Source organism: Pseudomonas sp. Z3-8 (assembly GCF_051131975.1).
Classification (GTDB): Bacteria; Pseudomonadota; Gammaproteobacteria; order Pseudomonadales; family Pseudomonadaceae; genus Aquipseudomonas.
This window is the reverse complement of sequence record NZ_CP071643.1, coordinates 511,086-567,436: the sequence shown is the minus strand read 5'-3', so window position 1 is coordinate 567,436 and position 56,351 is coordinate 511,086. Positions and strand designations below refer to the sequence as shown.

The 56,351-nt window shown below is 63.1% G+C and carries 52 protein-coding genes, 1 pseudogene and 1 riboswitch (2 of these 54 cut by a window edge); of the genes and pseudogenes, 24 read left to right on the top strand and 29 right to left on the bottom strand.

What is annotated here, in order from left to right:
* A protein-coding gene (gene tkt, locus J3P94_RS02705; RefSeq protein WP_434571242.1) for a transketolase crosses the window boundary here: on the bottom strand, positions 1-299 show its 5' end (the start). It extends 1,699 nt beyond the left edge of the window; 299 of the gene's 1,998 nt are visible here — the first part of the coding sequence; it begins with the start codon at positions 297-299; its stop codon lies off the left edge, out of view.
* Between the two features lie 254 nt (positions 300-553).
* Here tkt and J3P94_RS02700 point away from each other — a divergent pair, with 254 nt between their 5' ends.
* Together J3P94_RS02700 and metK are read left to right on the top strand one after the other, a co-directional pair.
* Complete coding sequence (locus J3P94_RS02700) at positions 554-1,549, top strand: ArsR/SmtB family transcription factor (RefSeq protein ID WP_434560372.1); 996 nt, start codon at positions 554-556, stop codon at positions 1,547-1,549.
* A 19-nt stretch (positions 1,550-1,568) separates the two neighbouring features.
* Entirely contained in the window at positions 1,569-2,759 is a 1,191-nt protein-coding gene (gene metK, locus J3P94_RS02695; RefSeq protein WP_030137860.1) for a methionine adenosyltransferase, read from the top strand.
* A gap of 135 nt (positions 2,760-2,894) precedes the next feature.
* On the opposite strand, the gene J3P94_RS02690 is transcribed toward metK, so the two are convergent.
* Positions 2,895-3,515: a LysE family translocator gene (locus tag J3P94_RS02690; protein WP_434560370.1), complete on the bottom strand. Its 621-nt coding sequence runs from the start codon at positions 3,513-3,515 to the stop codon at positions 2,895-2,897.
* A 206-nt stretch (positions 3,516-3,721) separates the two neighbouring features.
* Between J3P94_RS02690 and ligB the strand changes: the two genes are divergently transcribed.
* Together ligB and J3P94_RS02680 are read left to right on the top strand one after the other, a co-directional pair.
* Positions 3,722-5,392, top strand: coding sequence for an NAD-dependent DNA ligase LigB (gene ligB, locus J3P94_RS02685; protein ID WP_434571239.1), 1,671 nt, complete (start codon positions 3,722-3,724; stop codon positions 5,390-5,392).
* 89 nt (positions 5,393-5,481) lie between these two features.
* A complete protein-coding gene (locus J3P94_RS02680; protein ID WP_434560366.1) occupies positions 5,482-5,877 on the top strand; it encodes a DUF1090 domain-containing protein in 396 nt (131 codons plus the stop codon).
* 15 nt (positions 5,878-5,892) lie between these two features.
* Here J3P94_RS02680 and J3P94_RS02675 read toward each other — a convergent pair whose 3' ends face one another.
* Positions 5,893-6,342 carry a c-type cytochrome gene (locus J3P94_RS02675; protein WP_434560364.1) on the bottom strand — a complete coding sequence of 150 codons (450 nt, stop codon included), beginning with the start codon at positions 6,340-6,342 and terminating at the stop codon, positions 5,893-5,895.
* A gap of 122 nt (positions 6,343-6,464) precedes the next feature.
* On the opposite strand from J3P94_RS02675, the gene mltA reads away from it, so the two are divergent.
* A complete protein-coding gene (mltA, locus tag J3P94_RS02670) occupies positions 6,465-7,652 on the top strand; it encodes a murein transglycosylase A (RefSeq protein WP_434571237.1) in 1,188 nt (395 codons plus the stop codon).
* 132 nt (positions 7,653-7,784) lie between these two features.
* On the opposite strand, the gene J3P94_RS02665 is transcribed toward mltA, so the two are convergent.
* Positions 7,785-8,168, bottom strand: coding sequence for an MAPEG family protein (locus J3P94_RS02665; protein WP_249877090.1), 384 nt, complete (start codon positions 8,166-8,168; stop codon positions 7,785-7,787).
* A 285-nt stretch (positions 8,169-8,453) separates the two neighbouring features.
* Here J3P94_RS02665 and J3P94_RS02660 point away from each other — a divergent pair, with 285 nt between their 5' ends.
* Positions 8,454-9,623, top strand: coding sequence for an MFS transporter (locus J3P94_RS02660; RefSeq protein WP_434571235.1), 1,170 nt, complete (start codon positions 8,454-8,456; stop codon positions 9,621-9,623).
* Here the strand turns inward: J3P94_RS02660 and J3P94_RS02655 are convergent.
* Positions 9,574-10,458: a formate/nitrite transporter family protein gene (locus J3P94_RS02655; RefSeq protein WP_434560358.1), complete on the bottom strand. Its 885-nt coding sequence runs from the start codon at positions 10,456-10,458 to the stop codon at positions 9,574-9,576. The genes J3P94_RS02660 and J3P94_RS02655 overlap by 50 nt on opposite strands.
* Before the next feature lie 176 nt (positions 10,459-10,634).
* Positions 10,635-11,036, bottom strand: a complete 402-nt coding sequence (locus tag J3P94_RS02650) for an acyl-CoA thioesterase (RefSeq protein ID WP_305498224.1) — start codon at positions 11,034-11,036, stop codon at positions 10,635-10,637.
* A 189-nt stretch (positions 11,037-11,225) separates the two neighbouring features.
* Positions 11,226-11,332: riboswitch (S-adenosyl-L-homocysteine riboswitch) on the top strand.
* Positions 11,333-11,355: 23 nt separating this feature from the next.
* Between J3P94_RS02650 and ahcY the strand changes: the two genes are divergently transcribed.
* The 4 genes and pseudogenes from ahcY (at position 11,356) to J3P94_RS02630 (ending at position 16,768) form a co-directional block, all read left to right on the top strand.
* Positions 11,356-12,765: an adenosylhomocysteinase gene (gene ahcY / locus J3P94_RS02645; protein WP_434571233.1), complete on the top strand. Its 1,410-nt coding sequence runs from the start codon at positions 11,356-11,358 to the stop codon at positions 12,763-12,765.
* A 105-nt stretch (positions 12,766-12,870) separates the two neighbouring features.
* Complete coding sequence (gene metF / locus J3P94_RS02640) at positions 12,871-13,716, top strand: methylenetetrahydrofolate reductase [NAD(P)H] (RefSeq protein WP_434571231.1); 846 nt, start codon at positions 12,871-12,873, stop codon at positions 13,714-13,716.
* Between the two features lie 134 nt (positions 13,717-13,850).
* Positions 13,851-14,662: pseudogene (locus tag J3P94_RS02635) on the top strand (substrate-binding periplasmic protein); the annotation flags it as partial.
* Positions 14,663-14,893: 231 nt separating this feature from the next.
* A complete protein-coding gene (locus tag J3P94_RS02630; RefSeq protein ID WP_434574071.1) occupies positions 14,894-16,768 on the top strand; it encodes a DEAD/DEAH box helicase in 1,875 nt (624 codons plus the stop codon).
* Positions 16,769-17,011: 243 nt separating this feature from the next.
* Here the strand turns inward: J3P94_RS02630 and J3P94_RS02625 are convergent, their stop codons facing one another.
* The 3 genes from J3P94_RS02625 to J3P94_RS02615 form a co-directional block, all read right to left on the bottom strand.
* Positions 17,012-17,593 carry a YceI family protein gene (locus J3P94_RS02625; RefSeq protein ID WP_305498214.1) on the bottom strand — a complete coding sequence of 194 codons (582 nt, stop codon included), beginning with the start codon at positions 17,591-17,593 and terminating at the stop codon, positions 17,012-17,014.
* Between the two features lie 32 nt (positions 17,594-17,625).
* A complete protein-coding gene (locus tag J3P94_RS02620) occupies positions 17,626-18,177 on the bottom strand; it encodes a cytochrome b (protein ID WP_434571229.1) in 552 nt (183 codons plus the stop codon).
* 716 nt (positions 18,178-18,893) lie between these two features.
* Positions 18,894-20,654 (bottom strand): flavin monoamine oxidase family protein, encoded by a 1,761-nt coding sequence (locus tag J3P94_RS02615; RefSeq protein ID WP_434571228.1) that lies wholly within the window; start codon positions 20,652-20,654, stop codon positions 18,894-18,896.
* 222 nt (positions 20,655-20,876) lie between these two features.
* Between J3P94_RS02615 and J3P94_RS02610 the strand changes: the two genes are divergently transcribed.
* Together J3P94_RS02610 and J3P94_RS02605 are read left to right on the top strand one after the other, a co-directional pair.
* Positions 20,877-22,283 (top strand): adenosylmethionine--8-amino-7-oxononanoate transaminase, encoded by a 1,407-nt coding sequence (locus J3P94_RS02610; RefSeq protein WP_434571226.1) that lies wholly within the window; start codon positions 20,877-20,879, stop codon positions 22,281-22,283.
* Between the two features lie 182 nt (positions 22,284-22,465).
* Entirely contained in the window at positions 22,466-23,185 is a 720-nt protein-coding gene (locus J3P94_RS02605; RefSeq protein WP_434571224.1) for a 16S rRNA (uracil(1498)-N(3))-methyltransferase, read from the top strand.
* Between the two features lie 137 nt (positions 23,186-23,322).
* Here the strand turns inward: J3P94_RS02605 and J3P94_RS02600 are convergent, their stop codons facing one another.
* Entirely contained in the window at positions 23,323-24,225 is a 903-nt protein-coding gene (locus J3P94_RS02600; RefSeq protein WP_434571222.1) for a transporter substrate-binding domain-containing protein, read from the bottom strand.
* 23 nt (positions 24,226-24,248) lie between these two features.
* Positions 24,249-25,490, bottom strand: coding sequence for a D-amino acid dehydrogenase (locus tag J3P94_RS02595; RefSeq protein WP_434571220.1), 1,242 nt, complete (start codon positions 25,488-25,490; stop codon positions 24,249-24,251).
* A gap of 105 nt (positions 25,491-25,595) precedes the next feature.
* On the opposite strand from J3P94_RS02595, the gene J3P94_RS02590 reads away from it, so the two are divergent.
* Entirely contained in the window at positions 25,596-26,519 is a 924-nt protein-coding gene (locus tag J3P94_RS02590) for a LysR family transcriptional regulator (RefSeq protein ID WP_434571218.1), read from the top strand.
* Here the strand turns inward: J3P94_RS02590 and trhA are convergent.
* The gene (trhA, locus tag J3P94_RS02585) at positions 26,507-27,124 is read right to left on the bottom strand and encodes a PAQR family membrane homeostasis protein TrhA (protein ID WP_305498208.1); all 618 of its coding nucleotides are present in this window, start codon (positions 27,122-27,124) and stop codon (positions 26,507-26,509) included. The two genes, J3P94_RS02590 and trhA, sit on opposite strands and share 13 nt — an antisense overlap.
* Positions 27,125-27,406: 282 nt before the next feature.
* On the opposite strand from trhA, the gene J3P94_RS02580 reads away from it, so the two are divergent.
* Positions 27,407-28,321 carry a LysR family transcriptional regulator gene (locus J3P94_RS02580; protein WP_434571216.1) on the top strand — a complete coding sequence of 305 codons (915 nt, stop codon included), beginning with the start codon at positions 27,407-27,409 and terminating at the stop codon, positions 28,319-28,321.
* Positions 28,322-28,440: 119 nt separating this feature from the next.
* Here J3P94_RS02580 and madM read toward each other — a convergent pair whose 3' ends face one another.
* From madM to J3P94_RS02505, 15 genes are all read right to left on the bottom strand, one after another.
* Positions 28,441-29,205 carry a malonate transporter subunit MadM gene (gene madM / locus J3P94_RS02575; RefSeq protein ID WP_186729218.1) on the bottom strand — a complete coding sequence of 255 codons (765 nt, stop codon included), beginning with the start codon at positions 29,203-29,205 and terminating at the stop codon, positions 28,441-28,443.
* Positions 29,206-29,210: 5 nt separating this feature from the next.
* Positions 29,211-29,603: a malonate transporter subunit MadL gene (gene madL / locus J3P94_RS02570; RefSeq protein ID WP_250963782.1), complete on the bottom strand. Its 393-nt coding sequence runs from the start codon at positions 29,601-29,603 to the stop codon at positions 29,211-29,213.
* Positions 29,604-29,670: 67 nt separating this feature from the next.
* Positions 29,671-30,591 carry a malonate decarboxylase subunit epsilon gene (mdcH, locus tag J3P94_RS02565; RefSeq protein ID WP_434571214.1) on the bottom strand — a complete coding sequence of 307 codons (921 nt, stop codon included), beginning with the start codon at positions 30,589-30,591 and terminating at the stop codon, positions 29,671-29,673.
* Entirely contained in the window at positions 30,588-31,211 is a 624-nt protein-coding gene (locus J3P94_RS02560) for a malonate decarboxylase holo-ACP synthase (protein ID WP_434571212.1), read from the bottom strand. The genes mdcH and J3P94_RS02560 overlap by 4 nt, the downstream gene beginning before the upstream one ends.
* Positions 31,205-32,008 (bottom strand): biotin-independent malonate decarboxylase subunit gamma, encoded by an 804-nt coding sequence (gene mdcE / locus J3P94_RS02555; protein WP_434571210.1) that lies wholly within the window; start codon positions 32,006-32,008, stop codon positions 31,205-31,207. Before mdcE ends, J3P94_RS02560 begins: the two co-directional genes overlap by 7 nt.
* Positions 32,005-32,856: a biotin-independent malonate decarboxylase subunit beta gene (locus tag J3P94_RS02550; RefSeq protein ID WP_434571208.1), complete on the bottom strand. Its 852-nt coding sequence runs from the start codon at positions 32,854-32,856 to the stop codon at positions 32,005-32,007. The genes mdcE and J3P94_RS02550 overlap by 4 nt, the downstream gene beginning before the upstream one ends.
* Entirely contained in the window at positions 32,849-33,148 is a 300-nt protein-coding gene (locus tag J3P94_RS02545) for a malonate decarboxylase subunit delta (RefSeq protein ID WP_305498200.1), read from the bottom strand. The genes J3P94_RS02550 and J3P94_RS02545 overlap by 8 nt, the downstream gene beginning before the upstream one ends.
* Positions 33,148-34,023: a triphosphoribosyl-dephospho-CoA synthase gene (locus J3P94_RS02540; RefSeq protein WP_434571206.1), complete on the bottom strand. Its 876-nt coding sequence runs from the start codon at positions 34,021-34,023 to the stop codon at positions 33,148-33,150. Before J3P94_RS02540 ends, J3P94_RS02545 begins: the two co-directional genes overlap by 1 nt.
* Positions 34,024-35,694 (bottom strand): malonate decarboxylase subunit alpha, encoded by a 1,671-nt coding sequence (gene mdcA, locus J3P94_RS02535; RefSeq protein ID WP_305498198.1) that lies wholly within the window; start codon positions 35,692-35,694, stop codon positions 34,024-34,026.
* A 230-nt stretch (positions 35,695-35,924) separates the two neighbouring features.
* Positions 35,925-36,386, bottom strand: a complete 462-nt coding sequence (locus J3P94_RS02530; RefSeq protein WP_434571205.1) for a chemotaxis protein CheW — start codon at positions 36,384-36,386, stop codon at positions 35,925-35,927.
* On the bottom strand, positions 36,379-42,300 hold the full coding sequence (locus J3P94_RS02525) for an Hpt domain-containing protein (RefSeq protein WP_434571204.1): 5,922 nt from the start codon (positions 42,298-42,300) through the stop codon (positions 36,379-36,381). The genes J3P94_RS02530 and J3P94_RS02525 overlap by 8 nt, the downstream gene beginning before the upstream one ends.
* Positions 42,301-42,485: 185 nt before the next feature.
* Positions 42,486-44,546: a methyl-accepting chemotaxis protein gene (locus J3P94_RS02520; RefSeq protein ID WP_305498193.1), complete on the bottom strand. Its 2,061-nt coding sequence runs from the start codon at positions 44,544-44,546 to the stop codon at positions 42,486-42,488.
* A gap of 153 nt (positions 44,547-44,699) precedes the next feature.
* Entirely contained in the window at positions 44,700-45,239 is a 540-nt protein-coding gene (locus tag J3P94_RS02515; RefSeq protein ID WP_434571202.1) for a chemotaxis protein CheW, read from the bottom strand.
* 10 nt (positions 45,240-45,249) lie between these two features.
* Positions 45,250-45,615: a twitching motility response regulator PilH gene (gene pilH, locus J3P94_RS02510; protein WP_186612056.1), complete on the bottom strand. Its 366-nt coding sequence runs from the start codon at positions 45,613-45,615 to the stop codon at positions 45,250-45,252.
* A 48-nt stretch (positions 45,616-45,663) separates the two neighbouring features.
* Complete coding sequence (locus tag J3P94_RS02505) at positions 45,664-46,092, bottom strand: response regulator (RefSeq protein WP_434571200.1); 429 nt, start codon at positions 46,090-46,092, stop codon at positions 45,664-45,666.
* A 224-nt stretch (positions 46,093-46,316) separates the two neighbouring features.
* Between J3P94_RS02505 and gshB the strand changes: the two genes are divergently transcribed.
* The 7 genes from gshB to J3P94_RS02470 all read left to right on the top strand — a co-directional run bounded on the left by gshB (position 46,317) and on the right by J3P94_RS02470 (position 52,377).
* The gene (gene gshB / locus J3P94_RS02500; protein ID WP_434571198.1) at positions 46,317-47,288 is read left to right on the top strand and encodes a glutathione synthase; all 972 of its coding nucleotides are present in this window, start codon (positions 46,317-46,319) and stop codon (positions 47,286-47,288) included.
* Positions 47,289-47,384: 96 nt separating this feature from the next.
* Positions 47,385-48,281, top strand: a complete 897-nt coding sequence (locus J3P94_RS02495; protein ID WP_434571196.1) for a TonB family protein — start codon at positions 47,385-47,387, stop codon at positions 48,279-48,281.
* 203 nt (positions 48,282-48,484) lie between these two features.
* Positions 48,485-49,054, top strand: coding sequence for a YqgE/AlgH family protein (locus J3P94_RS02490; protein WP_305498183.1), 570 nt, complete (start codon positions 48,485-48,487; stop codon positions 49,052-49,054).
* Positions 49,054-49,491: a Holliday junction resolvase RuvX gene (gene ruvX / locus J3P94_RS02485; RefSeq protein WP_305498182.1), complete on the top strand. Its 438-nt coding sequence runs from the start codon at positions 49,054-49,056 to the stop codon at positions 49,489-49,491. The genes J3P94_RS02490 and ruvX overlap by 1 nt, the downstream gene beginning before the upstream one ends.
* An 82-nt stretch (positions 49,492-49,573) precedes the next feature.
* The gene (gene pyrR / locus J3P94_RS02480; protein WP_305498180.1) at positions 49,574-50,080 is read left to right on the top strand and encodes a bifunctional pyr operon transcriptional regulator/uracil phosphoribosyltransferase PyrR; all 507 of its coding nucleotides are present in this window, start codon (positions 49,574-49,576) and stop codon (positions 50,078-50,080) included.
* Between the two features lie 24 nt (positions 50,081-50,104).
* Entirely contained in the window at positions 50,105-51,109 is a 1,005-nt protein-coding gene (locus J3P94_RS02475; protein WP_434571194.1) for an aspartate carbamoyltransferase catalytic subunit, read from the top strand.
* Complete coding sequence (locus J3P94_RS02470; protein ID WP_434571192.1) at positions 51,106-52,377, top strand: dihydroorotase; 1,272 nt, start codon at positions 51,106-51,108, stop codon at positions 52,375-52,377. The genes J3P94_RS02475 and J3P94_RS02470 overlap by 4 nt, the downstream gene beginning before the upstream one ends.
* 132 nt (positions 52,378-52,509) lie before the next feature.
* Here the strand turns inward: J3P94_RS02470 and J3P94_RS02465 are convergent, their stop codons facing one another.
* Positions 52,510-52,938 (bottom strand): NINE protein, encoded by a 429-nt coding sequence (locus J3P94_RS02465; RefSeq protein WP_434571190.1) that lies wholly within the window; start codon positions 52,936-52,938, stop codon positions 52,510-52,512.
* 249 nt (positions 52,939-53,187) lie between these two features.
* Between J3P94_RS02465 and J3P94_RS02460 the strand changes: the two genes are divergently transcribed.
* The gene (locus J3P94_RS02460) at positions 53,188-53,799 is read left to right on the top strand and encodes a C40 family peptidase (protein WP_434571189.1); all 612 of its coding nucleotides are present in this window, start codon (positions 53,188-53,190) and stop codon (positions 53,797-53,799) included.
* Between the two features lie 147 nt (positions 53,800-53,946).
* Here J3P94_RS02460 and J3P94_RS02455 read toward each other — a convergent pair whose 3' ends face one another.
* The gene (locus J3P94_RS02455; protein ID WP_434571187.1) at positions 53,947-54,981 is read right to left on the bottom strand and encodes a type IV pilus twitching motility protein PilT; all 1,035 of its coding nucleotides are present in this window, start codon (positions 54,979-54,981) and stop codon (positions 53,947-53,949) included.
* Positions 54,982-55,036: 55 nt separating this feature from the next.
* On the opposite strand from J3P94_RS02455, the gene J3P94_RS02450 reads away from it, so the two are divergent.
* Together J3P94_RS02450 and proC are read left to right on the top strand one after the other, a co-directional pair.
* On the top strand, positions 55,037-55,729 hold the full coding sequence (locus J3P94_RS02450; RefSeq protein ID WP_434571185.1) for a YggS family pyridoxal phosphate-dependent enzyme: 693 nt from the start codon (positions 55,037-55,039) through the stop codon (positions 55,727-55,729).
* A 28-nt stretch (positions 55,730-55,757) separates the two neighbouring features.
* Positions 55,758-56,351, top strand: the 5' portion of a protein-coding gene (proC, locus tag J3P94_RS02445) for a pyrroline-5-carboxylate reductase (RefSeq protein WP_434571183.1). It continues 225 nt past the right edge of the window; only the first 594 of its 819 coding nucleotides appear in the window; the start codon lies at positions 55,758-55,760; the stop codon falls past the right edge of the window.

Here is a 56,351-nt window from a genome sequence, read left to right as displayed (position 1 = left end):
TGGCCCGGGGTGCGGCTGTGCAGCTGGCGGAAGTTCTTCAGGTCATCGATCGACAGGTCATAGCCGGTCAGGTGCAGCAGCGAGTAGATCAACATCGAGCCGTGGCCGTTGGACAGCACGAAGCGGTCGCGGTCGGCAAACGATGGGTTGCTCGGGTTGTGCTTGAGGTAGTCGCGCCAAAGCACCTCGGCGATATCCGCCATACCCATTGGGGCACCGGGATGGCCGCTGTTGGCTTTCTGCACGGCATCCATGCTGAGGGCACGAATGGCATTGGCACGCTCACGACGGCTGGGCATCGCTGATCTCCTGGGTTTTGAATAACGAAACTGAAAAAGGCGAGCATTTTCCCTCACCCACCCGCCTCGGGGCAATCAGATACTCGTCCAAAGGCGATATTTGCGCCGGATAAAGCCGCATCGGTCAGGTGAAACCTTTCCGCTGTTGCTGGGTAGAGTCAAGCTGCTCCCGGGAAGTGCCATTTATCGAGCAATATCAAAACTTTTTGATATTGACCTTGCGATGCGCCAGACCCGTCACTAGACTGCCGCCCATGAATTTACGCGTGCCTTCCATTCGCCATGACGATTGCGATGAGCTGGCGGCCCTTTGCAAGGCCGGCGGCGATCCGTTGCGGCTCAATGTATTGCGCGCCCTGGCCAACGACTCGTTCGGCGTTCTGGAGCTGGCGCAGATCTTCGGCATCGGCCAGTCCGGCATGAGCCACCATTTGAAGGTGCTGGCCCAGGCCGACCTGGTGGCGACGCGCCGTGAAGGCAACGCCATCTTCTACCGCCGTGCCCTGCCCCACACCGAACTGCTGGGCGGCAAGCTGCACGCAGCGCTGCTTGAAGAGGTGGACGAACTGGACTTGCCGCTGGACGTGCAAGCCCGCATCGCCCAGGTACACGGGCAACGAGCCGCCGCCAGCCAGGACTTTTTCGCCCGGGTGGCAGAGAAATTCCGCGCCCAGCAGGACCTGATTGCAGGACTGCCGCAATACCGTGACAGCGTCGTGGCGCTGCTGGACAAGCTGAGCTTCGAGCCCACCGCCACAGCGATGGAAGTCGGCCCCGGTGACGGTGCATTCCTGCCGGAACTGGCGCGGCGCTTCAGCCAGGTGACCGCGCTGGACAACAGCCCGGCGATGCTCGAACTGGCCCGCCAGGTGTGCGAACGTGAGTCCCTGGCTAATGTCCGCCTGCAACTGGCCGACGCGCTGAACGGTGTGAGCCTGCAGGCCGACTGTGTTGTATTGAACATGGTGCTTCACCATTTTGCCGCGCCGGCCGATGCACTCAAGCACATGGCCAACCTGCTGCAACCGGGCGGTAGCCTGTTGGTGACAGAGTTATGCAGCCACAACCAGAGTTGGGCCAAGGAGGCCTGCGGTGATCTCTGGCTGGGGTTTGAACAGGACGATCTGGCCCGTTGGGCCACCGCTGCGGGCCTCGTGCCCGGGGAAAGCCTCTATGTAGGCTTACGTAATGGTTTCCAGATCCAGGTCCGCCATTTTCAGCGGCCGGCTGGCGACACTCACCATCGGTAACTTGTAGGAAAACATCGAGATGAGCGAATACTCCCTTTTCACCTCCGAGTCCGTGTCTGAAGGGCATCCGGACAAAATCGCCGACCAGATTTCTGATGCGGTGCTGGACGCCATCATTGCTGAAGACAAGTTCGCCCGCGTGGCGTGCGAGACTCTGGTGAAAACGGGCGTGGCGATCATCGCCGGCGAAGTTACCACTTCCGCCTGGGTCGACCTGGAACAGATCGTTCGCGACGTAATCCTGGGCATCGGCTACAACAGCTCCGACGTCGGCTTCGACGGCGCGACCTGCGGCGTGATGAACATCATCGGCAAGCAGTCCCCGGACATCAACCAGGGCGTTGACCGCGCCAAGCCGGAAGACCAGGGCGCTGGCGACCAAGGCCTGATGTTTGGCTATGCCAGCAACGAAACCGACGTGTTGATGCCGGCACCGATCACCTTCTCGCACCAGTTGGTCCAGCGCCAGGCAGAAGCCCGCAAATCCGGCCTGCTGCCTTGGCTGCGCCCGGACGCCAAGTCGCAAGTGACTTGCCGTTATGAAGGCGGCAAGGTCGTCGGCATCGACGCGGTCGTGCTGTCGACCCAGCACAACCCGGAAGTGTCCTACAAGGACCTGCGCGAAGGCGTGATGGAGCTGATCGTCAAGCACGTGCTGCCTGCCGAACTGCTGTCCAAGGACACCCAGTTCCACATCAACCCGACCGGCCAGTTCATCATCGGCGGCCCAGTGGGCGACTGCGGCCTGACCGGTCGCAAGATCATCGTCGACAGCTACGGCGGCATGGCCCGTCACGGCGGCGGCGCGTTCTCCGGCAAGGATCCGTCCAAGGTTGACCGCTCGGCGGCGTACGCCGGTCGTTATGTCGCCAAGAACATCGTTGCCGCCGGCCTGGCCGAGCGTTGCGAGATCCAGGTTTCCTACGCCATCGGCGTCGCCCAGCCTACGTCGATTTCGCTGAACACCTTCGGTACCGGCAAGATTGGCGACGACAAGATCATCCAGCTGGTGCGTGAAGTGTTCGACCTGCGTCCATACGCGATCACCACCATGCTCGACCTGCTGCACCCGATGTACCAGGACACCGCAGCCTACGGCCATTTCGGTCGCACGCCGCAGACCAAGACCGTGGGCGACGACACCTTCACCACGTTCACCTGGGAAAAAACCGACCGCGCCGACGCCCTGCGCGCCGCTGCTGGCCTGTAACACCCCGCCGCATTGAAAAAGCCCCTGGCGACTGAGTCGCCAGGGGCTTTTTTTTACGCCTTCGTGGCGAGGGAGCTTGCTCCCGCTGGGGTGCGAAGCGCCCCCCCCTTCAAACCTCAGGGTGTATCAAGCTGTTCAAGTCCGCCGCGCCACCAACAAAAACGAAGCCGCGCTCGCCAGTAACCCCGCGCACATTCGGTTGAACAACCGCTTGCCACTCGGCCGGGCGAACAGCCGCCGGGCATAAATACCCATGTAGCAATACAAGCCAATGGCAACGCATTCCAATGCCAGGAACAGCCCGCCCAGCACCGCGAACTGCTGGGTGACGGTGCCCGCGCGGTCAACGAACTGTGGCAGGAAAGCGGTAAAAAGCAGGATTGCCTTCGGATTGCCGATCGCCACCAGGAACTCCTGGCGCGCCAGGCTGGCCATGCTCATCGAACTGGCCTCTGCCTCGCCGGCGGCTTCAGGTTGCGCACGCCACAACTGCACAGCGAGATAAAAAAGATAACCGGCACCGACGAGCTTGATGCCCAGGAACAACAGCTCCGAGGTGTGCAGCACCGCCGTCAGCCCCACCGCCGCCAGGGCAATCATGATCGCAAACGCCAGCAGGCGGCCGATGCCACCGCTGCAGGCGCGAACGAAACCATAGCGCGAGGCGTTGCTGATCGATAGCAGGTTGTTCGGGCCCGGCGCCATGTTCAACGCAAAGCAGGCCGGGATAAAGACCGCGAGCGTGGTCAGGTCCATCGGTTGCACTCCTGGCAGAGCGGATCGAGCGTCCATTCTGCACCGCTCAGTGACGCGTTCAAGGCACAGTTGCCCGGGCAAATCGCTCCCGACTGTACCGCCACAGCTTCGCCATCGCGCTTGGCAAAACCCGGTAACGCACTGGACCTCGCGCCTTTTGCAACACTGACTAGCCTTCCAGTACTTCACCTGGCAAGGATGCTTCGATGCTGTCGTTACTGCGTGCACTTGTAGGCTTTTTACTGACCATGCCCGTCCTCGCGGCCCCCTGCCCGAGTGGTCCAACCGAAGGTGTCCAGGCACAGGTCGACGTCCTCCAGCAACAGATCGATGACTGGGACGATGCCTATCACCGCCTCGGCCACTCCCTGGTGGCCGATGAGCTTTACGATCAGTCCCGAGCGCAACTGGAATATTGGCGCAACTGCCTTGGCCTCGGGTCGCCAGGCACGCCCTTGCGCTCCGCTGGCGGGAAAGTCCCCCACCCGATCGCTCATACCGGCCTGGATAAACTCAAGGACGCCGATGCCGTGCGCAGCTGGTTGGACAGTCGCGACGACGTCTGGGCCCAGCCGAAAGTCGATGGCGTAGCGGTTACCCTGGTTTATCGCGGTGGACACCTGCACCAGGCGATCAGCCGCGGCGATGGCATCCAGGGACATGACTGGACCAACACTGCACGAAAGATCCGCGACATCCCCCAACGGTTGCGCGAACCTGCGGACCTGCTCGTCCAGGGCGAGCTCTACTGGCGGCTCGACGATCACGTACAGGCCGTCAGCGGCAGCCTTAACGCCCGATCAATCGTGGCGGGATTGATGGCCCGCAAGGACCTGAGCGCGGAACAGGCGTCTGGCATCGGCCTGTTCGTGTGGGAGTGGCCGGAAGGGCCGGCGACCCTGCCTGAACGGATTGCCGAGCTGAAAGAGCTGGGTTTCGCCGATGCGACCGTTTATAGCCAGCCCATCCAGGCATTGGCCGATGCGCAACACTGGCGCAACCACTGGTACCGCACGCCGCTGCCGTTCGCCAGCGACGGGGTCGTCTTGCGCCAGAGTCGTCGCCCGTCCGCCGATCGCTGGCGAGCCCGGGCGCCCTCCTGGAGCGTGGCATGGAAATACCCACACGCCCAGGCGCTGGCCGAGGTGCGCCATGTGCGTTTCAAGATCGGCCGCACCGGGCGTATTACGCCGGTGCTGGAGCTTGCGCCGGTGATGCTCGACGACCGACAGATTCGCCGGGTAAGCGTCAGCTCACTCAAGCGCTGGGAAGGCATGGATATCCGCCCCGGCGACCAGGTCGCCATCAGCCTGGCCGGGTTGACCATTCCGCGGCTCGACAGTGTCGTGCTGCGCAGTGTCGAACGCCAGAGCCTCGACATCCCCGCCGCTGCCGATCATCACTTCTTGAGCTGCTGGCAACCGACGCCTGGCTGTGAAAGCCAGTTCCTCGCGCGCCTGAACTGGCTCAGCGGCAAGCACGGGCTCGCCCTGCCCCATGTTGGCCCCGGCACCTGGGAGCAACTGCTGGCCGCCGGCCAGCTCGACGGATTGCTGGATTGGTTGACCCTCGATGCCGCCGAGCTTGCTAACATTGCCGGTTTCGGCGAACGCAACAGCGCACGTCTGCTCGCCAGCCTGGACAGCGCCCGGCAGCGCCCCTTCCGTCAATGGCTCAAGGCGCTTGGCGTACCGCCCACCGGAGGGGCAAGGCTCGAGGAGCGCTGGGAGGTCCTGGCTGAGCGCGACATTGAACAATGGCAAGCCGAAACGGGTATCGGGCCGGGACGCGCCGCGCAACTGAGCGCTTTTTTTCGCGACCCGCAGGTACTGGCCTTGAGTGAAACATTACGCACCGCAGGGGTCGATGGCTTCTAGTCCGGCCCGTGCGGTTGAACCCAAGAGACGGGAGGCGCTCCAACTGCGCATCTGTCCCGACCGCTCGTGAGTTTTTATACGGAGTTGCTATGAATTTCCTGTACCCCGTTGCCCTGCTGGCCTTATGCGGTGCCATGGCCGCCCCCTTGATGGCGGATGAACAGAGCCCGGAACTGACCGGTTGTGCAGCCAAGCGCCAAGGCATCATCAACCAGATCGAACTGGCCAGGTCCCGAGGCAATCAGGACCAGCAGGCCGGGCTGGAAACAGCCCTGGCCGAAGTCACCACCCACTGCACCGATGCTTCCCTGCGCAAGGAGCGTGAAAACAAGGTGCTGGAGGCCAAGCATGAAGTCAGTCGCCGTCAGGCCGACCTGGAAAAGGCCATGAAAAAAGGCGACGCGGAGAGAATCAACAAGCGCAAGGACAAGTTGGCGGCGTCCCGCAAGGAGCTGCAGGAAGCGGTGGACGAGCTGGATAAATAAGCACCGGGATGGGTTTCAATAGTCCCGGAATTCCTTATGACAGGCACTGCACGCATCCTCGACCTTCTGCACCGCCGGCCCCAGGTTACTGGCCCGGTAGGGCTGGACCCGACTGGCGGTCACCAACTCGGCGGTCGCCGCTTCGAGACTGCGGGCCAGTTCCTGGAAACGCGCCTGCTTCTGCCAGACTTCGTCCCGGGCACTGGTGTGATCCTGCTCACGCACCTGCGGAAAATGTTTCCACGGTTCATGGGAAAGTTGATCCAGTTGCACCGCGCCTTCGGCGAAACGCGCGCCATCGAACGGGACACGACCACGCAACATGCCACCCAACTCTTCGTTGGTCTTGAGCATCTGCTTGAAAATCGTCTTGCGCTGGCCCAATGGTGAGTTGGGATCGACACCACCACAGGCGGACAGCATCAGGCAGGCCAGCACTGCCATGGAAAATCGTCTTACAAACATTTTGGCCTCTGGACAGAAAACGACCGCTAGTATCCCCGGGTCGTTGGAAAACACCAATGGCCCTATCAACAATACGGGTGCCAGGCGCATGACAGCGCCTGGACGACCGCAAAGGAAATATCATGAACAGCCGCTTCAAGTCCTGGCGCACGGGCCTGGCGTTGACCTTACCGCTGATTGCACTGCTGGCCGGCTGCAACCGCGGCGAAAAGGTCGAGGAGCCTCAGACTCATGCCCTCGCCACCTACGTCAGCGCGCCCTGGGAGGCACTTCCGTCGGTAGCCGATGAAGACCTGCTGGCCGGCTTCGGCGCCTGGCGCAGCGCCTGCACCCGCCTCAAGGCCGATGCGGCCTGGGGGCCGACCTGCGCGGCGGCGGCCAATGTGCCGCAAACCGCCGCGGCTGTACGCAATTTCCTGAAACAGAACCTCGACGTCTATGGCCTGCGCTCGGGCGAAAACAGCCCCAACGGCCTGATTACCGGCTACTACGAGCCGGTCTATCCCGGCAGCCTCATGCAGACCGCCACGGCGAATATCCCGGTCTACGGTGTGCCTGAAGACATGATCGTCGTGGCGCTGGACAGCCTCTACCCGGAGCTCAAGGGCAAGCGCGTGCGCGGGCGTCTCGAAGGCCGCGTGCTGAAACCCTACGACGACGCCAGCACCATCGAGGCCAACGGCGTGAAGGCGCCGGTCATCGCCTGGCTCACCGACCCGATGAACCTGCAATTTCTGCAGATCCAGGGTTCGGGACGCATCCGGCTCGATGACGGCCGCCAGTTGCGCATCGGTTATGCCGACCAGAATGGCCACCCCTACCGGCCCATCGGCCGCTGGCTGGTGGAACAGGGCGAGCTGAAAAAAGAAGACGTGACCATGGGCACCATCAGTGCCTGGGCCAAGGCCCATCCGGAGCGGATCCCCGAGTTGCTGGGCAGCAACCCCAGCTATGTGTTTTTCAACCGCAACCCCGACAGCAACGAAGGCCCGCGAGGCTCGTTGAATGTACCGCTTACCGCCGGCTACAGCGTGGCGGTGGATCGCAAGGTGATTCCGTTGGGCAGCCTGCTGTGGCTGTCGACGACTCGCCCCGATGGCAGCGCCCTGAACCGTCCCGTCGCCGCCCAGGACACAGGGGGCGCGATCTCTGGCGAAGTCCGAGCGGATCTGTTCTGGGGCACCGGGGACGCGGCCGGGCAACTGGCCGGAGACATGAAACAGCAAGGTCAGATCTGGATGTTGTGGCCCAAGGGCATGGCACTGCCGCAAGTGCCACAGGTGGCGAATGCGGTCAGCGCCAACCCCTAGCCCCTATCGCGAGCAAGCTCGCTCCCACATTGGATCGGTGTCTACATCAGATTTGTATTCACCGGGATCAACTGTGGGAGCGAGCTTGCTCGCGATGAGGCCAGCAAAAACAACCATCATCAAAAACCATTCTCAGACCGAAACAAAGAAGAAACTCAGTACCAACCCTACCCCCACGAACCACACCAGCGAACGCAGGATCGCCCAGTCCGCCAGGTAGCAAATGATGTAGAGCAGGCGGCTGGTGATGAACAGCACCGCCAGCACATTGATGGTGACCAGCTCGGCATTGCCGGCCAGATGCGCGACGATCACGGCGGCGGCAAAAAACGGGGCGATTTCAAAGCTGTTCAATTGCGCGGCGTAGGCACGGCGGGGAGCGCCTTCGAGCGAGTCGAGAAAATCCCGGGGGTCGTGGTTATCTTGCAATCTGTATCTGCCGCCGGCCTTGGCGATGCCGATACACAGGTAAGGCAGGATAAAAGCAATCAAAACGCACCACAGGGCTACCGTCATACCGCATTTCCTTATTGAGTTTTATCGAGAATCGAGCGTCAAGCACCGCTAGAGCTTCATCACAGCATGCCAGCCCGCAGGCTAAGAGTCGCGGCCGGCCGAAAGGTTCTTTCAGCTAGCGCATACCGAAAAGCACCACCACCGTTATACTGCACCCGACCACGCCGCACTCAGTTGCGCATAGATCAATTCCAATAATTCTGCTGCTGCCCGTTCATTCGAACCAAGGCATCGGCATGCGTATGCCTGATCAGAGCGTCAAGACTACAGACAGAGACCTTGCGCATGCCACTCGCCTTGCTTGCTTTGGCCGTCGCCGCTTTCGGCATCGGCACAACTGAATTTGTCATCATGGGGCTGTTGCCCGATGTCGCCCGTGACCTGGCCGTAAGCATTCCCCACGCAGGGTTGCTGATTACCGGCTATGCGCTGGGGGTGGTATTCGGCGCACCGATCCTGGCGATCGGCACCGCGAACATGCCGCGCAAGGCCACGCTGCTGGGCATGACGCTAATGTTCATTCTCGGCAACGTGCTCTGCGCCCTCGCGCCGAACTACGTCACGCTGATGGCTGCCCGAGTCATTACCGCGCTCTGTCACGGGGCCTTTTTTGGCATCGGGTCGGTGGTGGCCGCCGGGCTGGTATCACCGAACAAACGGGCCCAGGCGATTGCAATGATGTTCACCGGCCTGACCCTGGCGAATGTGCTGGGCGTGCCGCTGGGCACGGCCTTGGGTCAATACGCCGGCTGGCGATCGACGTTCTGGGCGGTAGCGGTCATCGGCGTGATTGCAGCCATCGCCCAATGGGTGTGGCTGCCCAAGGAAATTCCCATGGACAAGGCCAACCTCGCCAGTGAGTTCAAGGTGCTGGGCAAGGCCAATGTGCTGCTGGCGCTGGGCATGAGCGTGCTGGCTTCGACCAGCCTGTTCAGCGTGTTCACTTACATCGCACCGATCCTGCAGGACATCACTGGCGTGAGTCCCCACGGCATCACCGTCATGCTGTTGTTATTCGGCGTGGGCCTGACGGCGGGGAGTTTCCTGGGCGGACGCCTGGCTGACCGGCGCTTGCTGCCGTCCCTGGTGGGCATGGCGCTGGCCGTGGTGCTGGTGCTCGCCGCGTTCAGCCAGACCAGCCAATCGGTGATTCCGGCGGCGATCACCCTGGTGTTATGGGGCGTCTTTGCGTTCGCCCTGTGCCCGATCCTGCAATTGCTGATCATCGACCAGGCCCACGAAGCCCCCAACCTGGGCTCGACCCTGAACCAGAGCGCCTTCAACCTGGGCAACGCGGCCGGCGCCTGGATCGGCGGCCTGGTGGTCGCCAGCGGCGCCGACCTCGCCGATTTGCCGTGGACCGGAGCCCAGGTCGGCGGGCTCACCGTACTGACCGCGCTTTACTTCATTTATCGGCAACGTCACGTCGGCGCGGCGGCAGACCTTGCCGACTGAGGGGCGTATTGGTTTCGCTGCGCACCTGGGCGTGGCTGATCAGAGCAAAGATGAAGCTGCCGCCGATGATGTTTCCCGCCAGGGTCGGCGCGGCGAACACCATCCAGAAGTCCTCCCACGACAGCTGCCCGGCAAACACCAGGTAAGACACCTCGGCCGATCCCACGACGATGTGGGTGAAATCCCCGAGCGCCATGAGGTAGGTGATGAGGACAATGATCCACATCTTGGCGTTCTCCATGGAGGGGATCATCCACACCATGGTTGCGATCATCCAGCCGGAAATGATGCCTTTGGCGAACATCTGGCCGGTGTCGTTCTCCATCACCTTGCGGCCAATCTCCAGAAAGGCCAGGTCGGTGCGCCGGTCAAAGATCGGCAGGTGCAGCATCACATAGGCCACCAGCAAGGTGCCGCACAGGTTGCCCACCAGCACCACGCCCCATAACCGGAACAACCGGCCGAAGTTGCCCAGCGTGGGTTTGCTCATGATCGGCAGCACCGCCGTCAGGGTGTTTTCGGTGAACAATTGCTGTCGCGCGAGGATCACGGCCAGGAAGCCGGCGCAGTAGCCAAAACTGGCGATGACCTTGAAGCCTTCATGGTCCGGCAACCGGGAGTTGAGCAGCCCCATCGCCATCAGCGACAAGCCCATCGTCAAACCGGCCGCCAGGGCCGACCACCACAGGGCGGCGACACTGCGCTCCAGCTCCTGATCACCCTGGGTGCGAATGATTTCATGCAATACCGCCGCCCGTGGCGGCTGGTTGCGGTCGACCTCGTGCTGCTCCTCTGCCGAGAGGTCAGGGGTCTTGCCGTCTTTATGAGTGTCCATACAGCTCCTGAACCGGTGGCATGATGTACCTACGACACGCGGCGCTCGGAGCTGTTCAGTGGTGGCTCGAATACAAATGTGGGAGCGAGCTTGCTCGCGAAGGCGGCGGGTCAGCTTGCATCGGAGTTGGACGTATAACCGTCATCGCGAGCAAGCTCGCTCCCACAGGGTTCGGCTTATTCGACGGCATCGTCCTGGAACTGATCCTTGACGTACTTGATCTCGGTCCGGCCATGGGGCGCGGGCAAGCCGTCTTCGCCGAGGTTGACGAAAACCATCTTTTCCACCGTCAGGATGCTCTTGCGAGTGATCTTGTTGCGCACTTCGCAGGTCAGGGTGATGGACGTGCGGCCGAACTCGGTGGCGGTGATACCCAGTTCGATGATATCGCCCTGGCGCGAGGCGCTGACAAAGTTGATTTCGGAGATGTATTTGGTGACCACACGCTGGTTACCGAGCTGGACGATGGCATAGATCGCCGCCTCTTCGTCGATCCAGCGCAGCAGGCTGCCACCGAACAGCGTGCCGTTGGGGTTGAGGTCTTCGGGCTTGACCCATTTGCGGGTGTGGAAATTCATGTTCACTCCTGAGCGTCTGGCCGATGAATGCCGGCATCATGGCAGACCCGGCGGGCAGGCTCTACGTCGCCGCCCCTATGACGATCATCGGCATTTTTGATTTGCCGACAGAAACCCTTTGGAAGATCCGCTTAGCCCGTTATAATCGCCCCCGTTTCATCGGCCCACGCTTTGGGTCGTTCCCGCCACCTGTCCGAGGGGCGCTGCAGCAGGCTCGACCTGTCAGGCTCGGATGGGGCGTTGCTGATACGGGGTTCCCCGCACCGGCACTAAACGCACAACGGCGCCCATTCGCATACATTACGAATGGAGGCTCTTCATGAGCGCTGTTATCACGCCTGCAGCTTTTACCGACTACAAAGTCGCCGACATGTCCCTGGCTGCCTGGGGCCGTCGCGAAATCATCATCGCCGAATCCGAAATGCCAGCCCTGATGGGCCTGCGCCGCAAATACTCTGGCGAACAGCCATTGAAGGGCGCAAAAATTCTCGGCTGCATCCACATGACCATCCAGACCGCCGTGCTGATCGAAACCCTGGTTGCCCTGGGTGCCGAAGTGCGCTGGTCGTCCTGCAACATTTTCTCGACCCAGGATCAGGCCGCTGCAGCCATCGCCGCTGCCGGCATCCCGGTTTTCGCCTGGAAAGGCGAGACCGAGCAAGAGTACGAGTGGTGCCTGGAGCAGACCATCCTCAAGGATGGCCAGCCATGGGACACCAACATGATTCTTGACGACGGCGGTGACCTGACCGAGCTGCTGCACAAGAAATACCCGGCCGTGCTGGACAAGGTCCACGGCGTGACCGAAGAAACCACCACCGGCGTCCACCGCCTGCTGGACATGCTGGCCAAGGGCGAGCTGAAGATCCCGGCCATCAACGTCAACGACTCGGTGACCAAGAGCAAGAACGACAACAAGTACGGTTGCCGTCACAGCCTCAACGACGCCATCAAGCGCGGCACCGACCACTTGCTGTCCGGCAAGCAGGCCCTGGTGATCGGCTACGGTGACGTGGGCAAGGGTTCGGCCCAGTCCCTGCGTCAGGAAGGCATGATCGTCAAGGTGTCCGAAGTCGACCCGATCTGCGCCATGCAGGCCTGCATGGACGGTTTCGAACTGGTTTCGCCGTTCATCGACGGCAACAACGACGGCACCGAAGCCAGCGTCGACAAGGCACTGCTGGGCAAGATCGACCTGATCGTGACCACCACCGGCAACGTCAACGTCTGCGACGCCAACATGCTCAAGGCCCTGAAGAAGCGCGCCGTGGTCTGCAACATCGGTCACTTCGACAATGAAATCGACACCGCTTTCATGCGCAAGAACTGGGCGTGGGAAGAAGTGAAGCCACAGGTACACAAGGTTCACCGCACCGGTACCGGCAGCTTCGACCCGCAGAACGATGACTACCTGATCCTGCTGGCCGAAGGCCGCCTGGTGAACCTGGGCAACGCCACCGGTCACCCAAGCCGCATCATGGACGGTTCGTTCGCCAACCAGGTCCTGGCCCAGATCTTCCTGTTCGGCCAGAAATACGCCGACCTGTCGCCGGCGCAGAAAGCCGAGCGCCTGACGGTGGAAGTATTGCCGAAGAAGCTCGACGAAGAAGTGGCCCTGGAAATGGTCCGCGGTTTCGGCGGCGTGGTCACCAAGCTGACCAAGCAACAGGCTGACTACATCGGCGTGACCGTCGAAGGCCCGTTCAAGCCGCACGCCTACCGCTACTGATCGGCGCGGCTCCCCCTGCGGGAGCCGGCTCCTTTGTGGGAGCGAGCCTGCTCCCACAAAGAGCCCGAGCGCCTCACCGGCCTACGAGTTTCCAAGGATATGACCATGTCCCAAGAACGTCGCTACAGCTTCGAGTTCTTCCCGACGAAGACCGATGCTGGGCATGAAAAACTGATTGCCACTGCCCGACAGCTGGCAGGCTACAACCCCGATTTTTTCTCCTGCACCTATGGCGCCGGCGGTTCGACCCGTGACCGCACGATGAATACCGTGCTGCAGCTTGAAAGCGAAGTCAAAGTCCCGGCCGCTCCGCACTTGTCCTGCGTGGGCGACAGCAAGGATGACCTGCGCAGCCTGCTGACCCAATACCAGGCCGCTGGCATCAAGCGTATCGTCGCCCTGCGCGGCGACCTGCCTTCGGGCATGGGCATGGCCAGCGGTGAACTGCGCCACGCCAACGAGCTCGTCGAGTTCATCCGCCAGGAGACCGGCGAGCACTTTCATATTGAAATCGCCGCGTATCCGGAAATGCATCCGCAAGCACGCAATTTCGAAGACGACCTGAGCAATTTCGTGCGCAAGGCCAACGCCGGCGCCAACAGCGCGATCACCCAGTATTTCTTCAACGCCGACAGCTACTTCTACTTCGTCGAGCGTGTGCGCAAGCTGGGTGTCGACATTCCGGTGGTACCGGGCATCATGCCGATCACCAACTACAGCAAACTGGCGCGTTTTTCCGACGCTTGCGGCGCGCAAATCCCGCGCTGGATCCGCAAGCAACTGGAAGCCTACGGCGACGACACGGCCAGCATCCAACGCTTCGGCGAGGAGGTCATCACGCAGATGTGTGAACGATTGTTGCAAGGTGGCGCGCCGGGCCTGCACTTCTACACGTTGAACCAGGCCGAGCCGAGCCTCGCGGTGTGGAACAACCTCAAGCTGCCGCGCTAGGCACTGAACTGCCGGTACGCAAAGGCCCTGGTGAAAACCCGGGCCTTTTTCATGCGCCTTGCAGGCAAAGGGCAACCAACCCGCGAGCCAGAGCGCTCTAGCTATTTGATGAGCTCTCATCGTAACCTCAGGCAATGCCCGTCTTTGCCCAACTCCTGACCGTCCTGTTACTCCTGTGCCTGAGCGTTTGCGCCCGGGCCGAGAAGCTGCGCATCGTCACCGAACCCTGGGCGCCCTACGTCTATGAGGAGAACGGCAAGGCCCTGGGCCTGGACTATGAAACCACCGCCATAGTGTTCAAGCGTCTGGGCGTTGATGTCGAATGGCAGTTCCTGCCATGGAAGCGTTGCCTGGCGATGCTGGAACAGGGGCTGGCAGACGGTGCACTGGATATCTTTCGCAGCGAGGAGCGCGACTCCCTGCTGCTCTACCCGAGCGAACCGCTGTCGGACGTCGAGTTCGTGATGTTCTACGCCAACGCCCGGCCCCATCCGTTTCGCACGCTCGATGAGCTCGAAGGACTGACCGTCGGCACGTCTCCGGGTTATCTGTACAGCCAGGCGTTCAGGGAATCGACCCGGTTCAAGCGGGAAACCGCACCCACCCACGAAGCCAATTTCGGCAAGTTGCAGTTGGGCCGGATCGACCTGCTCATCACCGACCGCCGAGTGGGCCGGCATGTGCTCAAGGCGCTGCAACTGGGTGACCAGATCAGCGAAAATCCCACGGTCGTGAGCCGTCAAAGCCAATACCTGGCGGTACGGCGCAGCGCCGGCATGGATTTGCTGGTGCAGCGCTTCGGCGCTGAACTCAAGCGCTTCAAGCGCGAACCGGCCTATGCCGAGCTGAGCGCCCGCTATGGTGCCGATCCGGCCGGCAAGGCGGCACCGCAAGACCCGGCGCCCCACTGAAATACACCGTTGAGCAGCAGGAAAGCGGCGCGCGGCGATTGCTCTGTTATACTCGGGCCTTCCCGCCAGGCTCACGCCCGGACGCCCGGTCTTGCAAAAGGCATCCCGACACCGCTACAGCGCAGCTTCCAGCCCGCGCGAGCCCTGTCCGGACCCGTCTTCCAGACCCGGCAGGACCGGACGGGATGACGTCTTCCAATGACCGTCATTTGCGCCAGGCAAGACTATCCCATTGGGCCAGGCCCTCACTAAAAACAGGATTACTCATGTCCTTTGCTTCCCTCGGTCTCTCCGAGGCTTTAGTCGGCGCCATCGAAGCCGCCGGCTACACCCAGCCTACCCCGGTGCAACAGCGGGCCATCCCCGCCGTGTTGCAAGGTCGCGACCTGATGGTCGCCGCACAGACAGGTACTGGTAAAACCGGCGGTTTCGCCCTTCCGATCCTGGAGCGGCTGTTCCCCAACGGTCATCCGGACAAATCCCAGCGTCACGGCCCGCGCCAACCCCGCGTGCTGGTCCTGACCCCAACCCGCGAACTGGCGGCCCAGGTCCACGAGAGCTTCAAGGTCTACGCGCGTGACCTGAAGTTCGTCAGCGCCTGCATCTTCGGCGGCGTCGGCATGAACCCGCAGGTCCAGGCCATGGCCCGTGGCGTCGATGTCCTGGTGGCCTGCCCGGGCCGCCTGCTGGATCTGGCTGGCCAGGGCAGCGTCGATTTGTCCCACGTGGAAATCCTCGTGCTGGACGAAGCCGACCGCATGCTCGACATGGGTTTTGTCCATGACGTGAAGAAAGTGCTGGCCCGTTTGCCGGCCAAGCGCCAGAACCTGCTGTTCTCGGCGACGTTCTCCAAGGACATCACTGACCTTGCCGGCAAGCTGCTGCACAACCCGGAACGCATCGAAGTCACGCCGCCGAACACCACGGTCGAGCGCATCGAGCAGCGCGTGTTCCGCCTGCCGGCCAGCCACAAGCGTGCCCTGCTGGCCCACCTGATCACCACGGGCGCCTGGGAACAGGTCCTGGTCTTCACCCGCACCAAACACGGCGCCAATCGCCTGGCCGAATACCTGGACAAGCACGGCCTGCCGGCTGTGGCGATCCACGGCAACAAGAGCCAGAACGCCCGTACCAAGGCCCTGGCCGACTTCAAGGCCGGCGAAGTGCGCATCCTCGTGGCCACCGACATCGCCGCCCGTGGCCTCGATATCGACCAGTTGCCTCATGTGGTCAACTTCGAGCTGCCGAACGTCGATGAAGATTACGTTCACCGTATCGGCCGTACCGGCCGGGCCGGTCGTTCGGGCGAGGCGATTTCCCTGGTCGCGCCCGACGAAGAGAAGTTGCTCAAAAGCATCGAGCGCATGACCAAGCAGAAAATCCCTGACGGCGACCTGATGGGCTTTGATGCCAGCACCATCGAGGCCGAGAAGCCTGAAGTGCGTGAGCGTCCGGATGTGCGCAATCCGCGCAATCCTCGTGGCCCGCGCGGCGACGGCCCGAATGGCGGCGGTGGTGGCGGCGGTCGTAAGGACAAAGGCAAGGACAAGGGCAAGGAAAAATCGGCCAGCAACAGCAACGGTCGCGGCGAACGCCCAGCCCGCGAGCAGAAGCCCCGCGAAGGCACTCCGGCCCGTGAGCAGCAACGCCCTGCGCCTCGCGCCGCGGCCGCCGACCGCGCCCCGGACGAATTCCTCGACGACGATGTCGATAACTTCGGTAACCGCGTGGACTACGTGCCGCAGCAGAAACCGGCCCAGGGTCGCGGTCGCCGTCCGGGAGCCCCGGCAACAGGCGCTGGTGCCGGCGCCCCCCGCGGTGGCCAGCCACAGGGTCGCCAGAACGGACCGCGCAACAGCAACGGCTCGTCCACCGGCACTCCGCCAGGCAAGCGCAGCGGTCCGCGTAATGGCGCCCCACGTGACGGCCAGGCCCGCCGCGAAGAGTCCCGTCCACGCCGCCCGGCACGTGATGATGACCAGCCTCGTCAGGAACCTGCCGTGCAGAACCCGCGTGGCAACCAGCCGAAAATCATGCACAAGGAATCGAAAGTCGATCGTTTCCCGACGCCTGAACAGCTGGACCAATTGCCAAGCCGTCCACGCGGCGAAAAACCGGCCTTGCTGACACGCAATCGCTGAGTTTTCCAAGCCATGAAAAATGCCCCGGTTCTTGCGAGCCGGGGCATTTTTTTGGCCCCACACAATTCCAAATGTGGGAGCGAGCTTGCTCGCGATAGCGGTGGCTCAGTCACATCAATGTGACAGAACTGACGCCATCGCGAGCAAGCTCGCTCCCACAGGGTTATCTGTGTCGCCGAAATCCGCACAATAAAAAACGCCCAGGCCGCGAGACCAGGGGCGTTTTTTTGTCAGGCGCGAAAGTTACTTCGCCTGAACACCTTCAAACGTCACGTACAGCTCGACCACGTCGGATTTCGGACCCAGGTCTTTCTGCTTGCCGAAGTCGGAACGCTTGATCGTGGTAGTGCCTTCGAAGCCGGCACGGTAGCCACCCCATGGGTCCTTGCCTTCGCCCAGGAAGGTTGCCTTGACCACGACCGGCTTGGTCACGCCCAGCAGGGTCAGGTCACCGGTCACATCGGCGGTGTTTGCGCCGGTGGACTTGACACTGGTGGACACGAAGGTGGCCTTGCCGAATTTGCTGGCGTTCAGGAAGTCAGCGCTGGCGATGTGCTTGTCACGCTCGGCGTGGTTGGTGAACACGCTGGCGGTGTTGACGTTGAATTCGATCTTGCTGGCTTCAGGCTTGGCGGCGTCGAAGCTGAACTTGCCGTCGATGTCCTTGAAGGTACCGGTGATGTAGCTGTAGCCCAGGTGGCTGATCTTGAAGTCGACGAAGGCGTGCTGGCCTTCCTTGTCGACCACGTAGTCTGCGGCCATGGCCTGGCCGGCGGACAGCAGGGCAGAACCGATTGCCAGGGCGGCGAGCGTCTTTTTCAACATGCTTTCTATTCCTTTGGAGTCGAGGTTGAACATCAGGCTTGGCGTCCCAGCATGCGCTTGAGGGTCGCGTCACGGTCGATAAAGTGGTGCTTCAATGCTGCCAACGCATGGAGGCCGGAAAAAATTACCAGCGCCCATGCCAGGTAGAAGTGGATCTGGCCGGCGACGTCTGCCTGATTGGGCAGTCCGGACACCAGCGCGGGTACTTCAAACAAACCAAACACCGAGATCCCGACACCGTCTGCGGTGGAAATCAGGTAACCGGCGATCATCACGGCGAACAGCCCGAGATACAGTGCACTATGACCAATCCTGGCGCCGACGCGTGTAAGGCGGCCATAGGTCTCCAGGGTCGGTGGCGGCGGGCTGACGAAACGCCAGATCACTCGCAGCACCATCACCGCCAACAGCACCAGGCCGATGCTCTTGTGGATGTCCGGCGCGTCTTTGCGCCAGGTGCTGTAATAATCCAGCCCGACCATCCACAGGCCCAGCGCGAACAGCCCATACACCGCCAAGGCAACGGCCCAGTGCGAAACGATGCTGACCCAGCCATAGCGAGAAGAAGAGTTGCGTAGCTGCATTGCTCATATCCTGTAAAAACTGTGACCAAGACTAGCGAGTTATCTATCGAATTAAAGCGGAAAATTTCGCTTTGAAATATCGAGAAATACGATCATCAGTCTGGGACGGGTGCGTTAAGGAAAGATTAAAGCGGATGCGCTGCGTGATGGCGGGGGAGCCGGGACATCAGCTTGGCCGGAGGGCCTCATCGCGAGCAGGCTCGCTCCTCCCAGAGGCCCGGTTTTTATGAGCCAAAGCCTGTGGTTATCAATTCACTGAGCATTTGGGGTGGTATGGGTCGAAGGTGCATTTGTACGTCAACTGAGGGTCCCGTTCTGGAACCATCGGAATCATCAGGGGATCCCGACATTCACCATACACACACCCGTACAGCGAAATCGATACGACCATTGCCATCAGTATTTTCATACGCACTCCTGTTTTTCAAGGAGCCTGAACGCATGGCCCGGCGAGCTCTATCGGCTGCTTCCGGTTAAAGGGTGGGAAGTTTCCGATATATCGTCGAGACATGCGGGACGTCGGCGTAATGATCGACCCGTGGCGAGGGAGCTTGCTCCCGCTCGGCTGCGAAGCAGTCGTAAACCGGCGGGTGCGGTGTGTCTGATGCTCCGCATTGGGAGGGTTTGGGGCCGCTTCGCGGCCCAGCGGGAGCAAGCTCCCTCGCCACGGGTTTATTGATTGCCTTAAGTGAAGGCAGCGTTCTTTCCACTTGACGTTACTGAGCCTTGGTCTCAGTAGTCGTTGCCGGTTTGGCGGCGGGTTTCTTCACTGGCTCAGCCTTTTTCACTGGTGCCTTGGCCGGGGCCTTTTTTGCCGGGGCCTTGGCCGCCGGCTTCTTCGCCGCTGGCTTGGCCGTGGCTTTCTTGGCTGGCTCGGTCTTCGCCGGCGCCGGCGCGGGTGGTTCCACCGGCGCAGGGGCTGGGACGGGGGCCGGTGCCGGCGCTGGAGGCGGCGCTACCGGCTCGGGAGCCTTGGCCGGCTCCGGCTTCTTGTCATCATCCGAGCCGCCGAACAGGTTGCTGAAGAAGTTGCCTTTCTTCGCCGCCACCGCTCCGGCGGCAGCGGCTGCGGCCGGGGCGACTTTCGGTGGTTCGAACGACTTGCCCGCCGCCAGGTCTTCAACCTGGCTGGCGGCGCGCTGGCCGCTGCGCAGTGCGCCTTCCAGGGTGCCTGGGTACAGCGCGTCGGTGTGTTCGCCGGCAAAGGCGACGCGCTGCAATGGTTTTTCCCACAGGCGCCAGTACTTGCTGATCTGGCCCGGACCAAACGCCAGGTACGCGCCGCCCATGGAAGGGTCGGTGCTGTAGCGGCGGATTTCATAACCGGTGAATGCACCGCGCGCCTGTGGATAAAACGCGTGGAGGCGGATCAACACCTGGTCGACCATCTGCTTGTCGCCGAAGGCCTGCATCACCCGTGCGTTGTCGCCGGACAGGTTGATGACAACGTTGGCGCCACCCTTCATGGCTGGCTCGATCCACATCATGCCCAGGCCGGCGTTGCTGTAGATCTCGCCCGACATGCGTGCCTTGCTGTCCCAGACCGGGGTCTTGAACTTGAGCATGATCTGGTCGCGCCAGCCGTAGTTGGTGCCTTTGATCGCACCCAGGTGCTGGGTATCCAGGGCCGGGGTCAGTTGGATCTTGTTCAATGCTCGCAAGGGCACGGCCAGTACAACATAGTCGGCCTGGTAACCGACGCTGCCGACCTTGACGGTGACGCCGTCCTTGTCCTGGGAAATGGCCGACACCGGCGAGCTCGTCTTGATGGTTTTCAGTTGCTTGACGAATGCCTGGGCCAATACCGGGCTGCCACCGAGCAGGCGCGAGGCGCGCAGGTCACGGTCGGACACGCCGCGATAGACGCGGTTCTGCTGGGCGAAATACAGCAACGACAGGCGCGACGGCTCGTCATAGCGCGTGCGGATTTCCTGGTTGACCAACTGTCGGGCGGTCGCCGGCAATTGCAAGCGGTCCAGCCAGTTGGACACGGTGATCTGGTCGAGCGCGTGCAAGGTACTGGTAGCCGTCGGGTTCAGTGGGTCGTCGATGGAACGGGCCAGATCATCCAGGGTAGTTTCGTAGCGCTTGAGCGCCTCGGCCGTGGCTGGCTGCTTGGTCGCCAGGTCGGCGGCAGTAAAATAGGTGCCGTCGATCAGATAGCTGGGGGTGCGCACGAATTCCGGCGCCGGTGTGGTGCTCAGCTTGAAGGTCGAAACGTACTTGTTCAGTACCGGCTGGACCTTATCGTTGCCGATCCACTCGCTGGTGGCCATGCCCGAACGGCCGCCCAGGCTCGGTTTGGCTTCCAGCAGGGTCACGGCCCAACCCTTGTTCTGTAACTCGTAGGCCGCCGTGAGCCCGGCCAGCCCGCCGCCGATGACGATGGCCGTCGGTTGTTTGTCCTTGGCCAGCGCCGAAACGCTGAACAGCCCTATCATCACCAGCGCACAGGCGCGCAGCCAACCAGCAGACATTCAGCGAACTCCGGAATTACGTAAGAATTTTCGGTTTTTCGAGCCAGTCGGCTCCGGGAACGGCGAAGAATACGTCAGCCATCAAAACGCCGCCAGCGACGTCTATCACCTCACTGAAACGGGTGGGGACGACACAATGGGTTGTTCCCCGGCCCGCCATTGCATAGGCTTGCGCGATTGTTTTGCCCGCGCCCGCCGCGAGCCGCCTCGAGGAGACTGTACATGGGCCTGAATAACCAGTGGATGCAGCGCGATCTTGCCGTGCTGTGGCACCCCTGCACCCAGATGAAAGATCACGAACAACTGCCGCTGATTCCTATCCGGCGCGGCGAAGGCGTGTGGCTTGAGGACTTCGAAGGCAAGCGCTACCTTGATGCGGTGAGTTCCTGGTGGGTCAATGTGTTCGGCCACGCCAACCCGCGCATCAACCAGCGCATCAAGGATCAGGTCGATCAGCTCGAGCATGTGATTCTCGCCGGTTTCAGCCACCAGCCGGTGATCGAGTTGTCCGAACGCCTGGTGAAGATGACGCCTGAAGGCCTGACCCGGTGCTTCTATGCCGATAACGGCTCGTCCTGCATCGAAGTGGCGATGAAGATGAGCTTTCATTACTGGATCAATCGCGGCCGGCCCGACAAGAAACGCTTCGTTACCCTGAGCAACAGCTACCACGGCGAAACCATCGCGGCGATGTCGGTGGGCGATGTACCGCTGTTCACCGAAACCTACAAGGCGTTGTTGCTGGACACGCTCAAGGTGCCGAGCCCCGACTGCTACCACCGCCCCGAAGGCATGGGCTGGGAAGAACATTCGCGAAACATGTTCGCGGCCATGGAGCAAACCCTGGCCGAGCACCACGACACGGTGGCGGCGGTGATCGTCGAACCGCTGATCCAGGGCGCCGGCGGCATGCGCATGTACCACCCGGTGTACCTGAAGCTGTTGCGTGAAGCCTGCGACCGCTATGGCGTGCACCTGATCCACGACGAAATCGCGGTCGGCTTCGGCCGCACCGGGACGATGTTTGCCTGCGAACAGGCCGGTATCACGCCAGACTTCCTTTGCCTGTCCAAGGCCCTGACCGGCGGCTACCTGCCGCTGGCGGCGTGCGTGACAACCGATGAGGTCTACAGCGCGTTCTACGACGACTACCCGACCCTGCGCGCCTTCCTGCATTCCCACAGCTACACGGGCAATCCGCTGGCTTGCGCGGCGGCGCTGGCGACCCTGGATATTTTCGAAGACGACAACGTCATCGAAACCAACAAGGTCCTGGCCCAGCGCATGGCCAGCGCCACCGCCCACCTGGTCGACCACCCGAACGTGGCCGAAGTGCGCCAGACCGGCATGGTACTGGCTATCGAGATGGTCAAGGACAAGGCGAGCAAAACCGCGTATCCATGGCAGGAACGGCGCGGCCTGGCCGTGTTCCAGCATGCCCTGGAGCGCGGCGCCCTGCTGCGGCCGCTGGGCAGCGTGGTGTATTTCCTCCCGCCATATGTCATCACCCCCGAGCAGATCGATTTTCTGGCGGAAGTTGCCAGCGAAGGGATTGATATCGCCACCCGGGACAAGGTCAGCGTGGCGGTGCCGAAGGACTTTCACCCGGGTTATCGCGATCCGGGCTGATACGTCTGTGAACGAATTTCTCCGTGGCGAGGGAGCTTGCTCCCGCTCGATTGCGCAGCAATCGCAAGAATGGGGCCGCTTCGCAGCCCAGCGGGAGCAAGCTCCCTCGCCACAAAAGCTTGCTCACCGCAAAGCCCCCGACCACGCAGCAATGCGCAATCCGATTGTGTAGAGAACAAAACATGAGACTGTCCCGCTTCTTCATCGACGCCCCCCTGAGCCTCGGCGATCACGAGCTGCCTGAGGCCCAGGCCCACTACATAGGCCGGGTGCTGCGCATGGCCGAGGGCGATGCGGTGCAGGTGTTCGATGGCTCCGGCCAGGAGTTTCGCGGCACCCTGGCCGAAGTCGGCAAGAAACGCGTGCGGGTACAACTGGACGAGCAATTCGCCGGACAGCCTGAATCGCCGCTGCGTATTCACCTCGGCCAGGGCCTGTCCCGGGGCGAGCGCATGGACTGGGCGATCCAGAAGGCCACGGAATTGGGGGTCAGCGAGATCACGCCGATTTTCAGCGAGCGCTGCGAAGTGCGCCTCAAGGACGAGCGCGCCGACAAGCGTCTGCTGCACTGGCGCCAGGTAGCGATCAGCGCCTGCGAACAGTGCGGGCGCTCGACCGTGCCGGTGATCCACCCGCCGCTGTTGCTGGCGGACTGGTTGAAGCAGGCCGAGGCCGAACTGAAACTGGTACTGCACCCGGTGGCCGAGCCGCTGGTCAGCCATGACAAACCGTCCACACTGGCCTTCCTGATCGGCCCCGAGGGCGGCTTGTCGGATGCCGAGGTCGAGCAGGCCAAAGCCGCCGGCTACCAAGCCGCCCGCCTCGGCCCCCGCGTGCTGCGCACCGAAACCGCGCCGGTAGTGGCGTTGGCGGTGGCGCAGCAGTTGTGGGGGGATTTCTGAAATCAGATGTCCCCCTATCCCCCTGTGGGAGCGAGCTTGCTCGCGATGGCGGTGGGTCAGTCAATCTCGATGCTGACTGATCCGGCGCTATCGCGAGCAAGCTCGCTCCCACAAGGGATCTTGGATGTCTGGACGGGCTACTGCACCGGCTCGCTGGTCGGCTTGGCAATGATCGCCTTCAACTCGCTGGTCATCGGAAATTCCAGGTTCAGGCCCTTGGGTGGAATCGGTTTCTGGAACCAGCGGTCGTAGATCTCGTTGATCTCCCCCGACTTGTACAAATCGGCCAGGGTCGCGTTGACCAGTGCGAGGAATTGCGGATCGTCCTTGCGCACCATGCAGCTGTAGATTTCCCGCGACTGCTCTTCTCCGACCACCACCCATTTGTGCGGATCGCGGGCCTTGGCCCGTTCGCCGTAGAGCAGCGCATCGTCCATGTAGAACGCCGCCGCCCGGCCGGTCTCGAGCATCTGGAAGGACTCGCCGTGGTCCTTGGCGCTGATGATGAACATGTCGGCCTTGTTGTCCTGGTTGTAGCTCTTCAGGAACCGCTCGTTGGTCGTGCCGGCGGTGGTCACCACGTTCTTGCCGCGCAGGTCAGCGAAGCTGTGGATGCCGCTGTCCCTGGCCGTCAGCAACTGACCCTTCACGTAAATGAAACCGTAGGAAAACGCCACCTGCTTCTGCCGCTCGGCAGTCACGCCGGTGGAGCCGCATTCCAGATCCACGGTGCCGTTCTGCACCAGCGGGATTCGTGTCTGGGAAGTCACCAGGTTGTACTTCACGCTCAGTTGCGGCAGCGCCAGTTGCTGCTTGATGCGCTCGACGATCTTGCTCGCCAGTTCCACCGAATAACCTATGGGTTTACCGCTGTTATCCGCGACATAGGAAAACGGCACCGAGGCGTCGCGATAGCCCAGGGTGATGGTCTTGCTGCTAGCGATCTTGCCCAGCGTGCCCGCCGTTGGCGCCTCATTGGCAAAAACCGAGGAGCTCAATAGCAGGCTCAGGGTGCAGCCGATCAACGTGATTTTTTGCATTGTTGTTCTCCGTTGCGGGTGGGTCAGGCGGCGCGGGGCGTGAGGCCCTGCAAGTCGATGGAAGGTGTGTGCTGGCGGATCATTTCACTGAGCAAGCGACCGCTGCCGCAGGCCAGGGTAAAACCCAAGGCTCCATGGCCGAGGTTGAGCCACAGGTTGCGGTAAGCGCTGGCACCGATCAGCGGCACGCCGCTAGGCGTCGCCGGGCGCATGCCCGCCCATTCCACAGCGCGATCGTAATCACCGGCCATGGGAAATGTTTCCATGGCCTGGCGCTGAATCAGCGCCAGACGCCTGGGATCCGGCGCAGGGTCGAAGCCGACGATGTCGACCATGGCCGCCACCCGCAGCTGCTCACCGATGCGCGCGTAGACGACCTTGCGGTCGTAGTCGGTGATGCTCAGTTCCGGCGCCCGATGCCGGGTGTCGATCGGCACCGTCAGGCTGTAGCCCTTGAGCGGATACAGCGGCATCCGCACGCCTGGCAATGCCAGCGCAACGCTGCGGTGGCCGGCGGCGATTACCAGGTGCTCGACCTCCACACGCTGCTCGCCCAGGTTGACGGCATGCACCGCGCCGTCGGCATGCTCGATAGCGGTCACCGCGCGCCCCAAGAGGAATTCGCAGCGCCCCGAAGCGCGCAGCCGCGCCGCGAGTTGCAGGCAGAAGCCATGACAATCGGCGACTTCCTCATCAGGTGTGTAGATGCCGCCCACGAACGGCACGCCGGCCAGCGCAGGCTCCAGCGTCGTGCATTCGTTCGCGCCCAGTACCTGCTGATGAACAGCGTCGGCCACACGTTGCCGGGCATGCGCAAAATGGCTGGCACTGCGAAACGTCACCAGCTTACCGTTGCGCCGCCACTCGAAGCCATCGAGATGATCCTCTTCGCGCCAGGTCCGCAGCGTCGTCTGGCTCAACAGCGCCAGGCGCAACAGATGGGCGCCGTTGCGCCGGTTGACCGAAGTCCGGCATGCGGCGATGAACGCTGCCATCCAGCGCCACTGGGCCGGGTCCAGGCGCGGACGCAGCTTGAGCGGCGAATCGCCGCGCAACATCCAGCCCAAGGCCTGCCACGGCACCCCGGCGTCGGCCAGCGGCGTGACGTAGCGATAGGACAACTGGCCGCCGTTGGCGAAGCTGGTCTCGCTGCCCAATGCATCGCGCGCCTCCACCAGCGTGACGTCGATCCCATCGCGGACCAGCGCGTAAGCCGTCGCCAGGCCGACCACGCCGCCGCCAATAATGCATACCCGCTTAGCCATGTCCGCCTCGCAACCGTTTCGAATGACCCGAGGTTAGGGCCAGGTGACAGCGTTCGAACAATGAATAAAGATGAGCCTCCTATAAACAAAGGTTATGGGCACGCCATGCGCCTTCGCCATATCGAGATTTTCCAGGCCATCCGCCAGACCGGCTCCATCAGCGGCGCCGCCCAGTTGCTGCACGTTTCCCAGCCGGCGGTGACCAAGGTATTGCAGCATGCCGAGCAGCAGTTGGGCTTTGCCTTGTTCCTGCGGGTGCGCGGCAAGTTGCAGGCCACCCCCGAAGCGCTGGAGCTGGAGCGCGAAGTCGACAAGGTCAGCGAAAGCCTGCAAGGCGTGCGGCGCCTGGCCCAAAGCCTGCGCCGCGAACCGGGGCACAGCTTGCGAATTGGCGCCACGCCGGCCTTGGCCCTGTCGCTGCTGCCCACGGCTATCCATCAATGGACCCGACGCTACCCGGACATCGTCTGCGAGTTGTCCAGCGCCCACAGCCGCGAACTGACGCAGAACCTGCTGATGCGCGAAATCGATGTAGCCCTCAGCTTGCAATCGCCCGATCACCCTGGCCTCAAGGCCGAGCGCCTCGCCAGCGGCGTATTGGTAGCCCTGGCACCGAGCGGTCACTGGCCCGAAGCGGTAATCGGCACGCCTATGCCGTTGCAGGAGCTGGCCGGCGCGCCGTTGATCGGCTTGTCCAGCACCGACCCGCTGTCCGCCAGGCTGGATGGCTACCTCAAGTCAGTGGAACCGCCGCCCCGAGTGAGCATTGCCGTACAGACGTACTCACTGGCCCGGGCCATGGTCGAATCCGGCGCCGGGCTGGCGGTCATCGACCCGTTTACCGCCTTGGGGGCTTCACGCGCCCGTACGGCTATCAGGCCATTGTCGCCGCCGTTGCCCATTGCCTTGTACGCCGTAACCCGCGCCAATGAAGCCCCGCCCCACACCGTGGGGGCCTTGCTGGAAATTGTCGCCAGCCAGGCCCAGGCGCAACTTGATCGCCTGTTTGCGACCGCTCAAAGCACGTAGAACAGAATCGCCACGAAATGCAAAAGGCTGCCGGCGATGACAAACAGGTGCCAGATGCCATGGGCGTGGCGCAGGCGATGGTCGAGCGCGAAGAAGATGATGCCGACGGTATACAGCACGCCTCCCGAGGCCAGCCAGGCAAACCCGGCGCTGCCCAGCGCCGCCAGTAGCGGTTTGACCGCCACCAGAACGATCCAGCCCATCACCGCATAGATGACGATCGAAAGGATCCGCGCTTCGGAACGCGGCTTGATTTCCTGCAGGATACCGATCACCGCCAGCCCCCAGACGATCCCAAACAACGTCCAGCCCCACGGCCCGCGCAGCGTTACCAGGCAGAACGGCGTGTAGCTGCCGGCGATCAACAGGTAGATCGAAAAGTGGTCGACCTTCTGCATGATTTCTTTTTTGCGGCCACGCACGCTGTGATAGACCGTCGAAGCGCTGTACAGCACCAGCAAGGTGAACCCGTAGATTGCCACGCTGACGATCTTCCACGGATCGCCGGCCATCCCGGCAATCACCAGCAGCCACACCGCACCGATAAACGCGGCGACCGCGCCCACCAGGTGCGTCCAGGCGTTGAGTCGTTCCCCGTGATACATCCAGACCCACCCCCCTTTTACGAATTTGGCGCCAAGGCTCAGGCCTGGCGCCTGAAAGTGCAATGCCTTGCTTCGAGCGTCGAACACAACCCCCGTGGCGAGGGAGCTTGCTCCCGCTGGGTGGCGCAGCCGCCCCAAAGATTTTGTGAGCGCTACACACCGGAGCGCCAGCCCGGTCAAGCGGGAGCAAGCTCCCTCGCCACAACAGCACCCAAGCCACATAAATCGCGTCGCCGGGAAGACATGGGGCACAATCAGCCCATACGAACAAGAGTCCGCCCCATGCTCATCGACGAAGAATTGACCCTGAAGAAACTCGAGGTGTTCCTGGCGTTCATGCGCACCGGCAACCTGGCGCGGGCGGCGGTCGAGTTGCAGACCAGCAATGTCAGCGTGCATCGGGCCATTCACTCGCTGGAGAGCGCGTTGCGCTGTCCGTTGTTCAAGCACGAAGGCCGCAATCTCACGCCGCTGGAAAGCGCCTATGTGCTGGAGGAGCGTGCGCAGAAGCTGATTCAGGACGTGGTCGAAAGCGTACGCCTGACCCGCGAGGCGGCCGGTTTTTCCGCCGAGCGTTTCAAGCTGGGATCTTTGTATTCACTGACCGTCAAGACCGTGCCGCAACTGATCATGGGCCTGAAGATCCGGCGCAGCGAGCTCAACATCGATCTGATCATGGGCTCCAACATCGACCTGTTGTACAAGCTCAAGAACATGGAGGTCGATGCGATCCTGGTGTCGCTGGACGACAGCGTCCACGACCCGGATTGCGAGCAGATCGCGCTGTTTTCCGATGACATTTTCCTCGCCACGCCCGCCGACTCGCCCTTCGCCCAACGCAGCGAGGTCGACCTGGCCGAAGTCCGCGACGAGACCTTCATCACCCTGACCCAGGGCTTCGCCACGCATCAGGACGGTATCCGGGTGTTCAAGCAGGCGGGGTTCGAGCCGAAAGTGGCGATGCAGGTCAACGACATCTTCACCCTGCTGAGCATGGTCAGCTCCGGGGTGGGCTACGCCTTGCTGCCAGGCCGGATTGCGGCGGTGTATGAAAACCGGGTGAAGCTGATCCCGTTGCAGGAAAAGTACCGGTTGCAGCAGCACATCGGCGTGGTGTTCCTCAAGGCCAAGGAGCGCGATCCGAACCTGCTGGCGCTGTTGGCGGAGTGCCGGATGTATGCCAATCGCCAGGCTTGAGACCCAGCCGCCTTCATCGCGAGCAAGCTCGCTCCCACATTGGATCGGTGCTCACAAATCCCCTGTGGGAGCGAGCTTGCTCGCGATGACGCCAGTCCTTTCAAAGAATAACTGAAGCCCTACCCCATCAACCCCCGCATGATCAGGAACAACAGCGAAGGCCCGAGCAAGCACCCAAGGGCGGTATAGAACGCCGCCGTCAGACAGCCATAAGGCACCAGCTTCGGATCGGTCGCAGCCAGGCCACCGGCCACGCCGCTGGAGGTGCCCATCAGCCCACCAAAGATTACCGCGCTACGAGGGTTGTTGAGACCGATGTACGGCGCCACGAACGGTGTCGCCACCATCACCAGGATCGCCTTGATCAACCCGGCGGCAATGGACAGGGCCATCACCTCGGAAGTGGCCCCAATCGCCGCCCCGGTCACCGGCCCGACGATGTAGGTCACGGCTCCCGCACCGATGGTGGTCAGGCTCACCGAATCGGTATAACCAAAGGCCATCGCCACGCCAACACCGGCAATGAACGACGTACCGACGCCGACAAACAAGGCCAGCACTCCAACGAAACCGGCGCGCTTGAGTTCCTCGACACTCACGCCGAACGCCGTGGCGACGATGGCGAAGTCCCGCAGCATGGCGCCGCCCAGCAAGCCAATCCCGGACAGCAGTGGAATGTCCACCACGCCCTTCTGCCCACCGGTCATTGCCCCGCCGATGTAGGAGAGCACCAGTCCCAGCAGGATGGCGATCGCCGAACCATGCAGGCGTCCCTTGGTAAACGTATTGCTGATCCAGTAGGACACCCACATGGTGATGCCGACAATGGCAAAACCGCTGATCAGGCCGTAGCCGGTGATGACTTTCATCATGGATTCGTACATGGCAATCACCCGACCGTCTTGACGGAGATGTCGGCCTGAGGCCCTTTGTTGCCAATGCGCACCAGCACCGGTACCAACGCAAAGGCAATCACCACCGCCAGGGTCCCGGCCAGGATCGCCATCGGCCCGCCCTTGAGTGCACCGTAGACGTTTTGCTGGGCCGCCATCGCGACCACGATGGGGATGTAGACCGCACTCCAGAATTCCACGCCGGCCTCGGATTTGCCCGTGAACAGGCCGCGTTTGTTCAGGTAACTGCCCAGGCCAATCAACAGCAGCATCGCAATGCCGACGCCGCCGACGTTGGCCGGCACGCCAATCAGTTTGCCCAGCAGCTCGCCGATGAAAATACCCGCCAGGGTACAAAAGGCCAGGAACGCCACACCGTAGATAATCATTGTCGTAGTCCTCAAATTGCATCGTCGAAGTTGTTGTTTTTGTGCTTCGCCAGCTTGAGTCGGTGGTCTAGGGTTGGCGGCTTCCCTCCTCACGCAACAGCGCTTGCAAGGTATCGAGCCGAGCACCGTCGAAGGCAATGACGGAGCCCTGCTCGAACACCCGGCGCGCCAGGGCGGTGAGCACCGCACCGGGCGGCAGTTCGATCTGCAACCGCACGCCTCGCTCGTAGGCGCTTTGCACCGTGCCGCGCCAATCGACGACACGGCACATGTTGAAGGCGAGGTCGTCGCGCAGCGCGTCGGCCTTTATCACCGGTCGGGCGCGACTGCCGCTGAGATAGCCCAGTGTCGGAGCTTTCAACGGCACCTCGGCAAACGCCTCGGCCAACGTCCGGGCCGGCGCCTCCAGCAACGGGCAATGGGACGGTACGCTCACCGCCAACCGGCAGGCCTTGCCAGCGCCTTGGCTCCGAGCCTTTTCGGCAACAAGGCCCATGGCGCCGTCGCTGCCGGCAATGACCACTTGGTTATCGGCATTGATATTGGCCAGGTAGACCGGCGTTGTTTCACTGTGTACCTGGGCCAGCAAGGCTTCCACCGCCGCGAGGTCCAGGCCGATGATTGCCGTCATGCCGTAGCCTTGCGGGTAGGCCTGCTGCATCAGTTCGCCGCGCAGGCTGACCAGTCGCAACGCATCCTCGAAAGCCAGCGCTCCGGCCACTACTGCCGCCGGATACGCACCGATGGACAGGCCCGCCACATAGTCAGGCGCGGGAGCCTGTTCCAGCAATCGACGGGCTGCCGCCACGCCGGCGATCAACAGGCACAGCTGCACGGCGCGGGTCGATTGCAACGCATGGGCGGTGTCCAACCGCAAAACGTCCTCACCGAGCACAGCACTCGCCTCGTCCAGGATCCGCGGCGCCACCCCATGAAGCATGCCCACGCGCTGCGCACCCTGGCCGGGAAAGACGAAAAGGCTGCTCACGCGACCTGCTCCAACGAAGGCTGCCAGGGATCGCCCACCAGCCGGGCCTGAACATCATCCTTGAGCAAGACCCGACGGGACGAGCCCGCCCATTCGCGCAAGGCGACGGCGCCGCAAGGGGTTTGCAACTGCATGTCCACGGCGCATACCGAAGCATCCAGTAGCGCCAGCAACTCCTTGGCCAGGAGCCGATCCAGGCACTGCGGCGTGCGCAGAATCAGATCCAGGTCGCTGCGCTCATGCAGTGCCTCGACACCGGTGGCGAGTTCAAACCCGGCGCTGCCGCTGACACCCCAGGCCCAGCCACTGGCGTCGAGCAGCGGGCGCAACTCGGCCAGCGCTTGCAAGGCCGGGAGGTCGCGCGGGGATTGAACATGGCAGAGGTCCTCCGGGCGCACGCGACGCTGGATCGCCGCCACCGGCATTGATGCGGCGTAGCGCTGTTCGCGAGAGCGACCGCGCAAGCCCACGGCGATGTGTCCAGGCGAGGACAGCGCGCGGCGCACCACGACCGGTTGCCCGAGGTCGAGCGACTCGACAGCCCAGCCCGGCGCATCCGCAGGCAACTGCAAAGCAGTCATCCCCCAGAGCAGGTCATGGGCCAGGAGCATGCTCACCATTGCGCCCTCAACAATTGCCGAACGTGGCTGGACGCTGCCCGGTGAACAGCGCCCAGGCGACCGCTGAGATCCCGAGGTGTGCCCGCCACGTCGTTGATCGCCTGGAGCAAGCAGTCGCTCACCCGCGCCAGGTCCGCCGCCGTCGGCTGCTCGATCTGTTCGACCGACAAGGTCTCCCAGAGCAGTCCCAGGCTGGCAAAACTGTCAATGTCGTAGGCCATCGGCGGCACGCTGGCGGCCAGGGCTTCGAGTTCCTCGACGCTGCGCAGGGTGACCCGCGCTGCCGAAGCCTTGCCCATCGCATGGACCATCACGCCCGGGTCGCGCAAGGCGATCAACCGGTTGGCCTGGTAGCCGTGGGCGAGGAACGCACCGGACATCGCCTTGCCTACCAGCAAACCGATCACTGGATGCCCGGCCAGTCGGGCCCGGGCATAACTGTCCGCCGCGCCGGCCAAAGCCTGATGAATGCCCAGCGCTTCTTCACGCCGACCGTAGGCCTGGCTCGGCACATCGACGATGGCGATCAGCACACGTTTGCTGGCCGCGTTGCGATCGGCCTCGATGGCGTCGTCCACGGCGTTGGCCAGGCCCCAGCCTTCGAGCAAACCGACTTCGCCATTGCGCGCCCGAGGGAAACGGTTGGCGGGATCGGCCACGACAGCCAATAGACGCGCGGTTTGTTCGCCGAGTTGGACATCGGCCACTTTCAGCGAAGCAGGCAAGCCTTCCAACGGTTTGACGCCACCGCTCAAGGCCTCGAACCAGCGCAGGCCCCTCAAAGAATATGTATTCATGGACGTTCTCCCTGATACAACTGGCGAACCGCTGCCGGTTCGATTTGCACCTCGGTGTCCAGGCGCGACAGGCGCTGGAGGAACAATCTGGCTTGGCCACTGCGGTGTTCAGTGGGCACACCCAGATGCAACAGTTCGCAGACCTGACGACGAATCTGCGCCACGTCATCGGCCACGTAGCGGTCCACCAGCCCGGTCGCGAAACGTTGTTCGCCACCGGTCAGGCTCCAGATGAACGGACGGTCGCGGGAGTCGTACTCATCGATGCCGGCTTCCTGCTCGATCACCTGCGGACCGTTCAGCCCCAGCCGCGCTTCCTGCGTCACCAGCAGATAACTGCACAGCCCGGCGGCGATGGACATGCCGCCGAAACAGCCGACGCTGCCAGCGACTACGCCAACCACCGGCTGGTATTGGCGCAGGTCGATAATCGCCGAATGGATCTCGGCAATTGCCGCGAGCCCGAGGTTGGCTTCCTGTAAACGCACGCCGCCGGTCTCCAGCAGCAACACGGCCCGGGTCGGGATGCCTTTGCGATTGTCCTCGGCCGCCAGCTCCAGGGCACCGGCGATCTTTGCCCCGCCGACTTCACCGAGGCTGCCACCCTGGAACGCGCCTTCAATGGCGGCGATGACCACCGGCAAACCGTCGAGCTCGCCCTTGGCGATCACTACGCCATCGTCGCTTTGCGGGACCACGCCCTGACGCAGCAACCACGGCGACATGATTCGCTGGAAGGGGTCGAGCAGTTCGCGGAACGAACCGTCATCGAGCAAGGCCCTGGCCCGTTGCCGGGCACCGAGCTCGACGAAACTGTGCTTGTTGAGCAACGCAGCGCTGTCAGTCATGGCCGATCTCCTCGAAGCCTTGTTCCAGGCGCAGACGCACCACACCGGGGGTGGCGCCGAAATCGTGAATTTCGATGGCCATCGCGGGAGGCGTCTGGCCGTCGAACATGCGCGCGAACAAGTGCTGCCAGCGTTGCTCGCTGCCATTGACCGAGGTCTGCACCTGGATGGTCAGCTTGCCCGCCAGCCCGGGCTCGATCAGCACTTCGAGATCGCCCGAGCCGACGCAGCCGACCAGCGCCCGGCCCCGTGGCGGCTGCCCGGCGGTGAATTCAAAGGATAAGGTTTGCATCAGCACACTCCTGGGAAGAGGCCATCACTGCGCTCGATACGGTCGAGAAACAGGCAAGCGGCGAGCAGGTCGGCAGCGCCGCCGGGCGAGGCGTTCAAGGCAATCAGTTGTTGGTCCAGCACGTGCAGCTGGCGACGACCGCCCAGGCTCGCACTGCCTCCGGCGTCGAGCACCGCCCTGGCGCCCTGCTGCATCGCCTGCAAACCCGCTTCGCCGGCGCGATAGAGCACGCAGGTGTCGGCCAGGCGGGTCATGATTGCCAGCAAGGCGTCGAGGCGGGCGTTCTGTTCGCCGACGCCGGCCGCGCGGCTGCGCTTGAGTTGCGGCAGGCCCAGGGTTGTCACCGCCGGAAATGCCAGTTGCGCTTCCTCCCGGGCACCGCGGGCGCCGTAGCGCTGGGCCACTTGGGCACCGTGGCTCAAGGGTTGAGGCGCATGACGGTCGTTGAGCAAGGCCAGGCGGGCGGCACGCAACGTGACGGCGCCAGCGCCACTGGACTCAGGTTCCAGCGCCGCCGCAGCGACCAACAGGCCCAAGGCCCAGATCGCGCCCCGGTGAGTATTCACACCGCCCGTGGTGGTGAGCATCGCGGCTTCACCTTCCCGGCCGATGCGCCCCAGGGCTTCACGCAGTGGCAAGCCGATCTCGCCACAGTCGAACGCGGCCTCGGCCATTTCCTTGAATGCCGGCCACAACGACAACGCCGAAGCGTGCATCAAGCCCAGGTGCAGATCGGTATGGGCGCCGCTACCGCGACGGTCCACCAAGGCCGGTTTGGGCGAGAGGTCGGCTTCATCGATCAACGCGTCCACTGCCAGGTCGGCCAAACGTTCAGCCAGGGATAACGTCTTGGGTTGCAGATTAAGGGCGCGCATTTACCAGCTCCTGAACTTGGCGGGCGGGTTGTAGAGGCCACCGGACCATTCCACCAGATCGGCCACGCTCTTGGCCGCGAGCAACTCGCGGGTGGCGTCGGTGCGGCGGATGCCGAGGTCTTCGGGCAAGGCGATCAGCCCTTCGCGGCGCATGCGTGCGGTGTCTTTCGGGTCGTGGCGCAGGCCGATGGCGGTGACCCCGGCCACGGCGGCGATCATTGCCTGGCGTTCTTCCAGGGAGCGGGCCTTGTACAGGTAGGCGATGCCTTCTTCGGTCAGCAGATGGGTGACGTCGTCGCCGTAGATCATGATCGGCGCCAGGGGCATGCCGGCTTTCTTCGCCACGTCCACCGCGTCGAGGGTGTCAACGAAGGTCGGTTTGCCGCCCTCCTGGAACGTCTCGACCATCTGCACCACCAGTTTCTTGCCGCGTTCGAGCAGCGGCGCCTCGCCGTCGCCATGGCGCATGTCGAGCCAGGCCGGCGTGCCGTGACGGCGACCGCGCGGGTCGTGACCCATGTTCGGCGCACCGCCGAAACCGGCCAGTCGGCCACGGGTCACGGTGGAGGAATGGCCGTCGCCGTCCACCTGCAAGGTGGCGCCAATGAACAGGTCCACCGCGTACTGCCCGGCCAGTTGGCAAACCATTCGATTGGAACGCAGCGAACCGTCGTGCCCGGTAAAAAACACATCAGGCCGGGCGGCGATGTAGTTTTCCATGCCCAGTTCGGTGCCGAAGCAATGCACGCTCTCGACCCAGCCGCTTTCGATGGCCGGGATCAGCGTCGGGTGCGGATTGAGCGTCCAGTTGCGGCAGATTTTGCCCTTCAGTCCGAGTGATTCGCCGTAGGTCGGCAGGATCAATTCGATGGCGGCGGTGTTGAAACCAATGCCGTGGTTGAGCGACTGGACGTTGTGTTTTTCGTAGATCCCGCGAATCGCCATCATTGCCATCAAGACATGCACGGGCTTGATGTGGCGCGGGTCGCGGGTGAACAGCGGCTCGATGTAGAACGGCTTGTCGGCCACCACCACGAAGTCGACCCAGGATGCTGGAATGTCTACGCGGGGCAGGTCGCTGACATCGTCCACCAACTGATTGACCTGAACGATGACGATACCGTCGCTGAACGCCGCCGGTTCGATCAGCGCCGGGGTGTCTTCGGTGCTGGGACCGGTATAGATATTACCGGCGCGGTCGGCCATGAAACCGGCCGAAAGCACCACGTTGGGAATCAGGTCGACCACCAGCCGGGCGTAGAGCTCGATGTAGGTGTGGATCGCGCCGATTTCCAGCAGGCCGTCTTCCAGCAGTTGGCTGATGCGCAGGCTCTGCGTGCCGGCAAAGGAGAAATCGAGCTTGCGGGCGATGCCGCGCTCGAACAGGTCCAGGTGCTCGGACCGGCCGACGCTGGGCATGATCATGTGCAAGTCATGCAGCTTTCCCGGATCGGTCTTCGCCAGGGAACGCGACAGGAAATCCGCCTGCTTCTGGTTATTGCCCTCCAGCACCACACGGTCGCCAGGCAGGATCAACGCCTCCAGCGCCGCGACGATCTTGTCGGTGGGCAGGACCACACCGTCGGCAAGCCCCTTCACCAACGCCAGGCGCCGCTGCTTTTCGCTGCGCCGCCGCGTCCATCGCGAGTCGGGGGATATTGTTGTTGTCATGACCACTCCACGGGTTCGCTGTCGTGGAGGTCACCTTAGGAGTGTTGTGGCGTGGGCATCAATCAAGCTCGGCGGCGGATCGTTACGGTGGGAGTAATGGTTAGCCCGGATTGATGCGACCCTTGTGGGAGCGAGCTTGCTCGCGATGGCGGTGTAAAAGCCAACATTGATGTTGCCTGACACTACGCTATCGCGAGCAGGCTCGCTCCTACATTAGTCAGATGGCTGACTCAGGCTCTTACCAACCCCGCCGCAACCACCAGCTCTTCCAACGCTAGCAGATCCGGCACTTTCGCGACATGCTCGCCCACTTGCACGGCCGCCTGCTCCAATCCGCACAGCGGCACGTCGACGTAGCTCAACTGGGTGTCGAGCTTGCAGGAGCGCGGGATGCCCTGGACCAGCAGCGCGATGAAACGCAGTTCCGGGCGGCCGCCCAGGGCGTTGAGCACGACGATGCGGGCGCGCTCGCCGATCACGGTCTTCTGGCCGCAGGCTGACTCGAAGCTCAGCAGCGGAATCTGCCGTTCGCGCCAGCTTACCCAGCCCAGGAACCAGGGCGGGGTGTCCAGATCGAACACGCTGCTCTGGTAGTCGATCAGCTCGGCCACGGCCACGTTCGGCAGGATCAGGTGACGGTCGGCCAGGGGCAGCAACAAACCAGTGAGATGGCTGGTGCGGTGCTCATGCATGGGTCTTGCTCCAGTGGGCGATGCTGTCGAGCAGCACCGACTCCTGGTACGGCTTGCCCAGGTAGTCGTTGACGCCGATGGCCATGGCGCGGTCGCGGTGTTTCTGGCCGGTGCGGGAGGTGATCATGATGATCGGCAGATGCGCCAGGCGTGGGTCGTTGCGCACTTGCGTCGCCACTTCGAAACCATCCATGCGGGGCATCTCGATGTCCAGCAGCATCAGGTCCGGCGAATGCTCGGCCAGCAATGCCATGGCGTCCACGCCGTCCTTGGCGGTGAGCACATGCATGCCGTGGCGTTCCAGCAGGCGACTGGTGACCTTGCGCACTGTTACCGAATCGTCCACCACCAGCACCAGCAAAGGCCGCTGCTGCTCGCCCTCGCCTTGCACCACGGCCGGACGGCGCGCCGCCTGGTTGGGCAAGGCGCGGATCGGCGCGAGCAGGTCGAGAATCAGCACCACCCGGCCGTCCCCCAGGATCGTTGCCCCGGACAAGCCCTGGACCGCCGAGAATTGCGGGCCGAGGCTCTTGACCACGATTTCCCGGGTGCCGGCGGTGGCGTCTACCTGCACGGCGACGTGTCGTTCGTTGCATTGCACCAGCAGCACCGGTAATGGCTGGCTCTGGCCGAGCAATTTCGGGCGGGCCCCGGTTTTCAGCAACTCGCCCAGGTAGCACAACTCATAACGTTGCCCGGCGTAGGTGTAGGTCGGCGGATCGAGCTGGTAGTAGCCATCCAGTTCGGCGGGCAATACCCGGACGATGCTCTCGATGGTGTTGAGCGGGATGGCGTATTGATCTTCGTGACACTGCACCATCAGCGCCCGGTTGACCGCCACGGTGAATGGCAGCCGGATACGAAAATGCACGCCCTTACCCGGCGTCGAATCGATGACCATGCTGCCGCCCAGTTGCCGCACTTCTTCGTGGACCACGTCCATGCCGACGCCGCGCCCGGAGATCTGGGTGATTTTTTCCGCCGTGGAAAAACCTGGCTGCAGGATGAACTGCAGCACGTCGCGGTCGCTGATATCGCTGTCGGGCGCCAGCAGCCCACGCTTTATCGCCTTGCGCCGCACCGCGTCCAATGGCACCCCGGCGCCGTCGTCACGGATGTCGAAAATGATGTCGCCGCCTTCGCGGGACAGGTCCAGGCTGATGCGTCCCCGCGCCGGTTTGCCGGCTGCGATGCGCACATCGGCGGGCTCCAGGCCATGATCAACGGCATTGCGCAACATATGTTCCAGAGGCGCCGCCATGCGTTCGAGCACGTTGCGGTCCATCTCGCCTTCGGCATTGTCGACCACGAACTCGACGTCCTTGCCCAGCTCCTGCGCCACCTGCCGGACGATGCGCTTGAGGCGCGGCAGCATGCGCTCGAACGGCACCATGCGCGTACGCATCAGGCCTTCCTGGAGCTCGGTGTTGATGCGCCCCTGCTGTTGCAGCAGGTTTTCGGCGTCGTGGTTGCTGCGGTCTAGCGTTTCCTTGAGGTCAAGCAGGTCCGAGGCAGACTCGAACAGCGCCCGGGACAGTTGCTGCAGCTGGGAATGGCGATCCATTTCCAGCGGGTCGAACTCTTCGTAGCCCAGTCGCTCGGCGTCCACCTGCTGGCGGCTGAGAATCCGCCCCTGGGTTTCGGTATCCAGGCGTCGCAGTTGATCGCGCATGCGCTCGATGGTCGTTTCCATCTCGTTCAGGGCGATGCGCGCATCGTTGACCTGTTGCTCGATGCGCCCACGGAAAATCGACGTTTCCCCGGCCAGGTTGACCAGATCGTCGAGCAGTTCGGCAGAGACCTTGACCATGTCCGCGCCATCGCCCGGCGCGGCGGGCTCGGCTCGCATCGGCGGCGCGACCTGGGCCGGTGCCGGCTCGACCGGCATAACGACCTGGGGCGCCTCGCTGTCCTGCGGATGATTGACCGCCTGGATCTGTGCGATCAGCCGGTCGGCCGGCGGGCACGGCTGCCCGGCACGGACGGCGTCGAGCATATGGGCCAGCCGGTCATGGCTGCCTTGCAGCAAGGCAAAAAGCGCCGGGCTCGGTTGTAACAGGCCCGCCGACAACCCTTCGTAGAGGTTCTCCAGTTCGTGGGCAAGATCGCCGATGGGCCCGATCTCCACCATCCGCGCGCCGCCCTTGAGGGTGTGCAGATCGCGCAGCAGGGTTTCCACCGCCTGACGGTTCGACGGCTCTTCCTGCCAGCGTTGCAACGCCGCCCCGGAACTGTCGAGGATATCGAAACCTTCCTCGAGAAAGATTTCCAGCAACTCCGGATCATGGCCCGCCGTGTCATTTTGCCGATGCCCCGCCACCTCGATGGCGTTCGGCTTGTCCTGGCGGAAACGATGAATGGCGTCGATCAACGCCACGGGATCGCCCAGCGGTTGGCCTTGCTGCAGTTGCCCGAGCAACAGATCGAGGCGTTCATGACTGCTGTTGAGCAGTTGCGCCAGTTCCTCGCTGTAACTGTAGCGGCGATCCACCAGCCCTTCGTATAGGGTTTCAAGCTCCCCGGCCAGGTCGCTCACCGGCCGCACATCCGCCATGCGCGCGCCGCCCTTGAGGGTGTGCAAGTCACGCTGCAGCGAGGACAGCGGCGCGCCGTTCTCCGGGTCGGCGAGCCAGCGCCGCAAGGCCTGTGCGGCGCTTTCAAGAATATCCTGGGCCTCTTCGAGAAAGATCGCGGCGATATCGTCATCCACCGAAACAGCCGCCGGCGAACTGCGCTCCATCTCAGCCGTCGCATGACCCAGCTCGCGGATGCTCAACGTGCGGCTGCCGTCACTGCGGATCAGTCCCGTGGCTGTCGGGTCGAGGCCTTCCTGGAGCAGGCTGCGCAGGGCCTGCACCCGGGCAGGTTGCGCACGCACGTGCTGGCCGGCAGCCAATTCGTCGAGCATGTCGATCAACGCTTCGTGAGCAAGCTGCGCCTCATGGAAAAACCTGTCGCTGACCGCCAGGCTGCTCTCCTCGACGGCGCCATACAGGTCCAGCAAGGCTTCGCAGAGCTCGTCCACCGGGTGCAGGTCGGCCAGATGCGCGCCTTCGCCAAGGGTGGTCAACTCATCGAGCAGCGCGCTCAGCTCCTGGCCCTCGCCGGGGTGTTGCTGCCAGCGCCGCAGCAGGTTCTCAGCGTCCAGCAGGATATCCATGCCCTGGGCGAGAAAATTGTTGATCAATTGCGGGTCGCGCTTGGTCCGCACGCCCTGGTCCGGCGTGTTGAGAGCCGTTTGCAGGCGTTCGACGGACAGTGCCTGGGTTCGCTGGATCAGGTCCGCGGCGCCGGGAATCGCTGCCAGCGGCTCGTTATGCAGCTGGCGCAGACCGCGGCGCAGCAACCCTTCAGCCTCCAGCAGCAGCTCGATCTCATCCAGGTCGAAAGCGATCAGGTGCGCCTTGTATTCCCGGGCCATCTCGTCCATCGCCCCGGCCAGTTCGGCGATCGGCAGCACACCGGCCATCGATGCACTGCCCTTGAGCGTATGCAAGGCCCTTTGCAGCTCGTCGCTGGCCTGCAATGGCAGATGCTCGGCGGCCAGGTCGAGGAATCGATCAAGCGCGGCCAGATGCCCCTGGGCTTCGTTGTCGAAGATTTTCAGCAGCAAGGGGTCGAGAGCGACCACGTCCTGCTGGTCGTCGTCTTCCTCATCGCCCCCCTTGGCCAGGGCATGGGCGCGAGCGGCCAGACGGTCGACGTCGTCGCGCTGGCATTGACGCTGGGCAGCGAATTCAGCGACCAATTCCGGCAGCAATCGCACCGCGTCCTCGAGCATTTGCCGAACCGAAGCGCCCGGCTCGACGCTGCGCTCCAGCACGCGGTTGAGCAGGTTTTCCACCGCCCAGGCCAACTCACCCAACACCAGCGCCCGGACCATCCGGCCGCTGCCCTTGAGGGTATGGAAGGCCCGGCGCAGCTCAGTGAGCGCGCCTTGGTCGTCGGGCTGCGCAGCCCAGCGCGGCAGGTATTCGCGCAGGACATCGAGCACCTCGTCGGTTTCCTCGAGGAAGACCTCCCGCAGCTCGTCGTCCACCGGATGCTCATCCACGGGCGGCGGCAGCAGGCTGCCGGGCATGCCTTTGGCCGGCGGGTTGACCGCCGAGACCGGGCTGGCCAGAACATCAGCGAGGGATTGCACAGTCTGTGGGTCGTCCAGTTCCTGCAAATCCTGCATGACCTGGGCCTCGTTCGGGCTCAGCCGGTCATCAAGCAAGGGCACGCGGGCTTCGTCGGGAAAGTAGCCGAGGGCGCCCAGGCTCCGCTCGACGCCGTCGAGCAGATTCTCGGCCGGCATCAACGGGTCTTCGCTCAAACGCTCCAGGTAATATTCCAGGCCGGTAATCACATCGGCCAGGTGATCGAGTGCTTCCCACCCCGGCTGGGCAGGGTCGAGCAGCAGGTGTTCACGGATGAAATCGTTGCAAGCCTCCACCAGGCGGGCGGCGCGGCTCAGGGGGATCATCGCCAGCGCCCCGCGGACCTGGGTCAGCAGCGCCGGCAATGGCTCAAGCTGCGCGCTGTTCCAGTGTGCGTCGATGTAGTCGACGATCATGTCCTTGGCCTGTTGCAGGCAGGTATGGGCTTCCTTGATCACGATCTGATGGATCTGGGTCAGGTCGGTCGTCGGCAGGCGATTGTCTTCGCGGCTTTCAGGCTCGACGGTGCCGACCATTCCGGCCAGGGTTGCCTCGACATACAGCAAGGCCCCGGCAACGTCCATGAGCGTCGCGTCATCAGGCTCGCGCTGGCCCTGGGCGAGGCTCAGTACGACGGCCAGTTGATCGATGATGACCTTGCGCGGCTGGCCGAAACCCAGCACCGCCAGGGTGTCGGCAATCTGCCGCAGGGGCGCCAGCAGGCTGTCCAGCTCCGAGGCATGCTGGCGGTCGCTGCGCACGAACAGGTCCAGGCGCTCCTTGACCCGCACCAGCTCCTCGCAGAGCGCTGCCAGCACCGAGCGCATGGCATCGCGGTCGGGCCCGGCCAGGCGCGCGCGTTCTTCGTCGACCATGGCGCTGTCGGGCAGCGCATCGTCCAGTGAGTAGCGTTCTTTCATGATCTGCATCTGCCCGCTGGGATGTTCGGCCTTGGCAATATAGAACAACAGACTCTTGAGCAGGTGTGGCGGGGCCGCTTGGTTGATGCCCGGCATGCCTTGCTCCAGCAAGCGCTTGAGTTCCTTGTCAGCATCCTTGAACAGGCTGCGCAGCGCCGGGCTGTTGGCGATACGCCCCTCGCGCATGCCTTCGACCAACGCCGAAGCGACCTGCCACAACGCATTGAGCGGCGCTGCGGCGCAAAGCGCTTCAAGGCGCTGAAAGACTTTGGCCAGGTAACCGAGGTGAGTCGCGTCGTCCTGCTCGCGCAACAGGCCCACCAGGGCCACCTGCAGGGTCTGGCGCAATTTGCGCAAGGTGCCCGGCAGGTCCGCCGGCGCGAGCCGCTTCAAGGCGTCCTCGCCCAGCGGCGCGATATCGGGCAGTTCCGGGCTGAACAGGCTGGTCTCCGACAACAGGCTTTCGCCCCGCGCACTGCGCAGGTCGTTGAGCAAGGGCAGCACCGCCAGCGGCAGGTCGCGACGAGCACCCTGCACCCGATCGAGGTAGACCGGCAACTGGCCCAGGGCCTGGCGCAACAGGCTGATCGCCTCCTCGCGGTGGGCGATGCGGTTGTCCTGCAGCGCGCTGCACAGTTGCTCCATTTCCTCGGCCAGCAACGCCGCGCCGTAGAATTCGATCATCTGCAGGCCGCCATGGACCTGGTGAATGCAGGCCAGGCATTGGACAAGCGCATCCGACGCCTGGGGGTCGTCCACCAGGCGATTGAGGGCCAGGTGGGCCTGCTTCAGCGTTTCGGCAATCTCGCCCTTGACCCATTCCAGGGCCACGTAGTCGTGCCGATCACCCATAACCACTCCAAATCAACAGGCGTATGCCTGTGGTACGGCCGAGGACTCCGTGGCGAGGGAGCTTGCTCCCGCTTGAGTGCGCAGCGCTCACAAAATCTTTGGGGCGGCTACGCCCCCCAGCGGGAGCAAGCTCCCTCGCCACAAAAGCGCCCTTGCCACAGGGACATATCCTCCCAGCAGCCCAATCACACCTTATCCTCATCCGCCACAGGCGCCGCCGGCAAGGTAAACCCGGACACCGAGCGGCGCAGCTGGCTGGCCATTTTTGCCAGGTTGCCGATGCTCTCGGCCGTGGCGGTTGAGCCGGACGAGGTCTGGCTGGTGATCTGCTGGATCACGTTCATGGTCAGCGAAATCTGTCCCGCCGAGGTGGTCTGTTGCTGCGCCGCGTTGGAGATGCTCTGGATCAGCGCCGCCAGGGTCTTGGAAACGCCCTCGATTTCCTCCAGGGCGACGCCGGCATCCTGGGCCAGTCGGGCACCGCGCACCACCTCGGTGGTGGTCTGCTCCATGGAGATCACCGCTTCGTTGGTGTCGGCCTGGATCGCCCGCACCAGCGTCTCGATCTGCCGGGTGGCCGCCGAGGAGCGCTCGGCCAAGCGCTGCACTTCGTCGGCCACCACCGCAAAACCCCGGCCGGCATCGCCCGCCATGGACGCCTGGATCGCCGCGTTGAGCGCAAGGATGTTGGTCTGGTCGGCGATGTCGTCGATCAGGCTGACAATGTCGCCGATTTCCTGTGACGACTCACCGAGGCGCTTGATGCGCTTGGCGGTGTCCTGGATCTGCTCGCGAATGTTGTCCATGCCATGAATGGTGTTGTGCACCACCTCGTTGCCCTTGTTGGCGATTTCCACGGAGCGCTCGGCCACCGCCGACGACTCGGCCGCATTGGCCGATACCTGGTCGATGGACTGGGCCATTTCATTGATTGAAGTCGAAGCTTCGGAAATTTGCTGGGCCTGGTGTTCCGACGCCTGGGCCAGGTGCATCGCCGTGGCCTGGGTTTCCTGCACGGCGGCGGCCACCTGGCCGGCCGTGAGGTTGATGGTCGCCACCAGATCGCGCAATTGGTCCACCGAATAGTTGATGGAATCGGCGATGGTCCCGGTGAAGTCCTCGGTGACCGAGGCGGTGACGGTCAGGTCGCCATCGGCCAGGTCCTCGATTTCGTCCAGCAGGCGCATGATCGCGTTCTGGTTGCGCTCGTTCTTTTCCGCGGTTTCGCGCAATTGGCGGTTGGTTTCACGCACCATCACCAGGCCGATGAGGATGATCGACATCAGTGCCAGCAGGCCCAGCACATACCCGCCGATGCTGTTGACGGAACGACCGCCGGCCAGGTTCTCGAAAGCGGTGGCCAGGTGAGAGGCTTCGTCGAGCAGGGTCTGCGACAGGTTGAAGATGTTGCCCGCCGACTCGCGGACCTTGAACAGCTCCGGTGAGGTCTCGAGGATTTCGTCCACCGACCCCGAGACGAATTCGAACAGCTCGCTGATTTCCGTCAGGCGCGCCCGGGCGTCACGATCCTGGACCTGGGGGATCTTCAAGGTCGGGTCGCCTTGCAGCATGCCGTTGAGCACCTGGCCAAAACGCGCGGCGTCACGGCCGAAGGTGTCGGCAGCCTGGCTGGCGTTCTCGTCGCCGGCCAATACGGTATTCACCGCGCCGAGAATCCGCTCGGCCAGCAGTGACTGGCGCTGGGCCATGGCCACCTGTGAGGCCGGGGCGCCTCGCTGCAAGAGGATTTCGACAACTTTTTCGTATTCGACCTGCAGTTGCGGCACGGTTTCGGCGAGGGTTGCCGCCACCTGGTGCAGCGACAGGACGGTCTGCTCACTGGAAAGAATTGCATCGGTGTTCTTCAGCAGGCGCTCCCAGTCCAGCTGTACCGCGCGCATCTGCGGGCGCAGGGTGGCGGGCGCCGGGGGCAGGCCGGTCACCGGGTCACCCTGCTTCAGGTAACCCCAGCGCTGGGCGAAATCGTTGCGCGCATCACTCAGCAACTTGAACGCGGCGGCCTTGCCGGCCGCGGCTTCGGTGGCGTTCTTGGCAATGCGCTGGGACAGCACCCGCAGCTCACCGGCGTGGCCGATGTACTGTTTGTCATAGGTGGACTGGGTGTTGAGGTACGCGAAGTTGGCGAATAACAGCATGATGAACACAATCAGCGCGACGAACAGCACGATGATCTGCGACCGACTGCGCGACGCTTCCAGAGGCTTGCCTGTTTTTGCTTTGATCATCGGTACTCGCCTGTCCCCAAAACCTCAAACCACTGCCATTCCAATGTGGGAGCGAGCTTGCTCGCGATAGCGGCGGTACAGCTTGCATCAATGTTGACTGTACTGGCGCCTTCGCGAGCAAGCTCGCTCCCACAGAGGCCGCGCTGCGGCCTGTTAAACCGCCACATTCATGAACCCTGGCGAACGCGTCACGGCAAACGGGCTGAACACCTGCCACTGCCGATCGCCAGGAAAACGGCCCTGGACGAAGGCCGATTCCGGGCCATCGAGGTAGCCAGGCAAAACCGGTTCCAGGCTGCCCTGGGCGAAATGCTGCAGCCCGAGGACTTCGTCCACCAGCAAGCCGGCGAAGACTTCTTCGTTATCGACCACTAGCACCCGCCGCTGCTTGCGCACACTGGACAGCTCGTGACCGAAAAAACCGCACAGGTCCATCAACGGCAATAAACGCCCGCGCAGGTTAGCCACTCCGCGAACCCATGGCTTGACCCCGGGCAACGACGTGTAGCGCGGCTCGTGCAGCACTTCGCTGACCTCGCCCATGGGCGCCACGTACCAATGCTCGCCGAGGCGAAAACCGATCCCGCTCCAGCTGTCGCGATGGGTTGGCTGGGACGGCAGGTCCGCGCCCAGCAGCCGACAGCGCCGATCGATCTGAAGCAACAGTTCGAATGCGGTCAGGGAGTGGCTCATGGCCGCGCGTTCAACCCGCCAGTACTTTGTTCAAGGTCGCGATCAGGGTTTCTTCGTCTACCGGTTTGGTCAGGTAGTCCTTCGCCCCTTGGCGGGTCCCCCAGACCTTGTCGGTTTCCTGGTCCTTGGTGGTGATGATGATGACCGGGATATGCCCCGTGTCCGGGTCCTTGGTCAGCTGGCGCGTGGCCTGGAACCCGTTGAGGCCGGGCATGACGATGTCCATCAGCACCGCGTCGGGCTTTTCCTGGCGGGCCAGGGCCACGCCGTCGGCGCCATTCTCGGCTTTCAAGACCTGATGGCCGTGCTTTTCCAGCATGCCGGTCAATTTGTACATTTCGGTCGGCGAATCATCGACGATCAGAACTCGTGCCATGGTGTTCCCCATTTCTTCTGTAGACCCCAGGCCGAAGGCCGAGCGTCATTAATGTGCCTGGTGCGGCTGGACAGCGGCAAACCCCGGGACATGGGCCTGTATCGCGCCCAGCAATTCTTCCTTGCTGAAAGGCTTGGTCAGAAACTGATCGGAGCCGACGATGCGCCCCTTGGCCTTGTCGAACAGACCGTCGCGGGACGACAGCATGATCACCGGCGTAGCCTTGAAGGCGCTGTTGTTCTTGATCAGGGCACAGGTCTGGTAACCGTCCAGGCGCGGCATCATGATGTCGACAAAGATGATGCCCGGATGGTGGTCGACGATCTTGGCCATGGCGTCAAAACCATCGACCGCCGTGATGACCTCGCAGCCAACGTTGCGCAGCAAGGTCTCGGCGGTGCGGCGGATGGTCTTCGAGTCGTCGATGACCATGACCTTCAAGGCGCTGGGTTGCTGCTGCGTGAGATGCTCTGCCATTGCCACTGCAAACCGGTTTTTAACGCGTAAGTGTGATCGACAGCGCAAACCCTTGATGTTCAAGGCCCGCACGTCACATGGCAGCCTTTTTAGCACAGTCTCCATCGCCGATCTATCAGCCGCTCGGCACGGCGGTTTTTCCTTGACCGCCAAACTTCGGGGCGCCACTCTGACGCCACTTTTTCAAGCCATTCGTGCCCACCCCATTTTCGAGGAACCAAGCCATGAGCGTACGCGTCGGCATTGTCATGGACCCAATCGCCAGCATTTCCTATAAGAAGGATAGCTCGCTGGCCATGCTGCTGGCCGCTCAGAAGCGCGGCTGGGAGCTGTTCTACATGGAACAGCGCGACCTTTACCAGGCCGAGGGCCAGGCGCGCGCGCGAATGAAGCCGCTGAAGGTCTTCGCCAACCCTGAGAAGTGGTTCGAACTGGGCGCGGAAAGCGACGCGCTGCTGAGCGACCTGGACGTGATCCTGATGCGCAAGGATCCGCCGTTCGACATGGAGTTCGTCTACTCCACCTACCTGCTGGAGCAGGCCGAAAGCGCCGGTGTGCTGGTGGTCAACAAGCCGCAGAGCCTGCGCGACTGCAACGAGAAGCTGTTCGCCACGCTGTTCCCGCAGTGCACGCCGCCGACCATCGTCAGCCGTCGCCCGGACGTGCTGCGCGAATTCGCCGATCACCACGGCGATGTGATCCTCAAGCCGCTGGACGGCATGGGCGGCTCGTCGATCTTCCGTCACACCGCCGGCCATCCGAACCTGTCGGTGATCCTCGAAACCCTGACCTTGCATGGCAAGCAGCAGATCATGATCCAGGGTTACCTGCCGGCCATCGTCGACGGCGACAAGCGCATCCTGATGATCGACGGCGAGCCGGTGGACTATTGCCTGGCCCGCATCCCGGCGGCCGGTGAAACCCGTGGCAACCTGGCGGCTGGCGGCCGTGGCGAAGCCCGCCCGCTGACCGACAAGGACCGCTGGATCGCCGCCCAGGTCGGCCCGACGCTACGCGAGAAAGGCCTGCTGTTCGTCGGCCTGGACGTGATCGGCGAGCACCTGACGGAGATCAACGTCACCAGCCCGACCTGCATCCGCGAGATCGACAATGCCTTTGGCACCGACATCGGCGGGATGCTGATGGATGCCATCGAGAAGCAGTTGCAAGCGGCAAGCCACAAGCGGCAAGTCTGATGCAGCTTGTCGCTTGCAGCTTGAGGCTTGAAGCTAAAAACCAACATTGCGTTATCATGCCCGGCCTGTGAAACCCGCAATGTTGGTTTTTTTGTCATGACACTCCCGTCCGATCTGCCCCAAGAGCTCGCCCATCGTGGCGTGCGCCCGGCTGATCGCCTCGGTTTTACGCTGTTCCTGGCGGCACTGATCCACCTGGCGGTGCTGCTGGGCGTCGGGTTTGCCACGGTCGAACCCAAGCAGATCAGCCAGACCCTGGAGATCACCCTGGCGACCTTCAAGAGCGAAACCAAGCCCCAGAAGGCCGATTTCCTTGCTCAGGAAAACCAGCAGGGCAGCGGCACCCTGGAAAAGAAAGCGATTCCCAAGACGACCGAAATCGCGCCGTTCCAGGACAACAAGGTCCAGAAGATCACCCCACCGCCGGCCGCCAAGCCGGAAGTTCAGGAAACCGCGCCCAAGGCCGCCGTGACCACTACCGCGCCGAAGCCGAAAAAGGCCCCGGTCAAGGAAGAAGTCAAGCCCGATCCCAAGCCCAAGGCGCCGGAACCGACCTTCGACAGCTCCCAGCTGTCCAGCGACATCGCCAGCCTGGAGGCCGAACTGGCCCAGGAACAGCAGCTGTACGCCAAGCGCCCGCGCATCCACCGCCTGAGCGCCGCGTCGACCATGCGCGACAAGGGCGCCTGGTACAAGGACGAATGGCGCAAGAAGGTCGAGCGTATCGGCAACCTGAACTACCCCGAGGAAGCCCGGCGCAAACAGATCTACGGCAATTTGCGGCTGATGGTTTCAATCAACCGCGACGGCTCGCTGTATGAAGTCCTGGTGCTTGAGTCCTCCGGCCAGCCGCTGCTGGACCAGGCCGCCCAGCGGATCGTGCGCCTGGCCGCGCCGTTCGCGCCGTTCACCGGGGACCTGTCGGACATCGACCGCCTGGAAATCATCCGCACCTGGAAATTTGCCCGGGGCGATCGGCTGTCCAGTAACTGACACATCCCCTGGCCACAACGCAGTGAGGCTCACCCCGGATCCAAGGTGGGAGCGAGCTTGCTCGCGATGGCGGACCAGCAGCCGACATTCATGTTGAATGATCCATTGCTATCGCGAGCAAGCTCGCTCCCACAGGGGATCTGCGACAGTCTCAAGCATTTCCCGGCTTGTCAGTTCGGCCATGCGCCGCCACACTAGCGCCTATGAAAAACGTCAGCCCCACGTACCTCAAGCATCACTTCCTGATTGCCATGCCGCACATGGCCGATCCGAACTTTGCCCATACCTTGACCTACATCGTCGAGCACACGGCCAATGGGGCCATGGGATTGGTGGTAAACCGCCCGCAGGAGCTGAACCTGGCGGATATCCTTGAGCAACTGCGTCCCGAGGTCGAGCCGCCACTCCTGTGTCAGCACGTACCGATTTTCATCGGCGGCCCGGTGCAGACCGATCGCGGCTTCGTGCTCCATCCGTCGGGTCCCAAATTCCAGGCCACCGTTGATCTGAACGGCGTGTCGCTGTCCACTTCCCAGGACGTGCTGTTTGCCATCGCCGACGGCGTCGGCCCGGAAAAAAGCCTGATCGCCCTGGGCTATGCCGGTTGGGAACCCGGGCAGCTGGAAGCCGAGCTGGCCGACAACGCCTGGCTGACGTGCCCGTTCGATGCCGACATCCTGTTCAACACCAGCAGCGAGTTGCGCCTGGAAGCGGCGGCCAGCCGATTGGGCGTGAACCTGGGCCTGCTTACCAGCCAGGCGGGCCACGCCTGATGGCCCTGCGCCTGCTGCTGGGCTTTGATTACGGCACCAAACAGATCGGCGTCGCGGTCGGCCAGGTCATTACCGGCCAGGCCCGCGAGCTGTGCACATTAAAAGCGCAGAACGGCGTTCCGGACTGGAACCAGGTCGAAGCGCTGATCAAGGAATGGAAACCCGACGCCGTGGTGGTCGGCCTGCCATTGAACATGGACGGCACGCCCAGCGACATGTGCCTGCGCGCGGAAAAATTCGCTCGCCGGCTCAATGGCCGCTTCAATCTGCCCTTCTATACCCATGACGAACGCCTGACCACCTTCGAGGCCAAGGGCGAGCGCCTGATGCGCGGCGGGCAGAAAGGCAGTTACCGCGACAACCCGGTGGACGCCATCGCCGCCGCCCTGCTGCTGCAAGGCTGGCTTGATGCCAACGCCGCCCTGTTCGAAACCTGATTTTTGAAAGCGCCGCCAAGGCGCTTTCTTCTAGCGACAAGCCGAGTCATGAGCACCGACCCGCAAACCTGAAGGAGCCAGCATGAGCCTGCCCAATCCTGCCGAACTGATCAGCCAGATGGCGATCCGTCTCACGGCGCACCTGGAACAACGTGGCATCAGCGAACCGCGCTACATCGGCATTCGCACCGGCGGCGTCTGGGTTGCCCAGGCCTTGCTCGATGAACTGGGCAGCGACTCGCCGCTGGGCACCCTTGACGTGTCCTTCTACCGCGACGACTTCAGCCAGAACGGCCTGCACCCGCAAGTGCGCCCTTCGGCGCTGCCGTTCGAGATCGAAGGCCAGCACCTGGTGCTGATCGACGACGTGCTGATGAGCGGGCGGACCATCCGCGCTGCCATGAATGAGTTGTTCGACTACGGTCGCCCGGCCAGCGTTACGCTCGTCTGCCTGCTCGACCTGGACGCCGCCGAACTGCCGATCCGCCCTAACGTGGTCGGCGCGACGCTGGCGCTGGCGGCCCATGAACGGGTCAAGCTTTCCGGCCCGGCGCCGCTGCAACTCGAACTGCAAGACCTCGCCCTTTAACTGCCCTTGCCAGAGTCCATCGCGATGACGCCTCTCGAAACCAAGCGCCCGCTGCAGCTCAACGATCAGGGCCAGCTGCGGCACTTCCTGTCCCTCGACGGCCTGCGCCGCGAGCTGCTGACAGAAATCCTCGACACCGCCGACTCGTTCCTCGAAGTCGGCGCCCGGGCGGTGAAAAAAGTCCCGTTGCTGCGCGGCAAGACCGTGTGCAACGTGTTCTTCGAAAACTCCACCCGCACCCGCACCACCTTCGAACTGGCGGCCCAGCGGCTGTCGGCGGACGTGATCACCCTGAACGTGTCGACATCCTCGGCGAGCAAGGGCGAAACCCTGCTCGACACGCTGCGCAACCTCGAAGCCATGGCCGCCGACATGTTCGTCGTGCGCCACGGCGACTCCGGCGCGGCGCATTTCATTGCCGAGCACGTGTGCCCGCAGGTGGCGATCATCAACGGTGGCGACGGCCGTCACGCTCATCCGACCCAGGGCATGCTGGACATGCTGACCATCCGTCGGCACAAGGGCAGCTTCGAGAACCTGTCGGTGGCCATCGTCGGCGACATCCTGCACTCGCGGGTAGCCCGCTCGAACATGCTCGCGCTCAGGACCCTCGGCTGTCCGGACATCCGCGTGATCGCACCGAAAACCCTGCTGCCCATCGGCGTCGAGCAATACGGCGTGAAGGTCTACACCGACATGACCGAAGGCCTGAAGGATGTGGACGTGGTGATCATGCTGCGCCTGCAACGCGAGCGCATGACTGGCGGCCTGTTGCCCAGCGAAGGCGAGTTCTACCGCCTGTTCGGCCTGACCACCGCGCGCCTGGCCGGCGCCAAGCCGGACGCCATCGTCATGCACCCGGGGCCGATCAATCGCGGCGTGGAGATCGAGTCGGCGGTGGCCGACGGGCCGCACTCGGTGATCCTCAACCAGGTGACCTACGGCATCGCCATCCGCATGGCCGTGCTGTCCATGGCCATGAGCGGGCAAACGGCCCAGCGCCAATTCGACCAGGAGAACGCCCAGTGAAGCTCAGCATTCTCGGCGCACGCGTGATCGATCCGGCCAGCGGCCTGGATCAAGTGACTGACATCCATATCGATGCCTGCAAGATCGTCGCCCTCGGCGCCGCACCGACAGGCTTCGTGGCGGCCGAGGTCCTCGACGCCCAAGGCCTGGTGGCCGCGCCCGGCCTGGTGGACCTGAACGTTGCCCTGCGCGAGCCGGGCTACAGCCGCAAAGGCAGCATCGTCAGCGAAACCCGCGCCGCCGCCGCTGGTGGCGTGACCAGCCTGTGCTGCCCGCCGCAAACCAAGCCGGTGCTGGACACCTCGGCCGTGGCCGAACTGATCCTCGACCGCGCCCGCGAGGCCGGCAACACCAAGGTCTTCCCGATTGGCGCACTGAGCAAAGGCCTGGAAGGCGAACAACTGGCCGAACTCATCGCCCTGCGTGATGCCGGTTGCGTGGCGTTCGGCAACGGCCTCAACAGTTTCCGCAATACCCGGACCCTGTGCCGCGCCCTCGAATACGCGGCGACTTTCGGCCTGACGGTGATCTTCAACTCCCAGGACCACGACCTGGCCGAAGGTGGCCTGGCCCATGAAGGCCCGACCGCCAGCTTCCTCGGCTTGCCAGGCATCCCGGAAACCGCCGAGACCGTGGCCCTGGCCCGGGACCTGCTGTTGGTCGAGCAGAGCGGTGTACGCGCGCACTTCAGCCAACTGACCAGTGCCCGTGGCGCCGCGCTGATCGCCCAGGCCCAGGCCCGAGGCTTGCCGGTGACCGCCGATGTGGCGCTGTATCAGCTGATACTGACTGATGAAGCGCTGATCGATTTCAACAGCGTCTATCACGTCCAGCCGCCGCTGCGCACCCGCGCCGACCGCGATGGCCTGCGCGAGGCGGTGAAGTCCGGGGTGATCTCGGCCATTTCCAGCCATCACCAACCCCACGAACGCGATGCCAAGCTGGCACCGTTCGGCGCCACCGAGCCGGGCATCAGCAGCGTTGAACTGCTGCTGCCGCTGGCCTTGACGCTGGTGGAAGACGGTTTGCTGGATCTGCCGACTCTGCTCGCACGCCTGAGCGCCGGCCCGGCCCAGGCGCTGCAGCTGCCAGCCGGGAAACTGGCGGTGGGCGCGCCGGCGGACCTGGTGCTGTTCGACCCGGCCGCCTCCACCGTGGCCGGCGAAGCCTGGCGTTCCAAGGGTGACAACTGCCCATTCCTCGGCCACAGCCTGCCGGGCGTGGTGCGCTACACCTTGATGGATGGGCGGATTACCCACCAGGCCTGACAACCCGCGCCGCCCTTTTCGCGAGCAGGCTCGCTCCCACAGGGATTCTCAGTGAACACATGACCTGTGGACACCTCGATCCAATGTGGGAGCGAGCCTGCTCGCGAATGCAGGCACCTCGATCTGACTGTCTTACTGGAAAGCCCCACGCTTCTGCGCATTACGAATCGAGACCTGATCGTTCAGCGTCCAGAAGTCATACAGCACCCCAAGGAAAAACACCCCGCCAGTCAGCAGGTAGATAATCCCGCTGAGCCACTTCCCTTGGTACATGCGATGCACGCCAAGCACCCCGAGAAACGTCAGCAGAATCCACGCCACGCTGTATTCGATGGGTCCCGGGGTAAAGCGCAGGTCGGCTTCGCGGTCCATGGCCGGGATCAGGAACAGGTCGATCAACCAACCGATGCCCAGCAGCCCGAAGGTGAAGAACCAGATCGTGCCGGTGACCGGCTTGCCGTAATAGAAACGGTGGGCGCCGGTAAAACCGAGAATCCACAGCAGATACCCGATGACTTTGCTGTGGGTATCGCGGATTGCGCCCTGCTGATAGCTGTTCATGAATGGCCTCTTTTGCCTCGATAGAAAAATTTGTTCGGATCTTTTGTGACTTTTACATGTCTCGCCGACAAGCGGTCATGAGCGACTCGCGTCGGGGAAACGCCCGGATTACGGGGACCTTGTCGGACAATCGGGTCAAATTGTCGCAATTATGCGGCGTTCACGCTGGGTTCCGGATCGACAAACGGCCTCGGAAAGGGAAAAAAAGCTGTTATAAAGTTGCGCGCTAACCTTTATGAGCCCTGCCTAATGCGTCCATTTTTCAAGACATGGCTGACCATTTGCCTATTATTGCCACTGGCCGCCCACGCCACCAACCGTGAGCAACGTCTTCCGAACATCAACGGCTATACGCCCAAATCCCACGTTTCTGCTCCAACGAGCAAAAACAGGCAAAGCGTCCAGCGTGTGAGTAACGCTCACAGCCGGCTGGTGCCACCCATGGCGACCAAGACCACCAGCAATGTGCTGAGCCGCGCCGTGAATGTACTGGGCACACCTTACCGTTGGGGCGGCAGCAGCCCAAGTAAAGGTTTCGATTGCAGTGGTTTGGTGAAGTACGCCTTCAACGACGCCACGTTCGACCTGCCGCGTACCTCCAATGCGATGGCTGCCGGCCATGGCGAGAAAGTCGAGCGCAAGGACCTCAAGCCCGGCGACCTGATTTTCTTCAAGCTCAAGAGCCGTCGGGTCAACCACGTGGCCATCTACCTGGGCAACGACCGCTTCATCCACGCCCCGCGCCGAGGCAAGTCGGTGACCATCGACACCCTGAACAAGCCGTACTGGGACACCCATTACGTGGTTGCCAAGCGCGTACTGCCGAAAGAGCCGGGGGCGATGCGGGTCGTTCAGCGTTGATCCAGCATTTTTGCTCTAGCTGAGGCCCCCATCGCGAGCAAGCTCGCTCCCACAATTGGTTTGCGGCGAACACAATTTCTGTGGTCACTGAAGATCAAGTGTGGGAGCGAGCTTGCTCGCGATGAGGCCTGCAAAAGCACCACTTCTCTAAAAATTATCCGGCGTACGCGCCCGCTCGCGCGCGTGCTCGCGGCTGATCAGGCCCTTGCTCACCAGATCCTTCAGGCACATGTCCAACGTCTGCATCCCCAGCGAGCCGCCGGTCTGGATCGATGAATACATCTGCGCGATCTTGTCTTCGCGGATCAGGTTGCGGATCGCCGAAGTGCCCAGCATGATCTCGTGCGCCGCGATGCGGCCGCCGCCAATCTTCTTGACCAGTGTCTGGGAAATCACCGCCTGAAGCGACTCCGACAGCATCGAGCGGACCATCGACTTCTCGTCACCAGGAAACACATCCACTACCCGGTCAATGGTCTTGGCCGCCGACGTGGTATGCAGCGTGCCGAACACCAGGTGCCCGGTTTCGGCGGCGGTCAGCGCCAGGCGAATCGTCTCCAGGTCGCGCATCTCCCCCACCAGGATCACGTCCGGGTCCTCCCGCAGGGCCGAACGCAGCGCCGTGGAGAAACCCTGGGTATCGCGATGCACCTCACGCTGGTTGATCAGACACTTGCGCGGTTCATGCACGAATTCGATGGGGTCTTCGATGGTGAGGATGTGATGGTGCTTGTGGCTGTTCAGATAGTCGATCATGGCCGCCAGGGTGGTGGACTTGCCCGAGCCGGTCGGCCCGGTTACCAGCACCAGCCCGCGAGGAACCTCGGTGATCTTGCGAAACACCTCGCCCATCCCCAGGTCTTCCATGGTCAGGACTTTTGAGGGAATAGTCCGGAACACTGCCCCCGCGCCCCGATTCTGGTTGAAGGCATTGACCCGAAATCGCGCCACGCCGGGTACATCGAAGGAAAAATCGGTTTCCAGAAACTTCTCGTAATCCACTCGTTGGCGGTCGTTCATGATGTCGTAGATCAGTTCATGAACCTGCTTGTGGTCCAGCGCCGGCAGGTTGATCCGCCTTACATCGCCGTCCACGCGGATCATCGGCGGCAGCCCGGCGGACAGGTGCAGGTCCGACGCCCCCTGTTTGGCGCTGAACGCCAGCAATTCAGTGATATCCATAGCGCTCCTCAATTCCAGTAGAATGCCGCGAACCTCAGACCGCTGGCCTCTCTTTATGACCACCATAGCAGACAACATTGCTCAGGTTAGATCGCGCATCCATGCCGCGGAGCAGGCCGCCCAGCGCCCGGGACACAGCGTCCAGCTGCTGGCGGTGAGCAAGACCAAGCCGGCCCAGGCCCTGCGCGAAGCCCACGCCGCAGGCCTGCGGGACTTCGGCGAGAACTACCTGCAGGAAGCGCTGGGCAAGCAGGCCGAACTGACCGACCTGCCCTTGATCTGGCACTTCATCGGCCCCATTCAATCGAACAAGACGCGCGCTATCGCCGAACATTTCGACTGGGTGCACTCCGTGGATCGCCTGAAAATTGCCCAACGCCTGTCCGAGCAGCGCCCGGCCGACCTGCCGCCGCTGAACATCTGCATCCAGGTCAACGTCAGCGGTGAAGCCAGCAAGTCCGGCTGCACGCCAGCGGACCTGCCCGCCCTCGCCAATGCCATCAGCACGCTGCCTCATCTCAAGTTGCGTGGGTTGATGGCGATTCCCGAACCGACCGACGATCGCGCCGAACAGGACGCGGCCTTCGCAACCGTTCAACAGCTGCAAGCCAGCCTGGACCTGCCGCTGGATACGTTGTCGATGGGCATGAGCCATGACCTTGAATCCGCCATTGCCCAAGGCGCCACCTGGGTGCGCATCGGCACGGCGCTGTTTGGGGCGCGTGACTACGGCCAAGCGCCCAGCTGACTCACTTATCTCTTTATAAGGACCTGTCATGAGTAACACGCGTATTGCCTTCATCGGCGCCGGCAACATGGCCGCCAGCCTGATCGGCGGCCTGCGGGCCAAGGGCCTGGACGCATCCATGATCCGCGCCAGCGATCCGGGTGAAGAGACCCGCAAGCGGGTGAGCGCCGAGCACGGCGTCGAAACCTTCGCCGACAACGCCCAGGCCATCGAGGGTGTGGACGTCATCGTGCTGGCCGTCAAGCCGCAAGCGATGAAGTCCGTGTGCGAGGCACTTCGGCCGCACCTCAAGCCTCATCAATTGGTGGTGTCGATCGCCGCCGGCATTACCTGCGCCAGCATGAATAACTGGCTCGGCGCCCAGCCGATCGTGCGCTGCATGCCCAACACCCCGGCACTGCTGCGCCAGGGCGTCAGCGGCCTGTTCGCCACCGCACAGGTGAGCGCCGAGCAACGCCAGCAGGCTGAACAGCTGCTGTCAGCCGTGGGCCTGGCGCTGTGGCTGGACACCGAGCAGCAACTGGACGCGGTCACCGCTGTCTCCGGCTCGGGCCCGGCGTATTTTTTCCTGCTGATCGAAGCCATGACCGCCGCTGGAGAAAAACTCGGTCTGAGCCGTGAG

Excerpts from the sequence above, each read along its gene's own strand:
- J3P94_RS02700 (WP_434560372.1), top strand. The coding sequence starts at position 554 with ATGAATTTACGCGTGCCTTCCATTCGCCATGACGATTGCGATGAGCTG.
- metK (WP_030137860.1), top strand. The coding sequence starts at position 1,569 with ATGAGCGAATACTCCCTTTTCACCTCCGAGTCCGTGTCTGAAGGGCAT.
- J3P94_RS02690 (WP_434560370.1), bottom strand. The coding sequence starts at position 3,515 with ATGGACCTGACCACGCTCGCGGTCTTTATCCCGGCCTGCTTTGCGTTG.
- ligB (WP_434571239.1), top strand. The coding sequence starts at position 3,722 with ATGCTGTCGTTACTGCGTGCACTTGTAGGCTTTTTACTGACCATGCCC.
- J3P94_RS02680 (WP_434560366.1), top strand. The coding sequence starts at position 5,482 with ATGAATTTCCTGTACCCCGTTGCCCTGCTGGCCTTATGCGGTGCCATG.
- J3P94_RS02675 (WP_434560364.1), bottom strand. The coding sequence starts at position 6,342 with ATGTTTGTAAGACGATTTTCCATGGCAGTGCTGGCCTGCCTGATGCTG.
- mltA (WP_434571237.1), top strand. The coding sequence starts at position 6,465 with ATGAACAGCCGCTTCAAGTCCTGGCGCACGGGCCTGGCGTTGACCTTA.
- J3P94_RS02665 (WP_249877090.1), bottom strand. The coding sequence starts at position 8,168 with ATGACGGTAGCCCTGTGGTGCGTTTTGATTGCTTTTATCCTGCCTTAC.
- J3P94_RS02660 (WP_434571235.1), top strand. The coding sequence starts at position 8,454 with ATGCCACTCGCCTTGCTTGCTTTGGCCGTCGCCGCTTTCGGCATCGGC.
- J3P94_RS02655 (WP_434560358.1), bottom strand. The coding sequence starts at position 10,458 with ATGGACACTCATAAAGACGGCAAGACCCCTGACCTCTCGGCAGAGGAG.
- J3P94_RS02650 (WP_305498224.1), bottom strand. The coding sequence starts at position 11,036 with ATGAATTTCCACACCCGCAAATGGGTCAAGCCCGAAGACCTCAACCCC.
- ahcY (WP_434571233.1), top strand. The coding sequence starts at position 11,356 with ATGAGCGCTGTTATCACGCCTGCAGCTTTTACCGACTACAAAGTCGCC.
- metF (WP_434571231.1), top strand. The coding sequence starts at position 12,871 with ATGTCCCAAGAACGTCGCTACAGCTTCGAGTTCTTCCCGACGAAGACC.
- J3P94_RS02630 (WP_434574071.1), top strand. The coding sequence starts at position 14,894 with ATGTCCTTTGCTTCCCTCGGTCTCTCCGAGGCTTTAGTCGGCGCCATC.
- J3P94_RS02625 (WP_305498214.1), bottom strand. The coding sequence starts at position 17,593 with ATGTTGAAAAAGACGCTCGCCGCCCTGGCAATCGGTTCTGCCCTGCTG.
- J3P94_RS02620 (WP_434571229.1), bottom strand. The coding sequence starts at position 18,177 with ATGCAGCTACGCAACTCTTCTTCTCGCTATGGCTGGGTCAGCATCGTT.
- J3P94_RS02615 (WP_434571228.1), bottom strand. The coding sequence starts at position 20,654 with ATGTCTGCTGGTTGGCTGCGCGCCTGTGCGCTGGTGATGATAGGGCTG.
- J3P94_RS02610 (WP_434571226.1), top strand. The coding sequence starts at position 20,877 with ATGGGCCTGAATAACCAGTGGATGCAGCGCGATCTTGCCGTGCTGTGG.
- J3P94_RS02605 (WP_434571224.1), top strand. The coding sequence starts at position 22,466 with ATGAGACTGTCCCGCTTCTTCATCGACGCCCCCCTGAGCCTCGGCGAT.
- J3P94_RS02600 (WP_434571222.1), bottom strand. The coding sequence starts at position 24,225 with ATGCAAAAAATCACGTTGATCGGCTGCACCCTGAGCCTGCTATTGAGC.
- J3P94_RS02595 (WP_434571220.1), bottom strand. The coding sequence starts at position 25,490 with ATGGCTAAGCGGGTATGCATTATTGGCGGCGGCGTGGTCGGCCTGGCG.
- J3P94_RS02590 (WP_434571218.1), top strand. The coding sequence starts at position 25,596 with ATGCGCCTTCGCCATATCGAGATTTTCCAGGCCATCCGCCAGACCGGC.
- trhA (WP_305498208.1), bottom strand. The coding sequence starts at position 27,124 with ATGTATCACGGGGAACGACTCAACGCCTGGACGCACCTGGTGGGCGCG.
- J3P94_RS02580 (WP_434571216.1), top strand. The coding sequence starts at position 27,407 with ATGCTCATCGACGAAGAATTGACCCTGAAGAAACTCGAGGTGTTCCTG.
- madM (WP_186729218.1), bottom strand. The coding sequence starts at position 29,205 with ATGTACGAATCCATGATGAAAGTCATCACCGGCTACGGCCTGATCAGC.
- madL (WP_250963782.1), bottom strand. The coding sequence starts at position 29,603 with ATGATTATCTACGGTGTGGCGTTCCTGGCCTTTTGTACCCTGGCGGGT.
- J3P94_RS02560 (WP_434571212.1), bottom strand. The coding sequence starts at position 31,211 with ATGGTGAGCATGCTCCTGGCCCATGACCTGCTCTGGGGGATGACTGCT.
- mdcE (WP_434571210.1), bottom strand. The coding sequence starts at position 32,008 with ATGAATACATATTCTTTGAGGGGCCTGCGCTGGTTCGAGGCCTTGAGC.
- J3P94_RS02550 (WP_434571208.1), bottom strand. The coding sequence starts at position 32,856 with ATGACTGACAGCGCTGCGTTGCTCAACAAGCACAGTTTCGTCGAGCTC.
- J3P94_RS02545 (WP_305498200.1), bottom strand. The coding sequence starts at position 33,148 with ATGCAAACCTTATCCTTTGAATTCACCGCCGGGCAGCCGCCACGGGGC.
- J3P94_RS02540 (WP_434571206.1), bottom strand. The coding sequence starts at position 34,023 with ATGCGCGCCCTTAATCTGCAACCCAAGACGTTATCCCTGGCTGAACGT.
- mdcA (WP_305498198.1), bottom strand. The coding sequence starts at position 35,694 with ATGACAACAACAATATCCCCCGACTCGCGATGGACGCGGCGGCGCAGC.
- J3P94_RS02530 (WP_434571205.1), bottom strand. The coding sequence starts at position 36,386 with ATGCATGAGCACCGCACCAGCCATCTCACTGGTTTGTTGCTGCCCCTG.
- J3P94_RS02525 (WP_434571204.1), bottom strand. The coding sequence starts at position 42,300 with ATGGGTGATCGGCACGACTACGTGGCCCTGGAATGGGTCAAGGGCGAG.
- J3P94_RS02520 (WP_305498193.1), bottom strand. The coding sequence starts at position 44,546 with ATGATCAAAGCAAAAACAGGCAAGCCTCTGGAAGCGTCGCGCAGTCGG.
- J3P94_RS02515 (WP_434571202.1), bottom strand. The coding sequence starts at position 45,239 with ATGAGCCACTCCCTGACCGCATTCGAACTGTTGCTTCAGATCGATCGG.
- pilH (WP_186612056.1), bottom strand. The coding sequence starts at position 45,615 with ATGGCACGAGTTCTGATCGTCGATGATTCGCCGACCGAAATGTACAAA.
- J3P94_RS02505 (WP_434571200.1), bottom strand. The coding sequence starts at position 46,092 with ATGGCAGAGCATCTCACGCAGCAGCAACCCAGCGCCTTGAAGGTCATG.
- gshB (WP_434571198.1), top strand. The coding sequence starts at position 46,317 with ATGAGCGTACGCGTCGGCATTGTCATGGACCCAATCGCCAGCATTTCC.
- J3P94_RS02495 (WP_434571196.1), top strand. The coding sequence starts at position 47,385 with ATGACACTCCCGTCCGATCTGCCCCAAGAGCTCGCCCATCGTGGCGTG.
- J3P94_RS02490 (WP_305498183.1), top strand. The coding sequence starts at position 48,485 with ATGAAAAACGTCAGCCCCACGTACCTCAAGCATCACTTCCTGATTGCC.
- ruvX (WP_305498182.1), top strand. The coding sequence starts at position 49,054 with ATGGCCCTGCGCCTGCTGCTGGGCTTTGATTACGGCACCAAACAGATC.
- pyrR (WP_305498180.1), top strand. The coding sequence starts at position 49,574 with ATGAGCCTGCCCAATCCTGCCGAACTGATCAGCCAGATGGCGATCCGT.
- J3P94_RS02475 (WP_434571194.1), top strand. The coding sequence starts at position 50,105 with ATGACGCCTCTCGAAACCAAGCGCCCGCTGCAGCTCAACGATCAGGGC.
- J3P94_RS02465 (WP_434571190.1), bottom strand. The coding sequence starts at position 52,938 with ATGAACAGCTATCAGCAGGGCGCAATCCGCGATACCCACAGCAAAGTC.
- J3P94_RS02460 (WP_434571189.1), top strand. The coding sequence starts at position 53,188 with ATGCGTCCATTTTTCAAGACATGGCTGACCATTTGCCTATTATTGCCA.
- J3P94_RS02455 (WP_434571187.1), bottom strand. The coding sequence starts at position 54,981 with ATGGATATCACTGAATTGCTGGCGTTCAGCGCCAAACAGGGGGCGTCG.
- J3P94_RS02450 (WP_434571185.1), top strand. The coding sequence starts at position 55,037 with ATGACCACCATAGCAGACAACATTGCTCAGGTTAGATCGCGCATCCAT.